The following is a 57,671-nucleotide window of genomic DNA, read 5'->3' as shown; positions in this document are numbered from 1 at the left end:
TGATAAAAGCTCAGATTATTGGAGTAATATTTGCACATGGCATATTAGTGGAGAAAAAATGAGTCATGTATTTACAAGACAAGCAATACCTATGGCTTAGGATTTTGCAGAAGCTAATCCATTAAGTGATTCTAGTGGCAATTTTATTGGGGCGATTAATTGGATTTGGAAAGTCGTAGAAAACCTTCCAAGTAAAGCCAGTGGAAACGCAAGACAACATGATGCAACCGCAACCCACAAAAATGACTCAACCGCAAAGATATTCTCTACAGATCCCCCTTATTATGACGCAGTACCCTATGCAGATTTGGCGGATTTCTTCTATGTATGGCTACGCCAATCGATTGGCTCGATTTATCCGGAAATATTTAGCACTGTGTTAGTCCCGAAATCTCAAGAAATGGTTGCCGATATGTTCCGACATGGTAGCTAATGCAAGAGAATTTTAGTATCGGTGGTACTTGGCCTCTGCGAACTGAACTCAGCAACCGAATGCGGGGACAAGGTTCCAACGCCCTCGCCTCCTCCATCGTCCTCGTTTGTCGCCCCCGCCCCACCGACGCACCCAAAACCACCCGTCGCCAATTCCTCACCGAACTCAAACGCCAACTCCCCAAAGCCCTGAAAACCCTGCAACAAGGCAACATCGCCCCCGTAGACCTCGCCCAAGCCAGCATCGGACCCGGTATGGCAGTCTTCTCTCAATACGCCGCCGTTCTCGAAAACGACGGTTCCCCCATGCGGGTTCGCACCGCCCTACAACTGATCAACCAAATCCTCGACGAATATCTCACCGAACAAGAAGGCGCATTTGACAGCGATACCCGTTGGGCGCTCACCTGGTTCGAGCAGTATCAATTTAACCCAGGACAGTATGGTGATGCTGAAACCCTTTCCAAAGCCAAAAATACCAGTGTTAGTGGCATGGTTGATGCGGGAATCCTAGAAGCAAAGGGCGGCAAAGTTCGCCTACTCAAACGGGAGGAACTCAAGTCAGACTGGAATCCCAATAGCGATAGCCGGATGCCCGATTGGGAAGTCACCCAATACCTCATCCACGAACTCGACCAAAAAGGCGAGATGGGGGCGGCTGAAATGTTGGCGAAATTAGGCGACAGAGGCGAAATCGCACGGGATTTAGCCTATCGACTCTATAACCTGTGCGATAGAAAAGGTTGGGCAGCCGAGGGCATTGCCTACAACAGCCTGGTCATCTCTTGGCCCGAAATTACCCGCTTGGCAAGTGAGTTTCAATCTCAGCCCATCCAAGGCGATTTAGGATTTAAACTTTGAATCATGGTTACCCTGCAACTCCGACAACTCGACGTACCCCCCGGTCAACGGTTACTCATTCGTCACCTCGATTGGCAACAATTCGAGCACATCTTAGCCGAACTCGGTGAAACCCGTTCCTCCCGGATTGCCTATAGCCACGGCATCTTAGAAATCAGAATGCCTACCCCAGAACACGAAGTTGATAAAGAACTCATCGGTGACCTGGTTAAAATTCTTTTAGATGAACTCGAAATAGACTGTGAGTGCTTCGGATCAACCACATTCAAACAAGAAAATATGAACAGTGGTATTGAACCGGATCAGTGCTTTTACATCCAGAACCAGGCGCAAATGCGAGGGAAACGGCGCATTGACCTAACCATTGACCCACCCCCCGATTTGGCGATTGAAGTCGATGTCACCTCAAAAACCCAAATCGATGCCTATGCCGCCCTTGGTGTTCCTGAACTTTGGCGCTACGAAAAGAATCAACTCACCCTTTATACACTGCAAGCGGGTCAGTATCAGCGCGTCGATATCAGTCCCACATTTCCCACATTGCCAATCCTCAATTTAGTCGCCGAGGTACTTGAACAAAGTATCGCCGTTGGCAGAAGTCCCGCCTTACGAGCCTTTCGTCAGACCATTCAAACCCAAAAATCCCAACTCTAGCTGAAACCCCAGAACATAGTAACATGGCAATTAGTAACCACGAACGAGTCGGTAGAGCCTTAAACTTACTCCGAGATGGACTCTATCCCTTCATTGAGCGAGAGATGAAAGCCAACTTTGGCGAGCGGTGGTTGAGTGCTGCCTCTGCTTGTCTTCCCGACCATTACGTGGCGCGTCGTGAGGTGAAAGATGTCCTCAAGGAAGATGTTTCTGCCTTACTGATGGTGATGTGGGAACAGTGGAATAACGTCTTCCGCAATACCCTGGGACGCTCCGAACGCAGCATCGTCAGCGAACTGCGGGATACCCGTAACGACTGGGCGCATACCAGCACCTTCTCCACCGATGACGCTTACCGCGCCCTCGACAGCATGGCTCGCCTCCTCTGTGCCATCTCAGCCACTGAAGCCGATCAAGTCGAAAAGCAGAAACAAGAACTCTTGCGGGTTCGCTTTGAAGGTCAAGCCCGTCGGGAAACTCGCCGTGCGGCTGTGGCTCCCACCGTCGGACAGCCGATGTCGGGATTAAAACCCTGGCGCGAAATTACCACCCCTCACCCCGATGTCGCCTCAGGGCGCTACCAACAAGCTGAATTTGCCGCTGACCTGTGGCAAGTTTACCTGGATGAAGGCTCCGATGAATACCGTGACCCCACAGAATTCTTCCGGCGTACCTACCTCACCGAGGGACTCAAGCAACTCCTGAGCGGGGCATTACTGCGCCTGAGTGGAAAAGGCGGCGATCCGGTGATTGAACTGCAAACCAACTTTGGTGGCGGTAAAACCCACGCCATGCTAGCACTGTATCATTTGTGCAATGCCTTAGCGATCGCGGATCTTCCTGGCATGGAACCCATCTTCCAAGAGACTAGCTTGACCAAACCCCCCCAAAACGTCAACGTCGCCGTCCTTGTGGGGAATAAACTCCAGCCCAGCGGTATCGCCCCCTACAAACCCGAACACAAGAGCCAAAACCGTCCTTTGATCAAAACCCTCTGGGGTGAATTGGCGTGGCAACTTGGCGGGTTAGAGGGCTATGAAATCGTTCGCAATGCCGATGAAACCTCAACCAATCCGGGCGATGCCCTCAAGGTACTCTTCAACCGCTTTTCCCCCTGTTTGATTCTGATCGATGAATGGGTCGCCTATGCTCGACAATTACACGACCGCAGCGATATTGCTGGTGGCAGTTTCGACACCCAGTTCACCTTTGCTCAAACCCTGAGCGAATCAGCTAAAAACGCCAAGCAGACTTTACTCGTTGTCAGTATTCCATCCTCTGATATTGAAATCGGAGGAGAGAGAGGCAAAGAAGCCCTCGATCGCCTCAAGAATGCGATCGGTCGCGTCGAGTCCCCCTGGCGACCCGCCAGCGCTGAAGAAAGCTTTGAGATCGTGCGACGGCGGCTGTTTCAGATCGCGGCTGACCCCAACCTCTTTGTCCAACGGGATGCTGTGATCCGGGCTTTCTCAGAAATGTACCGCACTCAGAGACAGGAGTTTCCCGCTGAATGCAAAGAAGGCGACTATGAGCGACGGATGCGAGACGCCTATCCGATTCATCCCGAACTCTTCGATCGCCTCTACTCCGACTGGTCGAGTCTGGATAAATTCCAGCGTACCCGTGGCGTGTTGCGCCTGATGGCAAAAGTGATTCACTCCCTCTGGGAACGCAACGACCAAAGCCTGCTAATTATGCCAGCCCACGTCCCCATGGACGACTCCCAGGTGCAGTCCGAACTAACCCGCTACCTGGACGATAACTGGATTCCCGTTATTGATAAAGACGTAGACGGCCCGAACTCCCTACCCCTGGCGCTAGACCGACAGAACCCCAATCTAGGGCGTTACTCTGCCTGTCGCCGAGTGACTCGCTCGATTTACATGGGTTCTGCCCCCACTTTACGAGCAGCCAATCGCGGACTGGAAGACCGCAGAATCAAACTCGCTTGCGTCCAGCCTGGAGAAACCGCCGCCACCTTTGGCGATGCCCTGCGCCGTCTCACCGACCAAGCCACCTACCTCTACATCGACGGTAACCGCTACTGGGTTTCAACCCAACCCAACGTCAACCGCACCGCCCAAGAACGAGCTAATCAATACCAGAGCGATCGTTACAAGGTTTGGGAAGAAATCATTAAACGACTAAAAAATGATAAGTCGCGCAATGAGTTCAGTGCCGTCCATATTGCCCCGGAATCAACCGCAGATATTCCCGATGACCCCAGTTTAGGAGTGCGTCTCGTCGTGCTTGCTCCCCAGCATCCCTACAGCCGTCTCAGCGACGATACCTCCGCTCGCCAATGGATTGAAGATGCCCTAAACCACAAAGGAAGCAGTCCTCGCTACTACAAAAATACCCTGCTTTTCCTAGCTCCAGACAAAGCCAAAATTGAGAACCTAGAGCGGAATGTCGCTCAATACCTCGCCTGGGAGTCGATTCTCGCTGACGACAAGAAGAAAACCCTGAATCTCGATAACTTTCAGCGGAGTCAGGCAGAAACGAAAAGGGATGGAACGAACAAAGATGTTGATAATATTCTCAACGATACCTATCAATGGCTCTTAGTGCCGATGCAACCGGATGCCCAAGGCGGTATCGAATGGAAGGAAACGCGGCTGCAAGGTCAAGACTCACCGATCGCGCGAGCAAGGAAAAAAGCTGTCCATGAAGGCGATCTCCTTGACAATTACGCCGCGACAAACCTACGCCTAGAAGCCCTAGATAAGTTCCTCTGGCGAGAAACCAACCATATCGACTTGAAGCGCCTCTGGGAGTACCTCACCCAATACCTTTACCTGCCACGATTGAAAGACCAAAATGTCCTCCTCGAAGCCATCCGCAATGGCGTTGCATCAACCATTTGGGCGGATAACTTCGCCTATGCTGAGGGATTTGACGAAGAAACGGGAAAATATCTCGGTTTGCTAGCGGGAACGGGAATAACGCCTAGAATTAGTCCGCAAAGCTTGCTCGTCAAACCAGACATTGCCCAACGACAGTTCGACGCCGAACAAGCTCCGACACCTACAACCCCTAGTGGAAAAGGAGTGACAACAACGGGGACAGAATCGGGTGATAGCTCGCCCTCTGGTGATGAAGGAACGATTGGTAGCTCCGGCGATGGATCGGGAGGGAGCCAAACTCCTGTACTCCGGCGGTTCTATGGTAACGTTGAAATTGACGCCATGCGGGTGAATCGAGATACTCCCGCGATCGCGAACGAAGTAATCCAGCACCTAACCGCTTTGCACGGTGCAAAAGTCAAACTCACCCTCGAAATTGAAGCAGAAATTCCTGAAGGGGTGCCTGATGACGTCGCCCGTACCGTCATGGAGAACTGTCGGACACTTAAGTTCAACAGCCAATCTTTTGAGCAAGAGTAACGGATGACCACTCATGACAAATCCTGATCAAACGATTGGTTATATACCCCCTGATTATCTAGAGTTCTACCCCAAAACGTTAGCACGAGAGGAAATTTTATCGCTACGTCAAGAGCGACAATCCAAATTATTCGCCCCTCAAGTGAGTCAATATCGGGAAGCGGTGCAGGCGGTTCAGGACATCCACAGTGATTGGTATGACTTCTCTGATGCTGTGGTTAAAGTGGGTCATGCTGAGGAACTCACAACCGAACAAAAACAGCGATTTTATCACTCGTTGCAAGCCTTTTGCCCTTGGAAAAAAGGACCCTTTGAACTATTTGATATTTCCATTGATGCAGAGTGGCGTTCTGACTGGAAATGGGCGCGAATTTTGCCCCATATCCATTCCCTGAAAAATCGTCGGGTGGCGGATATTGGCTGTCACAATGGCTATTTTATGTTTTGCATGGCTGATCAAGAGCCGGAGTGTGTGATTGGGTTTGAGCCAGTTTCTAAGCACTTTTGGAACTTTCAGCTTATCCAAAATATTGTTCAGCAACCAATGCTGACATTTGAGTTATTGGGGGTTGAGCATATTGATTTGTATCCTAATTTCTTTGATACGATTTTTTGTCTAGGAATTCTTTACCATCATCGAGATCCGATTAATTTATTGGGCAAACTGCGACAAGCCCTAGCACCTAAGGGAGAAATTGTGATTGATTGTCAGGGAATTCCAGGGGAACTTCCTGTTGCGTTGACTCCTCGCAAGCGCTATGCTAAAGCACGCGGAATTTGGTTTTTGCCGACTCAATCTTGTTTGGAGAATTGGCTAGTACGGGCTGGCTTTAGTCAGATTCACTGTTTTTTTGCTCAACCCTTGTCTGTGGAGGAACAGCGCCGCACCCCTTGGGCAAATATCGATAGTTTACGAGAGTTCCTGAATCCTGATGATTTATCTGTAACGATAGAAGGCTATCCCGCACCGTGGCGCTATTATGTAATTGCTCGTAAAAATTAAACGTGATTTTATTGGTTTTACGGAACAAAAGCAGGCGATTATTGATGAGTTATAGGAGTGCGATCGCGGTTTTGAACTCCTATACCTGAGATTAATGACAAGGGAAAGAACTAAGCTTCAACAGCCTTGATTTAAAATACTACAAAAACGCTACAGGTCTCTCAGGTTTTGCACCCGACTCAGTAGAATAGAAAGGGTTTAGATTACCATCTCAGCCATAGATGAGAGGAGGTTGCGATCGCGAAGTCTGGTTGTAGTACAACTCAAGACGCGCCAAACTCTTCCTGTAATGCTTCATCATTATCATCCGCGATCGTGGCAACGATAGTAATCGCCCGAGAAATTTCTCCTGGCGATAATTCAGCCACCGTGCGCGACGATAACACCACTACTTGATCATCCACAATGCCAAAACGGGCTTCAAAGGTATCTGACCAGTTCATTTCCAGAAGTCTACGCATCAATTCGGCTTCTTTTTCAGCCGGGAGATGCAGCACCGAAGACCAAACGGTAAACGTATCCTCATCTGTAGAACCCGTCAATTGGACAAAGACTTCAACGCTACCATACTTAAACTTCCAGAGATAACCTTCATCGTTATGGCTTACCATCGCACTGTCATCTTGCTCCAGGCTGGAGATGACTGTTTCGATAGTTTCTACATAGTTGACGGTAACCTGATCTTGGATAAACTCAGTCGAGATGATCTCTTCCGTTGACAAGCTTTCTGTAGACACCGTTTCTGGATTCGATTTTTTAGTGGTCATAGACGTTTCTCTATAGCAGTTGACAATTGTATATAACACAAGGCGTGGTATTTACCTAATCTGGCAATTCATCTCACGCCATAATCTTGATTTGGCGTCTTGATAGGTGGGAGTAGCCCCAAGCTTATTTTATCGGTTAATCCCGATGACTTACCCCCAAAGACCCAGATCCCCGACGTCTTGAAGAAGTCGGGGATCTTAATTGCCGAGAACGATTCTACACCGTAGCGTCTTCAGGCTTATAAGCAATCCAGTACTTGCTCATAAAGTGGTTTTGAGTTGTAATTGCCTCAAAACCCGCCTGAGTCAGGCGTCCGACTAAATCATCGGTAATGTAGTGTCTGTAGTAGGGTTCGTGGAACATAGCAGGGAAGTTTTCCATCATTGGCATGAATTGGGGAAAATCAATCGCCTGAATAGAGTCACAGATAACAAACACTCCTCCCGGTTGAATGACGCGGAAGCATTGCTCAATGATGCGCTGACGTATAGAAGGTGGTAGTTCGTGGAAGAGAAACACGCAAGTGATACCGTGGAAATAATTATCCCGATACGGCAACTCCTCCGCCTTAGCCTGCATCAGTTGCGGTAATTCCCCCGGAATCTCCGATAAGAGTTGATTGGCTTTACGCAAATAAGCTGGGGATAAATCTGTGCCAAATAGAGACGCTTTTGGCAGCATTGCCCGAATCATCCTTAAAGTCCGACCCGTTCCACAGGCTACATCAAGAACCTTAATTTGTTGAGCAGGAACGGTATCAAACGCCTTGAGTCCTTCCTTTAACGGTGCAAGTACACGCCGCCGCATCGGATCAGCCCCACCATTAAACAGAAGTTCTACCTGCAAATCATACAGGTTGGCTGAGGTATCACTCAAGTAGCCATCGGTTTGGTAATGGAAGTTGCGCCGATAGTAGTTTGGATAATTTTCGATATCAATCTCTGGCGAGAACTCCTGATATTTATTCTGATTGACCCTCTCCCAGATGTTCAGTAAATCCAGGCACATCTCTGGATAGTAGCGCAAGAAGTCTTCCCAAGGGTTATCAAACAGCAGGCTTTTAGGATACACGCCCCGCTCCGCATCCTGCCAATCGGTCTCCAGAATCTGCTCGAACTTTTGCCAAAGTAGTTGCAGGATTTCTGGAGAGAGGGATTTGGCTCTAAGCTGATTGATTGGAGGATTAATCAGATTCCGTAGTTGTGATCCTGTGTTTTTGTGTGCGAGTGCAAACGCCGCTTTTCCTTGCTGGAATGTTTGATATGCCAGTTTTGTCAAAGTATCAGACATGAGTCGTGAAGCTGGTTGTTACCTGATTGTCATTTGTTAAGTATTGTAACTAAAAAATTAGAAAAGTTCACAGAGTCAACCCTAGAGTTGAGGGGAGATGTAGGCAAAAAAAAGCCACCCCTAGGGATGGCTTTTTTCTCATTTTGTGCTAGTTTCTGAGGCTAGACATCGTAGTAGAGGGAAAACTCATAGGGATGAGGACGCAACCGCATCGGGTTGATCTCATTGTCGAGTTTGTAGGCAATCCAGTTGTCGATAAAGTCTTCGGTGAATACACCTGTACTGGTCAAGAAGCTATGATCCTTCTCTAAATGCTCTAAAGCGGCTTCCAGAGAACCAGGAGTTGATGGGATTTTGCTCAATTCCTCTGGTGAGAGGTCGTAGATATCCACATCTAAGGGTTCGCCTGGATCAATTTCGTTCTTAATCCCATCCAAGCCTGCACACAACATCGCCGCAAAGGCAATATAGGGATTACAAGTCGCATCAGGACAACGGAATTCCATCCGCTTCGCCTTGGGATTGTCACCAGAGAGGGGAATCCGGATGGAAGCTGAACGGTTTCCTTGAGAGTAAGCTAAGTTCACAGGCGCTTCAAAGCCTGGCACCAAGCGCTTATAGGAGTTAGTCGTTGGGTTGGTCAAAGCTAGCAGCGCTGGCGCATGTCTGAGCAAACCGCCGATATAATGCAGCGCCATCTTGCTCATTTGAGCGTAGCCATCGCCGAAGAACAGGGGTTTCCCATCTTTCCAAATCGACTGGTGGGTGTGCATCCCAGAACCGTTGTCATTAAACAGGGGTTTGGGCATAAATGTGGCAGTTTTGCCATACTTTTTGGCAACATTTTTAACCACATATTTGTAAACCATCAAGAAGTCACCGGCTTCGACGATTGGTGCAAAACGGACACCGAGTTCGTTCTGTCCCCCTGTAGCAACTTCGTGGTGATGCTTTTCAATAGGCACACCACATTGAGCCATGGTTAGCAGCATTTCGGTACGCATGTCTTGCATCGTATCCGTAGGCGAAACGGGGAAGTATCCTTCTTTGTAGCGAGGTTTATATCCCAAGTTCCCGCCGGCTTCTTCCCGTCCTGAATTCCAACGCCCTTCAACGCTGTCTACATAGTAGAACCCTTTGTTCTCAGTTTGATCAAAGCGAACATCGTCGAAGATAAAGAACTCGGCTTCTGGACCAAAGAAAGCAATATCCCCAAGTCCAGTAGATTTCAAAAAGTCCAATGCTTTCTGGGCGATGGTGCGGGGGTCACGGCTGTACCATTCACCAGTACGAGGCTCTTTAATCGAGCAAATCATGCTCAGGGTTTTTTCTTGCATGAATGGGTCAATCCAAGCCGTTTTCGGATCGGGAACCATTGACATGTCTGATTCGTTAATGGCTTTCCAACCGCGAATACTTGACCCGTCGAACGCTACCCCATCTTCAAAAGCACTTTCGTCAATTTGATCGTAGTAAAACGAGCAGTGCTGCCAGACCCCTGGCATGTCAATGAATTTGAGGTCAATAATTTGAATGTTTTCGTCTTGAATCATTTTCAAGACCTCTTGGGGCGTTTCTGGCATGAATGACTCCTTTTGTCAATTGGACTATTGTTTAGAAAAGTTCAAATAGTTGAACGATGCAGGAAGACTTGTTCAGGTTCTCACCGGCTTAGACAGACGGTCATGCCTGTTCTCAACCTGACGCTTAGGACTACGGGGGAGATTAGGAATCAAGTGTCGCACAAACATACTAGACATGTGATTAACCAGGAAACGATACGGTTATCAGTGGCAGGAGCTGCAAACATGGGTAGACCCGTCAGTTTGTCCCCTGAGTGTGAGAAACGAGACAAGATACATTGGTGCGAGCTTTCTCCCTAAGCCGGGGAGCCGTTGTCGTACCATCTCAGGTTTACCTCAACAACCTGATTGGGCTTGAAACCTGTCTCCTTTGTATCTGACTCATCCTAGGGAGAGGCAGAGGGAGCTTTTGTATCCAAAGTTACAGAATCTAGTTTCCTGATTCTGGGTATCCTCAGAAAACGATTAAATTGTCTCAAATATTACAAAATAATAAGGATTACCCATCTCCTATTTGTCAATCCGCTCAACCATGACGTATTCTAGTGCAGATAAGCCAAGTTGCCTTGGGAGCAATACTTGGGTGAGTCCAGCTTATGTGATCAAAGAACACGGTTCAGCAGGCGGGTCGCATGTGGATGGGGATGGAAGGTCAACGGTATAAACATACACGGCCGTTATGTCCATTTTGTTTGTGAGAATTTTTTGTAGCCGTGCGGCAATAACTGGCAAGATAAATAGATAAAGATATACAGATTTGGAGAGCCGACTCATGCGGGATGCGATTACAAGCCTGATTAGAAATTACGACATCACTGGTCGTTACCTCGATCGCGATGCGATCGATTCACTCAAATCTTACTTTGACAGTGGTACAGCCCGAATCATGGCAGCCGCCGTGATTAATGGTAATTCAGCCTCAATTGTCAAGCAGGCAGGATCGCAACTTTTTGAAGATGTCCCGGAACTGATTCGTCCGGGTGGCAATGCTTACACGACTCGTCGCTATGCCGCTTGTTTGCGGGATATGGACTATTATCTGCGCTATGCCAGTTATGCACTGGTTGCTGGGAGTATGGATGTGCTTGACGAACGAGTACTGCAAGGTTTACGGGAAACCTACAATTCCTTGGGGGTTCCCATTGGTCCGACTGTTCGCGGTATCCAAATTATGAAAGATATCGTGAAAGAGCAAGTCGCCGCCGGGGGAGTTGCTAATACGGCATTTGTGGATCAGCCATTCGATTACATGACCCGTGAATTAAGCGAACGCAATATTTAACCTAACTCGCGGAATTCCCCACCCGCCTGTACGGTGGGGATCTATTCAATGTTCCTTCTGGATAGTCGCGAGTACTAAAACTGATGCAAAAACTCTGAAAATACTTAATGTGACCCTCTTTGGGTGCGTATTTTAATCGTTGTCCCAGATAAAGGATTCACTTCTGGGATAATATGTATATTCCCAGACCAATTAGTCCCAAGGCGATAACCTGTCTAATGCCAAAAGGTTCTCCCCAAATTAAGTGAGCCAAAAAAGCGACCGCTACATAGCTAATCGAAACGCTGGGAAAAGCTACAGAAACAGGAATTTCCCTAAGGGCAAAGATGTAAAAAAGGGAAGCACAGAAATAAGACGACAATCCCACAATAATGTAGGGCTCAAGAAAGAAAAGCTTATTGCCAATACCCTGAATAGCACCAGCTTTAAGGCTTAGCTGCCCACCGATACCGATCATAATCGAAATAACTAAAGCAAAATAAGCGTTCATGAAAAATTCTCCACTCCAGTAGAACTATCTTAATCTGAATGTCACAGAAATAAGCCTTTGTTGCTCAACAGATTTAGGATTAAGCCGCGTGACATCTATCTGAATTAACTTGAGCCATCTTGAGTGAGATCCTGACTTATTCCGAGTTAATCCGTGCTTTATTCCTGACTTTTTCCCATTGAATCTGCCAAAATTTAGAGAGAAACTTGCAGGTACCCACTAAAAATGAGAGCGTGAGTGAGAGTAGACCTACGGCATCTGGGTTGATTCATGGATGCGGTGACATCTGTAAAAACCATAACTTTACAGAAACCCGCGCAAAAATGTTACATAAAGTACAACAAATCAGCCGCTAGCGTAGTGAAATGGAATAGGTCGATTATAGGTTATGAGTAAACGCGATAATCCGCTAGTATTGATTTTAGCTTTAGCCGCTACCTTGGGTCTGATTGGAGGTGGTCTGTGGGTGTTGAATAAGGCGGCACCTGATCTAGTTCCTAATCTGTCAAGTCAGACTCAAACCAAAGCCGCCAAAGGTGAACTGAGGATTCTGGGAGATACATTCAGCGGCTATAGCACGTTTCGCAGTCAGCCGTTTCAAAAGGCATTAGAAGAGGTTGGGCTCAAACTGCGCTATCAAGATGAGTTTGATCAAGCCAAACGGGCTGAATTATTGAATCAGGGAAAAGCAGATTTATTAGTCACGACATTAGATCAGTTCCTGCAACAACAACCCGAAGGACAAATTATTGGCTTGATTGACCGCACGGTAGGCGCTGATGCCGTTGTGCTGAATACGAAGAAATATCCAAATCTTAAGTCACTCTTAGATCTTAAGCGATTAGTTGAGCAGGAGCGATCGCAAGGACGACAGTTAACCCTCACCTTTGCGGGGGATACCCCCAGTGAGTACCTGGCGCTGGTGTTGAGTACCAAGTTTGAGGCGTTTAAGCTGGCTGATTTTCAAGTCAAAAAAGTCGCTGATGCGTCTGAGGCGTGGCAACTTTTACAAGATCCCAATCAGAATGTGGCGGTGGCGGTGATTTGGGAACCCTATGTCACCCAAGCCAAAAAACAAGGGCATACTGTCGTTTTATCCAGTCAGGATGCACCCCAAGCCATTGTGGATGTGATTGTGGCATCCAATCGCTTGATTGAGTCTCAACCTGAGAAAATTTCAGAATTACTGGAAGCCTACTATCGCCGGATTGACGCTAATGTTCGCGAACCCTCCCAATTAAAAATGCAAATCGCAGAAGATGGGGAATTATCTTCTAGTGAAGCTAGTGCCGTTTTACAGGTAACCAATGAAATTCAAGAGTTTAATCCCCAAACTGTAGCCGTGCGAGTGATTGGTCATACCTCGAAAACAGGGGCAGCAACCCTGAACCAAACCTTAAGTCAACAACGCGCCCAAGTTGTTGTGAACTACCTACAAAATCGTGGTCTTAAGCATAACTTTGTCGCAGAAGGCAAAGGCTTTAATCAACCCCTGTCTGGAATTCCGCCGACAGATCCCCGTCAACAGCGTACAGAAATCCGCTTAGTTCGAGTTAACTAAGAAAGTTTTGAGTGTGTAGAAGCGGGTACAGTTGATCATTTTCTTTTACTCTTAGGATTAGAAAAAGCTGGATTATCTCCAGATGAGGTGGAAATCAAACCCTTAGAAACGGGGGCAGCCTCTGCCGCATTTGTCGCCGGACAGGTTGATGCTGTGGGTGTATTTGCACCGTTTACGACGAAGGCACTTGAACGTCCTGGAAGTAAAGAGTTGTTTAGTTCTAAGGACTTTCCCGGTGCGATTCCTGATCATCTAGTTGTGAGTCGGCAAATGCTTGAGGAACGCCCGGAAGCGGTGCAAGCTTTGGTAAATACTTGGTTTGATACGCTGGATTTCATGAATGAAAATTCGGACAAGTCTTTGCAAATTTTAGCCAAACGAGCAGGAGTTACGGTTGATGAATATAAGGAATATGATGCTGGAACGACTATTTTTAGTATCGAGGATAATTTAGCCGCGTTTGAACCGGGAGATGACATGACATCGCTGCCTTATGCGGCTCAAGAAATTAGTACATTTTTAGTAGAGAATGGTTTGATTGAACAAGCCCCTGATTTGGATAAACTCTTAGATGATCGCTTTGTAAAAGCCTATGCGGAAAAGCAGAAAACCTAAATCTATTCAGGGCTGATTCGCTCGCGTACACAATAGGGTTTGTCGTTATTCATTGTGAATGTTTATCCACAAGAACCAGTTGTGTATCGACCTAAGAAGATGATGTAGATAATCACAGCCAATAGTTTCTGGTAAACCCTAATGACTCGGACTCCTGAAAATTTGTGTACAAGAGAGGTAAAATCTTCTCCTCAAACACTGAAACCTACCCTATTTTGGCGCATTGCCGAAGATATTCCCAAATCCTTGACCTGGCCATTGATGGTGTTGTCTATCGGTATTCCGTTTGGGTTATGGTGGCTAATTTCTCATTCGGGGTGGGTTGAGCCTCTGTTTTTACCGACACCAGAGAATGTTTGGCAAGCGATTGTGTCACTTTGGATAAGTGGCGATTTGCCCCAGGATATTTTAGCAAGTGTATTTCGGGTTCTCTGTGGTTTTATTCTCGCCGCGTTGATTTCTATTCCCTTGGGAACTTTCATGGGAACCTTTGCCAGTATTCGGGCACTAATGGAACCGATTATTGGAATTGTGCGGTATATGCCTGCGCCAGCATTTATTCCTTTACTCATCTTATACTTTGGCCTCGGAGAAACCCCGAAGATTTTGCTTATTTTTATCGGAACGTTATTTTTCAATACACTGATGATCATGGATGCGGTTAAGTTTGTCCCCAAGGAGTTAATTGAAACATCTTATACGTTAGGGGGGAAACGCCTTCAAGTTTTACTGTATGTTATTTTTCCGTTTATTATGCCCAGTATTATCGATGCTTGTCGGGTCAATATTGCCGCCTCTTGGAATTTAGTGATTGTGGCAGAATTAGTGGCAGCAACTGAAGGCTTGGGACGCAGGATTAGTGTGGCGCAGCGGTTTCTGAGAACTGATCAAATTTTTGCTGGACTCATTGTTATTGGATTAATCGGTCTAAGCTTCGATTTACTATTTAGATTGTTGCTGCGAGTATCCTGTAAATGGACTATAGATTAAGGATTAAAATAACTAATAATCAACAACAAATGAAAAAGACAAAATTAACTGTTTCTCAACTTTATAAACAATTCTCAAGTCGTAAGGGCGTCACGGTTGCCCTTAAAGATATCAACATGCACATTGAATCGGGAGAATTTGTTAGTGTAGTTGGTGCATCGGGTTCTGGTAAATCGACGTTATTACGTCTAATTGCTGGGCTGGAACAAGCAACGGCTGGTGAAATCCGCGTGGATGGTGTGCGAGTGACTGGACCCGGTTCGGATCGAGGGATGGTGTTTCAAAGTTATACTCTCTACCCCTGGATGACGGTAGCTAATAATGTGGGATTTGGTTTAAGGTTACAGGGACTATCCGCAGCACAACGACGGCAGCACGTATCGTATTATTTAGAGGTTGTGGGATTATCAGAGTTTGCTAAAGCGTTGCCCAAAGAACTATCCGGCGGAATGAAACAACGAGTCGCGATCGCGCGGGCGTTAGCATGTCAACCGAAAGTCTTACTCCTGGATGAACCCTTTGGCGCGTTAGATGTGCAAACCCGCGAAGCCATGCAGCAATTCCTGCTGCAATTATGGCAACGAACGGGTACAACGATTTTGATGATTACTCATGATGTAGGGGAAGCGGTGTTTCTCTCCCAACGCATCTATGTGCTGACGACGCAACCGGGTACAATTCAAGGGGAACTGACGATTGATTTACCTCGCGATCGCGTAACTGATAATTCTGATGGATGTAGGCTGAAAATTAAGAGTTTGTCGGCGTTTCAAAACTACACCGATCAGATTATTGACTTACTCACAGATCAACCAGAAACTGCGCTTTTGCGGAGCTGATTGATCATTAATAGTTAGCTAAAAGACTTTCCACGTTTCCTAATTTTAATCTAACCAATCATCGATGGGATTGGTTTTAAAACAAATCGATGGTCTCCTTGTATTAACAGTTCGCGGATCATTTTTTTGTGGCTTCCGTTGGGTTGGTGATTTGGATAAACCCGGAGATGGTGAACGACGAGGTGGCGGTGGTGATGCTGAGTATTTTGGCTTACGACCCATTTTTCTACCATTAGCCGCCGATTGAGAACGCAAGCATTCATGGGCTTCATTCAGTTCTTGCAACTTGTACTGGGCTTTCTGTTGTAGGCGGGGATGACCCACAAAACGGTCAGGATGCCATACCCACGTCATATCTAGATACCCTTGGTGGACTTCCTCGGGTGAGGCATTGGGTTCTAAGTCCAGAACTCTGTAGTATCGTTCTACGTCTAACATATACACCATCCTCACGACTGACAGCACTATATTGATAAAAATAGTAATTCAAGTTCTCCAAGGTTGTGGCTGAAACCATGCAAAACAATACATCAGTTTAGGAAAGATATCGTTTGTCAGTTTTCGTTAACGTAAGTTTACAATTTTAAATCCTAGGGTTGACTAAATTGTTGAGAGTTGGAGCGTTTTTATAGCGATATATGTCATATCATATCAAGTTACCCGTTCTTAAGTTGAACGAACATCCCTAATCTAGAGACGTTTGAAAAATAGGTAATTAGACGGAGATAAAGTAGTATATTTCCAAGAGAGCGTGTTGAAAAAGGTGTCTGCACAGAGGAGGGGCAGGTTGAGATATCGCTATAATGCCTTGAACCTTTCGCCTAAAATCAAAACCTGCCCTTACCCTAGCTTCTCAGGTGCTTTTCAAACACCGTCTAGTTGTTCAAGTTGAGTAAAAATGCAGTTAGCAGCACGAGTTGGTCAAGTCTCTCCCTCTCTCACCCTCGCTATTTCCGCCAAAGCCAAAGCGATGAAAGTCGATGGCTTGGATGTGTGCAGTTTCAGCGCCGGGGAACCCGATTTTGATACCCCGGCTCATATTAAGGCGGCGGCGAAACAAGCTTTGGATGACGGGAAAACCAAATATGGACCCGCCGCTGGGGAACCGAAGTTACGCCAAGCAATAGCGAATAAACTGCGCCAAGATAATGGGTTAGAGTACCAGCCGGACAATATCATTGTCACCAATGGCGGTAAACATTCCCTATTTGGTTTAATGCAAGCGCTGGTTGAACCTGGGGATGAAGTGATTATTCCCGCCCCCTATTGGCTTTCCTATCCGGAAATGGTCAAATTGGCAGGGGGTACGCCGATTATTGTGCAAACGGATGCGTCAAGGGGTTATAAAATCACCACAGAGCAACTCCAGGCGACGATTACCCCGCAAACCAAGCTGTTTGTGCTTAATTCTCCCTCTAACCCCACCGGGATGGTGTATACCCCAGAAGAACTCAAAGCCCTCGCCCAAGTGATTGTAGAACGGGATATTTTAGTCGTCTCGGATGAAATTTATGAAAAGATTCTTTACGATGGCGCTCAACATTTGAGTATTGGTGCTATTGGATCAGATATCTTTGATCGCACAATTACCAGTAATGGGTTTGCCAAAGCCTACTCAATGACAGGTTGGCGTGTGGGGTATTTAGCGGGTGCTGTGGATTTAATTAAGGCAGTTACCACGATTCAAAGCCACAGTACCTCTAATGTTTGTACCTTTTCCCAGTATGGCGCGATCGCAGCCCTGGAAAATTCCCAAGATTGTGTAGAACAAATGCGCCTTGCTTTTGCTAAACGCCGACAAGTCATTTACGAACGCCTGAATAGCATTCCAGGAATTAGTTGCCCTAAACCCAATGGGGCGTTCTATGTATTTGCCGATATCAGCAAAACTGGACTTAAATCCCTGGAGTTTTGTAACACCCTTTTAGAAGCTGAGAAAGTGGCGACAGTTCCTGGTATTGCCTTTGGTGTCGATAACTGTATCCGTCTGTCCTATGCTACTGATATGCCAACTATTGAAAAGGGTATGGATCGATTGGAGAAATTTGTTCGCCGGTTGAGTTAATCGTCGGGGAAGAGGGGGAGATGAGAGAGGTAGGGAAGATGAGGGAGATGGGGTGTTCCACAGGTAACATGCTACGTCTGGAACACTCAGGGCGGGTTTAATATCCTTAAGGTGACAAAAAAAGATAATCTTCAACCCGCCTCTACACCCATTAAAACTCAAAACTCAAAACTCTTTCCCTGTTCCCTGTTCTCTGAAAAATTAGGAAGTAAAACTGATGACCTATAAAAGAATATTAGTAGCGCTTGACCATTCCTCTCAAACGGAGGGTGTCTTTAGCCAATCCTTAGATATAGCTAAACAGGACAATGCAGCGTTGATGATCTTTCATTGCTTACCTATAGAAAACCAAGGCGTGGGTTTTTATGGAGATATGTTTGGCAGAGAATTGATTGACTTCTCACGTCGTATGCAAGACAAATTGAAAAAGGAAAGTGATGAAACTCAGAAATGGCTAGCTGACTATTGTAAAAAGGCAACAGACCAAGGAGTGGCAACAGAATGGACGTGCAAAATGGGAGATGCAGGGAGTGCGATTCGAGACCTTGTAAACAGTTGGGACGCTGACTTAGTTGTCATTGGTCGTCGAGGTCGTCGGGGTTTAACTGAAGTGCTTTTAGGCAGTGTCAGCAATCATGTTCTCCATCATGTTTCCTGCTCAGTTTTAGTGGTGCAAGGTGTGGCAACTGGAGCGTCAGAGAAATAGTTTATCATTGGTCATTAGTCACTTGTAAGAGCTTGAGGAATATTGACAAAACCTAATTATAGTTGGGTTTATTTTCACTAACTTACTTAGGTATTCAATTAAACTTGATATCCTAGAGTTCGGACAAAACTTTAAAGTTAATCAGCATCTATGAACAATAAATTTAGACTGAGAAATTGGGTTAATTTCAAAAAACAGATTCTCAGTTTAACCCAGGGGGTAAAATTAGCTGGAGATCACGGTTATCAAACAAAGACGTTGATACCTTGGAGAACATTGAGGTGGCAAAATTTAGTCGGTTTTCTCAGTGGTTTGTTCATCGTCGTGGTATTGGGATTGCACAATGCGCCAGCATCCGCACAAAGAGTTAGTCAAGCCAAAATTGTAGAAATTTTAGGGGGAAATGAAGCTTATATCCAAAACCGACCCGTTAAAGTTAATGCGGTTGCAACTCTGGGACAAACGGTTAGTACGAAACAAACACGGGCGAATTTGCTCTTTAATAACAATGCGGGTGTAAGATTAGGAGAAAATTCGGCACTCACCGTGGGGAGTCGCTGTGTGCGGCTGCGAAGTGGTAGAAGTGTCGTGTCAGGAACGCAAGGATGTGTGGGTTCGATTACCGCCGTGACACGCGGAACTGTTTATTTGATGGAGTTAGATGAAAATGAACAAGCGCAAGTGAAGGTTTTACAGGGCGAAGTCGAATTGAGCGAACGGTATAATCTGTGGAACCCTAAGCCCGTTTTGTTGCGTCAAGGTCAAGGGATTAATATTAGTCCAGAGGGGGTGTTAGGGACGGTAATAGAATTGTCAAAAGCTGAAATTGAAGACATTGTTACCGGGGCTTTGTTTAAAGGGTTTGATATTGAAATTCCGGGGATTGATAAACTCGAAGAAGTTTTGAATGAGCAGTTTCCGCAGATTGAAATTCCGGATGTATTAAGAGACAATTTGCCTTCAATTCCTAATCCCTTTTAAACTTGGAGTCAGGGCGATGAATCACTGGTGGCAATGGCTGGACAAACAACGACGAAAACGCATCCGACGGCGGCGCCGGAATCAATCCCAACCGTTTTGGCGTCCAGAAGGAATTGGCTTGATGCTAATGGGATTTTGGACGGTTTTGGGTGCTTTTGTAACGGTTTGGCAGGGGACGCCTGTACAGCTAGCTGAACGGCAAAGCCAAAAGTGGTTCATTGAATTACGTGGACCTATTACACCTCCGGATGATATTGTAATCTTGGCGGTCGATGATCAATCGTTGACCGCATCGGGGCGCTACAGCAATCCGGTTGATCCGAATAAAGCTTTGGTTGTCGATTTGCTAGCGCCACCGTTTCCTTGGAAGCGAACGGCTTATGCTGAAGTGATTGAGCGTTTAATGGCGGCGGGTGCTAAGTCAGTGTCGTTAGATTTACTGTTTGATCTTCCCAGTGGGTATGGTACTGAGGATGATCAACAGTTTAAACAAGCATTAACCAAATATAGCGATCGCATCGTGCTAGCGGCTCTCTACGAAGATACCATCGATGCCCAAGGTTTTATTACTCATGAGTTGTATAAACCGTTACCCGAACTTTATCCGGATTCGGTGTCACTGGGTTTAGTCAACTTTTTACCCCCAGAGGTGGATGGGAATGTGTATCGGCTAGGGAGTGAATACAGCAAGCAAATTCTTCAGCCGTTGGGATTAGAACGGATTCCTTCATTTGCCCAAACTACGTTAAACGTGGCAAATGTCAGCTATCCACCCCCAAAAGGGAGCCAGGTTTTCTTTTACGGAACACCGACTCAAAATCGAGATATTTTTACCACAATTCCATTTTGGCAGGTGCTGGCATCTGATATATGGGACGTGCATTTACGAGAGGAAACCTTTAAAGACAAAATTGTCTTGATTGGCACAACAGCCGATGAGCAAAATATCGGTGATTTTGTTCCCACACCTATCCAGTTAAACATGCCAGGGGTTGAGCTTCATGCTAACGCGATCGCAACCTTAATGCAAGGACGCTCAATTGCTGTCGCCATCCCCAATCCGAGGCTAGAGGGATTGTTTGTTTTTGTCCTGGCTGGGGGAACCGCTCTACTATTGTATAAACTACCCCTGCGTACTGCGGCAAGCTTGTTTTGGGGATTGGGGATGGCAGGGGTTTGGCTAGGATTAGCATTTTTTGGCTATAGCAGCGCCAGATTGATTTTCCCTGTTGCTGTGCCTGCGATCGCGATTACTCTAAATAGTTTCTCGTACTTTACCACACTCTTTATTAGTGACCAAATTCAAAAACGCCGCTTCCGCAGTACATTAGAGCGTTATGTCGCCGCACCCGTTGTGCAGGAAATTCTCAAGCAGCACGATGATTATCAGGAATTGCTCAAAGGACGCAAATTAAAAGCCGCTATTTTATTCTCCGATATTCGCGGTTTTACCACCCTCTCCTCCCAAATCTCACCGGTACGATTAGTGCGACAACTTAATCGGTATCTCAATGACATGGTTGAGGTCATTTTAGATGCTGGGGGTACGGTGGATAAGTTTATTGGAGATGCGGTAATGGCAGAATTTGGTTGTCCGGTATCGGAGGGGGAAAAAACCGATGCGATGAATGCGATTCGTGCAGCATTAGGAATGCGAAAAGCCTTGCATCAGTTGCGTGAGGAATGGCGTCAGGAAGAACGAATCCCGTTATTTAATGGGATTGGGATTAATTATGGGGAATTGATTGCCGGGGATATTGGTTCTCAGCGTCGTCGAGAATATGCGGTGATTGGTGATGCGGTGAATGTGGCGAGTCGGGTGGAGGGTTTGACGAAAAAATTTGGCACAGATATTTTAATTACCGATTCTCTTTATCAGGTTGTTAAAGATGAGGTTGAGGTGATCCCAGTGGGGGAAGAAGAGGTGCGAGGGCGGGCGGGGACAGTGAAATTATATAGTTTAATTGGGTGGAAGGGAGAGTCGCCGCAATTGTATCAGCAGGTGCAGAGGGATTTACAGGAGTTTTTGCAGGAAAAAGAGTGAATGAGGAAGCACCACAGAGGCACAGAGGATACGGCGGATTTGGTGGTTGTGTTAGTTATTAAGGAAGCGTCTGATACCGTTTTTGAGGATGGGGACATTGCCTAGGGGCGGGTTTTATGACGATCGTTTCTAACCTAACCCAGATACCACTAAACCCGCCCCGGTCAAATTGTGAAATTGAACCAGAGAACTCCTCTATCTGGCTGACGAATGACGAATGACGAATGACGAATTATTGACAACGATCACAAACCCCATACACCGTCACCTCATAGCTTTCACCTTGCATACTAGAAGGTAGGCGATTCAAGTCAAGGGGCTCAAATGTATCCCAAGGAATATCCTGAATCGTACCGCAACAGCGACAACGAAAATGATGGTGCCGAGCGACATTTGCATCGTAACGACAGATGCCCTCTTCTAATAAAACTTCCCGCACCAGTCCCACTTCCCGGAGTGCTTGTAGTGCACTATATACAGTGGCTTGGGAGGACGTCGGTCCATGGCGATTGAGATCACTGAGGATTTGATCTGCCGTCGGGTGATCATAACGAGTCAGCAGATTGGCATAGACAGAAAATCGCTGGGGGGTAACCCGCAACCCCTTAGATTTCAATAGTTTAACGAGGTCTTCTGCTTGCTTCTGCATGGCATTAACCGTTTTCATAAGCAGTTCCTTAATTATAACACTCTTTTGTAGGAGTTATACTTGTCTGGCAGTTAAGCCAACAAGTAAGTATTTATAACTATTGACGTATTCTTAAATAAGAATTATTCTGATTTACAGTTAGATATAGCTAAAGCAAACAAAAATCTAGTCGTCTGTAAAACGAGGTAAATATGGGAGTTATCGAGCGTGTACCCGACGTTGTTTTCAAGACTCGCGTGCGTGATGAGTCTGTAGGTGGTCCGAATCCCTATCGTTGGCAAGATCGGACAACGCAGGAAATCTTTGGTGGCAAAAAAGTTGTTGTGTTTTCGTTACCGGGTGCATTTACACCCACCTGTTCGTCCAACCACCTACCCCGCTATGAGGAACTCTATGACGAGTTCAAAGCACAGGGTATTGATAAAATCATTTGCCTGTCGGTGAATGATGCCTTTGCCATGTTCCAGTGGGGTAAACAGCAAGGCGCTAAGAATGTGTTATTGCTACCGGATGGCAATGGTGACTTTACCCGCAAGATGGGAATGCTAGTCGATAAGTCGAATCTCGGTTTCGGGATGCGTTCTTGGCGCTATTCGATGCTGGTGAACGACGGCAAGATTGAAAAATTCTTTGCAGAACCTGGTATCGTTGACAACTGCCCAGATGATCCCTTTGAAGTCTCCGATGCCGATACGATGCTCGCATACCTGAAGGGAAATGAATCCGCAGGTGTATCTGAGCCGCGTATGGCATTTGTTGGCTAATTTGAACCACCATGGGGGCACGAGATGTCGTGCCCCTACGGTTTGTGTCCGATGGTGTTGGGTTTCCAGCCGTTTTTCCACCTGACACCCGATTTGATTAGTTGAATAACTCAAAGACTTGTCGGCAGAAGAGTTTAAGCTTGTCATTCACCTCTGGCGCGGGCTGATAATTACCGACACATTGCCAATTTTCAACTGTCGAAAGTCGCCAAGCTTCTCCTTGATGATTAAATCCTGCGGCATCTAAACCGATCAATCGATGAGACTTGTCTAAGGGATCTTGATAAAACCGAATTTGTAGTAAAATACTGCGGCTTTGTAATTTTCTACTCCATCCAGGAAAGTGAAAACCGATATCTATTGAGTCGGGATCAACCAGATTGCGAGTATCTGGGTCATTTTGCCAAGGGTTCAAGTCCGCCTTGGCATCAGGGAACTGTGACTTAAATAAGTTGACAATCGCGGCAATTTTGGTCGTTACCTCTAAACCAGTGGCTTGTTCAGCGGCATTCATTACTAAACCTCCTAGGGTTAACGTTTATTTACCAGGTTGCTTAATTATTTATTACAATTAGCGAGTCAAGTTGGCTATCTGTTTAGCAGACCGGGGATATGTTGTGATTCGTTGACAATTTCCGGAGATGGGAAATTAGGGGTAAAACTTGCTCAAAGGTCTACAGGGCGGTAAGCTCAAAGCACGGTCAAGGTGTAGGAAAAAAAGCGTGTCCATTCAGGAAAATTCAATTCAGGTCGGGTCGCTACAGTGGTTTTATCGGGAAGCAACCCCGGTTAATCCCAGTACAAAACCCCCTCTACTGCTGCTTCATGGTTTGCCATCCCAGAGTTACTCATGGTCAGCGCTGATGCCCGATTTAGCCGAAAAAGGATTCCGTGCGATCGCGCCAGACTGGATTGGTGCTGGTTTATCAGCTAAACCCGATCGTCGAGAGTTTGCCTATACGCCAGATGCTTTTATTAAAGCCCTAGCCGAATTTATCCAACATCTGCAAATCGAGCGATTTTACCTGGTTGTCCAAGGGTTTCTCGGTTCAGTGGGACTGCAATACGCCTTACGTTACCCCGATCAGGTTGAACGCTTAGCCATTCTCAACACCCCTGTCTCATCGGCGACTCAATTACCTTGGAAGATCAAGCAATTGGGGTTACCCTTTATTGGTGATATGTTGACCCAAGACCCCTTGTTGGTCGATCGCACCTTAGAAGGGGGTAGCCGCTATCGAGTGTCAGATAAAGATTTAGATGTATATCGCCGTCCCTTTCTCACCAGTTCTGACGCAGGGCGTAGTCTGCTGATGACGGTTAAGAACCTGCAACTTAAACCGTCCATGGCAGAAATTGAAGCTGGGTTTCGCAACTGGAATCAACCCACCTTAATTTTATGGGGAATCCAAGATCCCTGGCTTCCCTTTGTCCAAGTCCAAGAATTTGCCAAAATGCTCAAGAATGTGGAACTGGTACAGCTAGAAGAAGCGGGACATTATCCCCAAGACCATTGGTCTGAGAAAATTAGTAACAACCTGCTGCTATTTCTGCGCCGCCAACCTGTTTGAATACACTTTTTGTGCGATCGCGTCTCCAGAGAATGGCTGATCTACAGTCGCGATGGCGGCGCTACAATGAGAATGGCTTCACCCCCGGAAAAACAATGGCTTTAGAACCTTGTCAGGTTTGTGGTTCCCTAACCAGCACCAATGATGAAATCTGCATGATTTGCGGGTATCCGGCGAAAGGACGTCCTCAGACAATTTGGTTCAAGTGGATTGCGCTGATTCTATCACTGGCTATTGGTTTACCTTTGATTATCGCTACATTTCAAAATATAGTCAGTTCAGAGACGCCGATTCAATCGTTACCCTCTCAAAGTGAGTAGATACGCGCCACGAACCCAGAACCCCTATTTCTTGAAGAAGTCGGGGTTCTAAACATCTACTACGGGAGCATCCCGTTTTTGCATAAAGAGCAAACCCCACCCTAACCCTCCCCTTATTAAGGGGAGGGAATAAGAACGATTTCCCCCCTTAACAAGGGGGGACTAAGGGGGGTGAAACGTGTAAATTGACAAATTTGGAATGCTTCCTCTACTACTCCATGAGAAGCCGATGAGTTCTCAAAGTTTTCAGTCATAAACTCCGATAACTACCCCTTTGAATGAGGATGTTGAGTCAAATCAGTCATCCTCTAGGTACTAATGCACATCTGTGAATATCTCTACACAAAAGCACTACTCTCTCTATTCTCCCATTACAACAAAAATATAGACAGGATGTATTTGGCTGTTGATTCGCCTAACGCGATCGCCAAATAGTCCATCACAGAGCAGGAGAATAGGATGCATTATCCCAACTGTACTACTAAATCCCCAGGGGTTGATACCCAGGATGTCAACAGATAAATGACATTATTCCTTGCTTACACAGATGAACCAGACGGTAGTCTGGATGAAGGACAATGAATGAACCTCATTATTATATTGGTTTACTACTGATTTTGCTGGTATTCGGTTTTGAATTCCTGGTTCAGCCAACAGATATGAACACCGGACAACGAGTGCGATCGCGTGCGTCGCGTCAGGAAGATAGTTTGTTAGTTAGTCGTTGATATAGAATCGGATGAATAAGCGTTACTACCAGAGTTTAGGATTAAGTAGTATGTGTGGGACTTCTGCTATGGACGGGTTTGAACCTAACTTTCGGTATTGAATACCAATCCGTCGCGATTCCGATCAACTCCCAACAGAATCTAAGGCTAAAGCCTTTACTACAAACTCCCCAAAAATGAAGTCGAGGAGAAGTCGATAAGTTCTAAAACTTCTCCGTCAATATCTCAAAGCGTTACCTGATTTAATCAAGATGTAGAGTTCAAGAATAATCTCATGGCTAGGAAAACCGCAACAGACGCAACTGGCTTAGGATGCTTTCTAGTATTGATGTTGCTTATAGGAGGGTTTATTTACATACTTGTACCTTTGTTCTTCAATCAAGTTAATTACACTAAAAAAGTAGAAGGTAAAACTTATGTGGGTGCTATGAACCGCGCCCAGCAAGCTTACCATTTAACTGAACAAAGGTTTAGCGATAACATTCCTGATCTAGGTTTAGGTATTCAGACTGAGACAGAAAGCTACACCTACTCAAATCAGGTAACTGGTAAGGCTGTATTTAACTATGGAATATCTCGTCATGACCAAGTTCCGAGTTATGTCGGTGGTGTTTTTGTCGTTCCCGCAACTAACGTTAATTCTGATGCAGCATCAGATGACATGACTACAGTTGCTATTCTCTGTGAAGCTGATACACCAGGTTCAATCAAACCCACAGCACCCACCTATCAAAATGGTGAACTGGCTTGCGGTGAGGGGACAACCGATTTATCCAGATAGGAATAGATTTAACAATCCTCAACCTTGTCAGTTATGGTTATTTTAGAAAAAACACCAACTCAACTGAAACTCCAACACCGCCCCTATTTGATTTGGCAACTATCAGGCTGCTTGGTGTTTGGTATTCCTTTGCTGTTCATCCTCCTCAGTTTAGTATCTACCTGGATCATTTATCTATGGTGGTTACCTTTATTCTTAGTTTTGAATACAGTCTTTGGTCTTGTTTTGCTAGTTTTTGCAGGCAGGGTTTTCACTTATCACTTTGATAAAGATACAAACAGTCTATTCATCAAACGGCGGGGATTATTTAAAACGCAAGTTACCTTGTATCCCCTTAGCGATATTTTCCAGATACAGGTGAAATCCACAAGCTGGAATCAGGATAAGATGGCGCACTATAAAATCGCGCTCATTTTGAAATCGGGGAAGCACTTGTCTATCCCATCGGGAGAAACATCACTACAGCAAAAGCTGGAGACAGTCAACCTCATTCGCCAATTCCTCGGTATACCACCGCAAAAATTAGCAGATTGATCTCTGTTGTGCTTTCTGCCTTCTTAAAACCTTCGTGTATGCTAGCAATAGCACAATCATCGAGGAAAGGATCATGAGTGCAGTAACCTCAAGCCCGAATCAACCCGCTTTAGCAGAATTACAATCAGGATTACCCACTATTTGTGGGTGGGAAGAAAACATTCGGGCAGTGGTGCAACAAGACGAACCTGTATTTTTGCCCACAACTAATCTGCGCCTCGAGGATATCACTTCAGGATTCGCTTGCGCCTTACACATGCACCAACCCACGATTCCGGCGGGTGCGAATGGTGAATTGATTAGCAATCTCCAATACATGTTTGAACATCCCCAGGAAGGGGATAACCATAATGCCGAACCCTTCGCTGGGTGCTACCGTCGTATGGGTGATTTTATTCCTCAACTGGTTGCTGAGGGGTGCAATCCTCGGATTATGCTGGACTATTCGGGTAATTTGTTGTGGGGATTCCAGCAAATGGGGCGGGAGGATATCCTGAATAATCTTAAGCGGATTACCTGCGATCGCGACTATCAGCCTTATGTGGAATGGCTAGGAACTATGTGGAGTCATGCCGTTGTTCCTTCTACCCCGATTCCAGATATTAAACTGCATATTCAGGCATGGCAACATTATTTTGCGGCTATTTTTGGCTACGATGCACTAAAGCGGGTGAAAGGCTTCTCTCCACCAGAGATGCATTTACCCAATCACCCCGATAGTTTGTATGAATACATCAAAGCCCTGAAAGACTGTGGCTATCGCTGGTTGATGGTGCAGGAACATTCTCTGGAAAATTTGGATGGTTCGGGATTGTCACAGGATCAGAAATATGTCCCCAATCGTTTAGTCGCTCGCAATTCCCAGGGAGAAACAATTTGGATCACAATTTTGGTTAAAACGCAAGGCTCAGATACCAAATTAGTGGCACAAATGCAGCCCTATTTTGAGGCAAAGGGGCGGGGTAAGCAGTCAATTGGCAGTCATTCTATTCCCTCCTTAGTCACGCAAATTGCCGATGGGGAAAATGGGGGAGTGATGATGAACGAATATCCCCGTGATTTGTTTCGCATTTACCATGAAATACGTGACCAAGGGGGCGGAAAAACCGGTGTAGTGCCGATGAATGGGACGGAGTATTTAGAGTTACTTGAAGCAGGGGGTGTTAATCCAGAGGACTATCCTCCTTGTCAAGCCGTTGGTCAGCACAAAATTTGGCAACGAGTCGATTTGGATAACATTACACCTGACGCGGTAGCAAATGCGATTGAAGAATTGACAGCCACGGATCATCAATTCCATGTCGATGGGGCATCATGGACAAATGATTTAAGTTGGGTTAAAGGCTATGAAAATGTATTAGAACCCATGAATAAACTTAGTGCGGCGTTTCATCTGAAGTATGACCCCTTAGTGCAGCAAGATCCCTCAGTGACTAAGCGGAGTGATTATCAGCAAGCGTTATTGTACACGTTGTTACTAGAGACCAGTTGTTTTCGCTATTGGGGACAAGGAATGTGGACGGATTATGCCCGTGAACTCTACCAACGTGGTGAAGCGGTTATTCGGGATTAGTCATTTCCCTCGGCTCCCTCGTTCCCTCGTTCCCAGGCTCTGCCTGGGAATGCTCATCTTGAAGCGCCAGGGACGGCTAATTTTAAGCATACAACTGTGCCACATATTCCCCATACCCGTTATAGGGAAGCGTTTCCCGTCTTTCCCAGGAAAAATTAGGTCCTGCACCAACAAACTTTTCCGTCGCTTGGGACCAGCGAGGGTGTGGCACATCCGGCTCTACATTTGCCTCAAACTCGTACTCGTAGGGAATTAACGTATTCCAAAATGTCGCCGGTTGAGTCTCAACAAATTCAATCTTGACAATAGACTTAGCCCCCTTAAACCCATACTTCCACGGCACAACCTCTCGAATCGGCGCCCCATGCTGTTTCGGCAGAAAATGACCATAAATCCCCACGGCAAAAAATGCCAAATCATTCGCCATTTCCTCTACCGTTAATCCTTCCGTGTAGGGCCATGGTAGTTTACCACTAAATGACCACGCCGGACTGATTCTAATTTGAGGATTGTCGTAGGAGGTAAATCTGACAAATTTCGCTTTAGACGTGGGTTCAACCTCTGCCATTAATAATCGCATCGGAAATCCCAGCCATGGCAATGCCATTGACCAAGCTTCTACACAACGGAAGCGATAGATGCGTTCTTCTAAGGGGAATTTTTTACGTAAATCGTCTAAATCGTAGGTGCGGGGGTTTTTCACCAATCCTGTGACTTCAACCGTCCACTCATCTGTGGGTAAAGCTTGCGCCGCTTGCCATATCGATTTGCCACTGCCAAATTCATAGAAGTTATTATATTGTCCCGCCAGTAACTCATTGGTGATGGGACGCTCAACCCTGGCAAATGCAGGATTGGTGTTAAGAGGTTTTACCGTCGGTTGATTTAGGGTAGCGGCTAGGGCTTGATTGGTTTCTGAATCGGCGGCGGCTTGACATCCCAGGATGGGGAGAATACTCGCACCGACTAGGGTTTTAAGAAAGCGACGCCGATTGAAGTAAACGGCTTCGGGGGTGATTTGGTTTTCGGGAATTTCCCAGGATTGGGGAACGCGGATAAGGGTCATTGGGAAACAATGTTGACGGCGCTGCGGCGTGATTTAAATAACGCCTGTATGAAAATATTAACCTGTTTATCATCCAATCTTATTATCCAATCTTATTATGGTGGTAAAGAAAAGACAATGGCGGCAATTGAGCGTTATAAAACTTCACAGTGATGCGTCATCATGAATATTATAGACGAATTTTGCCGATTCGGATAGTTCACCTGATTGAGCCGTGATAACAACAGAGGTGATAATCAGTTACGAGAGATAATCTACAGAGCCATAGGATTGTTAGCCAGGGATGTGACGGATAAATCAGGAAGGAGTCAATTATGTTAAGTGCAGGACAAGTTTTACGCGATCGCTATCAGCTACAACAAAAATTGGGACAGAATGCGGGGCGACAAACTTGGTTGGCTACGGATACGCAAGCCTCACCACCAACAGATGTTGTGGTTAAATTGCTGGCGTTTAATCCTCAGATGCAGTGGGAGTCAGTTTGCTGAGGATTTGCTCAAGATTTTAATCAATCTACACGAATTGAGTCCACCTGTTCTCCACCGCGATATTAAGCCAAGTAATCTGATTTTAGGCAAAAATAACCAAATCTATCTAGTAGACTTTGGTGCTGTGCAAGACAAAGCCAAAGCTGAAGGGGCTACGTTTACAGTGGTAGGAACCAGTGGTTATGCACCACCAGAACAATTATGGGGAAAGGCTGTACCTGCATCGGATTTATATGCCTTGGGTGCAACGCTGATTCATTTATTAACAGGGATTCCGCCGGCGGAATTGCCCCAGCAGCGAATGCGGATTAAGTTTCAAGATAAAGTTCAGATTAATCCGAATTTTGCCCACTGGATTAACCAGTTAATTCAACCCGCACCGGAAAAACGGTTGAGTACGGCACGTCAAGCGTTGTCTTCGTTGCAATCCGGTTTTATTGATCACCCAAGTAAATTCTCTGTTCAAGAATCAATTAGCCGTTTATCTGACACCGATAGTGGGTATGGTTGTGGTTGTTTAGCCTTGCTCGGACTAATTGGCTTGGGGGGACTAATTTCTCTATTCCTTTCAAATGCGGCTCATCAAGCTAAGCAGTCAGAAACTAAACAATATGTTGGTGCAATGAATCGCGCCCAGCAAGCCTACGTTCTCGAAAAAAATGCCTTTATCGAAAATGCATTTATCGAAAGGACACAAGCGATCGCACTCAACTTAACGGATGCTGGTGAGTATACCCAAGCCCTGACAGTGACTCGTAGTATCCCCCATGACTCGATTCGCAGTAATACCATCCAAGCGATCGCACCTTATTTAACCACGGTGACTGAGTATGAGCAAGGGATTCAGGTGGCTAAAACGATCACCGACTACGAACAAAAAGCTAAAGCCTTGGATGCGATGGTGCGTCGGTTAGTGGCTAGAGGTGAGCATAAACGAGCGGTTCAGATTACTGAAACTATTCAATTATACTATGGCGGTAAAGACAAAGCAATGGCGGCAATTGAGCGTTATAAACCTTCACCGTGATGCGTCAAAAATCATGAATCTGATTCATCTTCTATGGAGTAGTTTTGCCGATTCGGATATTTCACCTTATTGAGCCGTTATAGCAACAGAGAGTTATGAGAGATAATCATTTATTTAATCCCAATCAATCGTTAAAAGAACGTTACCAACTGCAACGTCAGTTAGGGAATAATGCAGGGCGTCAAACCTGGTTAGCTCACGATTTACAGTCTGGCGAACAGGTGACGGTTAAATTACTAGCGTTTAATCCCCAGATGGAGTGGGATGAATTTAAGTTATTTGAACGGGAAGCAGCGGTGCTGAAGCAACTGAATCATCCCCGGATTCCTAAATACCGTGATTACTTTTCGTTGGATCAACAAATAGGCGCGGGGTTGTGTTGGTTTGGCTTGGTACAGGATTATATTCCCGGAAAATCCTTACAGCAGTTACTGAATGAAGGAAAGCGGTTTACGGAGTCACAAGTCCGTTCGTTTGCTAAACAAGTGCTGGAGATTCTTGCCTATTTACATGGGTTAAATTCCCCTGTATTGCATCGGGATATTAAGCCGAGTAATCTGATTTTAGGAGACGATAAGCAGGTTTATTTAGTGGATTTTGGTGCAGTGCAGAATAGTGCGGCGGTAGAAGGAGTGACGTTTACTGTGGTGGGAACGAGCGGATATGCACCCTTAGAACAGTTTTGGGGACAAGCGGTTCCTGCGTCTGATCTCTATGCTTTAGGCGCGACGTTAATTCATTTGTTAACGGGTATTCCTCCGGCGGATTTACCCCAACGGAATTTACGGATACAGTTTCGGAATCAGGTGAGTATTAATTCTCAGTTGATAAGCTGGATTGAAGCCTTAACGGAACCTGACTTAGGGTTACGCTTGAGTTGTGCAAATCAGGCACTTGATGCACTAGAAACGGGGCGATCGATTCCTTATCCATTGGAAACTATTCAGCCTCTGTTTTTGACTCGGATTCAGATTCATAAATCGCCTAAAGAAATTATTGTAAAAATTCCTCAAAATAGACTATTATTTGGGTTAATTTTGATGGAAACTGGATTGAAGTACGCTTTATTTGTTAGCTTATTTTTTGTTTGGGTATTGCTGATATTACTTTTAGTATCTGCTGCCGGTGGAGTTGTGATTGCTACAATTGCTGTGATCATGGTTATGATATTAGAACAAATACCTTTAATTACCGTTAGAGTGTTTTTGGGGCTTGCATTTATTAGCGGAATAATCTTTTTTGTTTCATCTTATTTAGTCTCACTAGCTCACCAAAAAATAGGCAAATATTTGCAAGATATAAAAAAAATAAGTATTACCAACCTTTTGGGGTACTCCTTAAAAATAAATCCCCATAATTTTGTCATTGGTTATTTATATTTTCGGGGAAATACTTCAGACATTAAAGACGTATTTATAGGAAATAAGGGGTGTGCTATCTATCTCGAAACTAGAATCAACAACTCTTATAGTAGCAAACGTTTAGGTCAATCAGTTTATTGGCAGGCTGGAGTTAAAACCTATTGCTTGGCAAACTACTTAACTCAATCTGAAGCGAACTGGCTGCGTCAAGAAATTCAAGATTGGCTAGCGGACTATGCGTAACGGATGTAACCTATAAATAAGCGGTTAAAGAGATCAAACTTAATCGGCAATGTACAAAACCCTCTACAACCTGAAATGAAAAGGAGGTAACGCACCAGACTCTTTCGCTGTACCCAGGAAGATAGGAACGTTATTATCGAGAAAAACGAGGTAATCTTGTGTTCAATCCTGATCAATGCTTAAAAGAACGTTACCAAGTGAATCGGGGGTCGATTTATAAAGTCAGAATTCCATCAACCCAGGGGACTTATAAACTGGGTGGCGCTTTGGGTGAACATGAAAGTACCTGGTTAATCCAAGAACTATTAGACTGGCTGAATTTTAAATAAGCTTAGTGTTGTTATCTTATAGGGAAATATTATGTTCAACCCAGAGCAACAGTTAAAGGAACGTTACCAACTGAAACAACGATTAGGACGCACAGCCGCAGGGCGACAAACTTGGTTGGCAATGGATGTACAGTTCAATGAACAAGTAACTGTTAAGCTATTAGCTTTTAGTCCGGAAATGCAGTGGGACGAGCTTAAACTCTTTGAACGTGAGGCACAAGTTTTGCAATCACTGGAGCATCCTCGGATTCCGCGCTATCGGGATTATTTTTCGTTAGATCGGGAAATGGGTTCGGGAATTCCGTGGTTTGGGCTAGTGCAAGACTATATTCCGGGTGCTTCCCTTCAGGAATTATTAGATAACGGCAAACGTTTTAGTGAGAAACAGGTTCGTAGTATTGCTAATCAAATTATCGACATTCTAATTTATTTACATGAACTAAGTCCACCAGTATTACATCGAGATATTAAACCCAGTAATCTCATTTTAGGTAAAAATAAACAAGTTTATCTGATTGATTTTGGCGCGGTTCAAGCTCAAGCAGCCGTTACGGGAGTCACGTTTACTGTGGTTGGGACAAGTGGTTATGCGCCTTTAGAACAGTTTTGGGGACGTGCGGTTGCAGCTTCTGATTTATATGCTTTGGGCGCTACTTTAATTCACCTGCTAACGGGTATAGCCCCGGCTGATTTACCCCAGAAAGAAGGGCGGATTTATTTTCGCGATCGCCTCAGTCTCAAATCCAATTTTATCCCTTGGATTGAGCAGATGACTGAAATCCTGTTAGAAAAGCGTTTTAGTACGGCAAAACAAGCGATGGAATCACTCCGATATGGGCTGATTCAACAGTCTACCTCTACCTCACTTCCTGTTCGTGGCAGACTATCTAAACCTTCAGGTAGCTTAATTCAGCTTAAAGCAAATAAGGACAAATTAGGAATTACTATCCCGTCTCCTGGCTTAAGAAAACTCACACAATATAACTGGCCTCTCGCTTTGATCGTTGTCTGTTTTTATCTGGGCTTGGCTTGGACGCTAATCGATTTATTATTTATTTCTAAAGAACTACTAATAAATGTACTGCCCATATTACTGCCTTTAATAGGTATAGCTAGCTTGTGGATACATCACCTAGGCACAAAAACTCATGTTTTTTTTGATCGCAACCGTAACAGTTTAGAAATAGAACGCCAAGTGTTGTTTTTTAAATATGGTTATCAGCGGCTAGATATTACAGATATTGGTAATGCTTTTTTAATGGGTCGAGGTTCAACTTACGAAATTAGAATTCCATCTGCTAATTATATTTATAAACTGGGTGGGGCTTTGGGCGAAAAAGAAAGTACATGGTTATTGCAAGAAATATTGACTTGGCTATATTTTAAATAATTTTTTAACTCAAGTTTAACGAATACTAGCAGTAATCATGTCTAATTTTACTTACCAAATTGGTAGTCAATTCCTGGAGCAATGGTATGGTGGTGTAACCTATCAGTTATTGAATAGCTTTATGTTTGGAAATAAAGTTCTTTCAACTCGTCCAAAGATACATCATTTTCAGGTCGCGGATCAAGGAAATAGGGATGAATCGGCAACAATTCATCAGCACGACGAGCATTAGGTGAGGCGACAATCTCCTCAATTAACTTCAGATAATCTATCACTGCCCTCTCCCAAGTATAATACTTTAGTACATGTTGGCGACAGTCTTGGTGCAACCTCTCCCACTGTTGAGAATCACTGAGAACGTCTTCTAAACCTTTAGCAATCGCTCCTGGATTCTCTGGATCAATGAGAATACCATACACCTGATCTCCCTCTTGTAAACTCTCCATTAAACCACTGTTTTGGGTAACCACTAAGGGTAACCCAGCTAAGGCGGCTTCTATCGGACCTAATCCAAAAGGTTCGTGGTGAGAAGTGAGGGCAAATACAGAATGACGTTGGGCAAAAAATCGATAAGCGGCGGCGAGGGCGGGTTGATCGGGGACGCCGAAAGCGCTAATCTTACCCCATAAGTTATTTGTTTTGACAACATCGCGTAGGGGAATAAGTACCTCCTGTTCGGCTGTCTCATCGCTAACAGGTTCCCGCAGTGGGTTGTCTTCCCCCTGAGTAAAAATAACTAGGTTGGCTTGTTCTTGCAATGTTTTACTCTCAGCAAAAGCTTGGACTAAACCCAGATGATTCTTTTTCGGCGCTAATCGACTCGCCGCAATAATTGCAGGCAAATTTTGCCGCCTTTCATCAATGTCTCGCCCTAATCGTTCTTGAATCAATTGATAGGTTTCCTCTTCATTTGGCGAACGGGTTTCAATATCGAACAATGAAGGGTCAACTCCCGGTGGAATTTCGGCAAAACGAGCATCATTGTTAACATCAACTGCCCCGTTATAGGCTGGATGAGCGTACTGTTTAAACCGTTCCTGAGCCGTTGTACTGGTAATATTGACAGCCGAGCGATTCATACTCAAGCGTTCAGCCATAAGGCGGCGTCCGAAGTGATAATACTCATCCATTTCTGAGAGATTTTCGGGCGTGATTTCGAGTTTATCCATCTTCAACGCCCCCAGAGAATGAGCGGTAAATGTGAAAGGAACACCCACTTTAGCTTCAATTAAAACCCCAGATATGCCACCATCAGCATAATGACCTGTCATCACATCCGGGAAATTACCTTCTTCTTGATAAAATTCCAGGATATTGGGTATCCAGTCTCTGACTAAATGCGACCAGAGTAATTCTTTGCGGAGAAATTCTTTAGGTCCAGCAGGTAGGCGGATAATGCGAACATTAGGCGCATCGGGATATCCATCAAATTTCTCGGAAAATTCAGACCATTCTGGGTCAATAATCTGGCGAGTGATAATGTCTACTTTGTGACCGTGCTTTGCCATCTCCACCGCCACATTTTTCACATAGATTAAAACTCCTCAGCGAGGATATTCGTCACTCCTAAGATAGATAAAATATTCGTGGTCACTGTTCCCTATTGCCTCTCCCCACCACAAGACTTATTCAGCAGCCCCTATTTATGAGGTTTTAGTTGCCATATTCATTTTTTTCTCTCGCCATTTTACTACACTTTGTTTAACCGCTTCTATTTCTGCAAAATCTACATGCATCACAGCCGTCTCAAATTCCACACCTAACGCTGTGCTAACTTCTAGGATTTCTACAAAACTGGCGCATTGATAATCGGTGTCTTCATACTGCTGAACTCGTTGCTGATCAATTCCCAGCAAATCTGCCAGTTCTTCTTGGCTCATTTTGGCAGCTATCCTGGCTTTAATCAAAGCATCGGGCAGCTTATTCAAACTCTCAACTTTAATTTTTATCGGCTGGCTATTGTCACAATTAATCAGTCTTTCATATTCAGCAATTTCAGCTTGTAAAGCCCTGAGATGCGATTGTTTTACATCACGAGAAAGCTGCCAACCATCCGGATCTTTATTCTTGAGTGCTTCATCTTGATCTAACATCTTGATGGAATATTCAAATTTTCTGGCACATTCTTGGCTGTATTCATACTGCTTTTCATTTTTAATCATGATTCCCACTTAAATAAATCTATAGCAATAATACCTTTAGGATTGAACTGTCTATCTCGCTGAAAAAATTCTAGAGAAGCTAAACCATAATCTCCTACGGGTTGATCTGAACGAAAAAGTTCACCTTTATACGTTGATTTCTGGGAGCTACGATCTAAATGATTTAGTAATCTAGGGGCATTTTTGCGGAGATAATCGTAATCCATATCTTCCGGCTCCCAACAGGCATCAAAATCACCCGGATTGGGTTTACTGGTGACAAAACTACCATCAATATAAATAGTTCGACAACCTGCGGCTTTTAATTGGGTCATTGCCAGTTCCAAACCATCTATCATGTTCTGTCTCTTCAAGGTTGTACCAAATCTTTCCTGAAACTCCTCCCACTCGCAAAAATGAACTCCTGGTGGTAGATTGCCGTTCTCATCGAATTCTGGAATCACTTCCTCACATCCACGCCACAAATTGATTGTCTGGCTTTTAAGCGTACCACAATAGTAAAGAAAAATATGTCCAGACGTAGTAGGCTAAGTCTGGAACATTAATCCTATGAGGTTATAACTTGCTGAATCGGAATCTCGATCCAAAATTCAGTCCCTTTGCCCGGTGTCGAGGTACAATGAAGAACGCCATGATGATGTTCGACCACAATTTGATAACAAATTGTCAATCCTAAACCAACCCCTTGTCCAACCGCTTTGGTGGAAAAGAACGGATCAAATAACCGCGCTTTTACCTCATCCGTCATTCCCGGTCCATTATCGGCAATTTGAATCACGATCCTGGGACAGTTCGGTAATGACTGTTTCCCGTCTTCTGTCTGAGTATCCGGCTGAGATGCTGGCTGGTGAGAGGAATCCGTGGAGCGTTCCAATAACCTTGTGCGAATGGCAATAATCGGTGCCGGATTATCGGGATTATCTTTAAAAGACTGCTCTAAAACATCGATCGCGTTGTTGAGAATGTTCAGAAACACCTGGTTTAGCTGCCCAGGATAACATTCCACTTGAGGTAACTCACCATACTCGGTGAGTACTTTAATCTCCGGTTGGTTCCCTTTGGGTTTGAGGCGATGTTGCAAAATCAGTAAGGTACTCTCAATTCCCTGATTTAAGTCAGCCTGTTTCATTTCGGCTTCATCTAGGCGGGAGAAGTTGCGTAAGCTGAGGACAATCGAACTAATCCGATCCGTTCCCCGTTGCATGGAGCGCAGCAGTTTGGGTAAATCCTCGGCGATAAAATCAACATCAATAAGTTCCGCTTGCTCTGCAATCAGAGCCGCCGGATTGGGATAATTATCTTGATAAAGACGTACCAGACTCAAGAGGTCATAAAAATAGGCACTGGCGTAGGTCAGGTTATTATGAATAAAATTAACTGGATTATTTAGTTCATGTGCCACACCTGCCACTAATTGTCCCAAACTGGACATTTTTTCACTTTGTACGAGTTTGGCTTGGGTGGCTTGAAGCTGGTTTAGGGTTTGTTCAAGTTCTTGGGTTTGGGCTTGGGCAATCTCAGCGCTTTCACGGGCTTGGGTGTAGAGGGAGGCTTGATCGAGTGCGATTGTTAGTTGAGCGACAACAGCTTGCAACAGTTCCACCTCACTATTATCCCAGGGACGTTGTTCTGTTCCATGAATACAGCTAATCGCGCCAATGTCTCCCGCCCGGGTTTTAATCGGTAGGGACAAGATTGAGGTATACCCCTGTTGGGTTAAAAACTGTTTTAAGATCGGGTCATCACAGGTTTCCACATTATCAACCTGAACCACCTCGCGCTTAATAATCCGCTGGGCGAGGGGGGCGATTTGCTCAGTTGAATGTTGACCGATAGAGCTGGGTAAATGAGGCGTTCTGGCTTCTTTGACGACATCCCAATGGGGGGTTTGGGCTTTGAGTCGATACCAGAGAAATTGACAGCGATCGATTTTGAGCAGCGTGCGAATCGATTCTACTGCCGTTTCCAGGATAGTATGGAGTTCTAGGGAGTTGCGAATTTGATTGGCAAGCCCAAAGAGCAAGGATTCGCGGCGGCTGAGTAGTTCCGATCGCGCCCAATATTGGTCAATAGCAACGGCAATGGCATTGGCAACCCAGCTAAAGGTGCGGCGAGATTCTGAGTTGAGGGATTGATTCCCTAATAACATCATGCCACTCATCAGGCGATCTTCTACCACCGCCGCCAGTGCGGAAATCCGACTGTGGCTGGGTGGGGCGGGGGTTGTGGGCATCGCCGGGGTAGGGGTAAATCGGGAAAGGCGAGATCTCAAGCCCAAGGGTTTAAATGGGTTTGCCTGTTTTGCCACGGCTAAGGGGTTCATCTTCAAGGTGTCAGGTGTGGCTTTGGGGCGTGATTCGGCGGCTCTCTTGGGTTGGCTCATCTCCCGCGAGACAACGACAAGTTCGGTTACTTGATTGGTTTGAGGATGGCGTATCGGGTTGATCGTGCTTTCTAGCCACCGATAGTCGCCGCTTTGATGACGGATGCGGTAGCGAATCGGTTGTTGTTGGCAATCAACCGGGTTTGAGAAGATCGGTTTAATCGTGGTTATATCTTGAGGATGCACAAACTCATAAATGACATGTCCCACCAACTCATCGGGTTCATATCCTAAGAGAGTGCGACTAGCAGGAGAAGCATATAAATAGACTCCATCTGTTCGATGTTGAGAAATTAGATCCGCCGACGTCTCAACCAGTATCCGGTAACGGCTTTCTCCTGAGTTCAACTCCTGCATTGCCTGTTGATGATGCCATTGATCCAGTCGCAGGGCGATTAAATTCGCGATCGCGCTGGCAAAGGTTTTATCTTGGGGTGTCCACTCCCTCAGACTGGATACCCTTTGTTCGTAGCTGAGAATACCGATAATCTGTTCGTTCTGCCAGATCGGCACATCCAATCGCCCCAGGGATAGGGGACTGGTGAGACAACAACACTTGTCTGGTAATACAGGTGGACTGATGTCCTCTCCCTGGCTTTGCCCTGTGGTTTTGTCCCAGCCATGATAGTGTTTTCCCTCATAGTACCGTTCCACACAATTAAGCTGGGAACCTGCATCATTGTACAACCATACGCTGACTCGCTCAACGTCTAATGCATCGGCGGCGGCTTTTGTCAAGTCGCGGATTACGGTGGTCAAATCTCCTGCGTTGAGTCTCTGAGATTGAGTCAACTCGAACAACGCCATCGTTTGGTTTTGCCAACGTTTGATGCTGTTAATTTGAGCATCGTTTGCCAATTCTTTTGAACCCCTACTCTGCTTTCTAGTTGCGATCACTTCACCTATCTTGTACTAGCAGTAGCGTGCGTTATGAGTAATCCTTTTGCTGATCTGGGAGTTGATTTCAGTGAGATAGCCACGTTCCCTCAAAAAATTGGCTAGCTCCGAACCTACTCTTTGTCGGATTTTCAGCCGCCGTTTTTTGGTATTCACGCATAGATATTCTCTCTCCCATGTTGGGCGGGAGCTGCGTGTTTTACTCATTAGAACTCCTCCGTTGTGGGAAACCCCGTGTCCCTTCGCTTCGCTTATCGGGCAAGCTTCAGACCGGGGAGGAACGCGCGGTAGCGGTTTAAGAAGCATACCCCTTTCGGGGTGGAGGGGTATGGTTGCCCCTCCTGTGAGGTATGGTTGCCTCAATCTCCTTTCGGGTAAAGTTAGCTTCGCCAATGTTATCGGTCGGTAACTATCCAAAAAGCACTGTTTCAGTGACCTTAAAACTGTTTAACTTTTCGGTTCTAGAGCAGTAGACTAGCGGGAGCATCTACTGGTAGGTCTTGAACACTTGCCGATAACGTAGTCAATTAAGACTTAAGCTGGTCAGAATGGCTTGTTAGATTTCTCTTTCAAGCCTCATGCCTTTAGGCTGAGGTTCCTGACTAGGACTCAACTGCTATTGCCTACACCCTGGCTGTGGTTTTTTCCCATACTCTATTAATATTACAGCAGTTGGCGACTCTCTTAATACACAACCCTAACTCAAACTGCCAAGAATGTCAGCTTTTGTGTGAGTGATTTTTTTTTATGCCTATCATATTAAATAATTAAATCTCCCAGAATCGTGAGTGATGTACTCAGACTTTGCCTCTGGGAGATTGCCCTTACTCTAGCTAATGTCTTACCAAAAATTTATTTTGTCTTACAAAACTTTGACATAAAATATCTAAAAGGGAACCACCAGAGCCTGAGTATGAATAGTAGATGCACCCTTTTTACCCAACCTCTGTTAACCATCTCTCAACCAGGATCGGAACCTGTAGCTAACAGAGGCTTTCTGTAACAACGGCGATTTGAGAAAATCTTTTGATTTTGATGCCGCTGTAATACAGTTGGGTCATACAAACTATCATACACAGTTGGAAACGTAAATATGGGTATAAGTTTACGTTTGTTCATATTACGTTGTATTACGCAAACTTTCTCAGTTTGGCACAACTAAAGATTACAAGTATTTCTGTAAAAAGAGGCTTAACTTCTGCTTCGTCGCCTCTGGCACTTTATCGAGGGGGGTCAAAATCGCGTACTTTAACGCCGAGTGTGCCTCGGATGGGGGCGGATTTTGGGCGATACGCCGCACGGTTTCTTGAATCACCTGTTGAGCATTGGTCGCATTGCGCTGTAAATTGCCAATTACCATTTCTACGGTTACGCTGTCATGATCGGGATGCCAGCAATCATAATCGGTGACGAGGGCTAATGTGGCGTAGGCGATTTCCGCTTCTCGTGCCAGTTTTGCCTCAGGTAAATTGGTCATCCCAATCACCGTTGCGCCCCAACTGCGGTAGAGATGGGATTCCGCTTGGGTAGAAAAGGCGGGTCCTTCCATACAGACGTATGTGCCACCGCGATGGAGGGTGACATCGGTTAACTGCAAGCTAGCCACCGCATCGGCTAAAACCCCGGCTAGTTTATTACAAACGGGTTCAGCAAAGCCAATATGCACCACAATTCCATCACCGAAAAAGGTAGACACGCGATTTTTGGTGCGGTCAATAAATTGATCGGGTATCACCATATCTAAGGGTTTTGCCGCTTCCTGGAGGGAACCCACGGCGGAGGCGGAAATCAGATATTTAACGCCCAACTGCTTCATTGCGTGGATATTGGCGCGGAAGGGTAATTCCGTGGGCATGAGATGATGGTTACGACCATGACGGGCGAGAAAGGCGACAGGGGTTCCTTCGAGAGTCCCGACAATTAAGGCATCAGACGGTTTACCAAAGGGGGTATCGAGTTGCACCTCTTGCACATCTTTGAGGGCATCCATTTTGTAAAGTCCGCTACCGCCAATAATGCCAATTGTTGCTTGTGCCATGATGCCTACCTTTTGCTGCTACAATGCCCAGATATTGTATCGGGAAATGGGTCGCGATCGCTCAATTTGATTGGTATTGGCGTGCTGCATTTTCTGATATCAGATTGTATTGCGATCGCGTCTGGGCAAGATGGTCTAAATTAATCCCGATCAGGGATTGAAATCTCCTACCGTTCATTTCCCCAACTTCTGACGCAAACGACTCACTAAAATATCCACTTCCGGTAACTTCAACCGAGTCACCAAAACCGCAAAAATCCCCAACGCCACCGACATCGCCAAACTAAGCTGTAAAACTTGCAGTAGTAAATTCCCACTCCCAAAAACCTCTTGCCAACCCCAGTTAACCGCCCAACTGCCCAATCCAGCCACAAAACTACTCCCCGCCAACGCCACCAGCGCCATTCCCCATTCCCCTAAGGGTAAGCCATGCAGCCGACGATTCAGCACCCACAACAGCCAGCCCATAGAAATAATATTGACGCCAATCGTGGCAAAAATTAAACCCGGTGTCGCAAAAGCATTCACCAACAAATAATCCAGCACAGCATTAATAAAGATATTGGCAATACTGATCCGAAACGGCGTCTCCCCATCCCCCAAGGCATAAAATACCCGCACCAAAACATCCCGTGCTAAATAAAAGAACATGCCGAATCCATAAGCCATCAGTACCGGGGCGACAATCTGGGAAGCCTCCGCACTAAAGGCATAGCGTTCATAAATCACTCGGACAATTGGCACGGATAGGGAGATAAAAATAGCCGTCAAGGGTAACATCGTCAAAGCCGTAAGCAGTAATCCCTGACGAATCCGCACTTTCAACTCCGCCCAATTCTCCGGCGCCGCTAACCGGGAAAATACAGGCAGCATCGGCACCAATATCATATTAGAAATAATCCCCAGAGGCGTCAGTACAATAAAGTTGGAATAGCGCATCGCCGCCGCCGCATTGGGGATAAATGAGGCGAAAAATAGATCCGTATACACATTGATATGTAGCATCCCAGAGGATAGCGTCGCCGGTGCCATAACGCGCATCACCTCCTTTACCCCTGGAAGCTGCCAATTAAACCGTAACCGTAACCGCCCCATTCCCGATCGCGACTGGGCAATGAGTTGCATCACCCACTGCCAAATTGCCCCCGCCAGAGTGCCAACGGCTAAAACAATACTACCCAAGCGGATATACTCAGGCTGATTAACTTGTCCTCCAGAATACAGTGCCAATATCCCTAAGCCACCAATCACCGCCACACTGGAAAATAAAGGGCTAACACTGGGTAACCAATATTGATCTGAAGCATTCAGCGTCCCGAAACCAATACCAATCAACCCCGCCAGAACCGCCAACGGTGCCATAATTTGCAACTGTTGAACCGCCAGCGATCGCGCGGGTTCCTCTAATCCAGGGGCGAGGATATCGATAAAGGTGGGCGCAAATAGAATTAAGATAACCGTAACCAGCAATAATATCCCACTTACCAAGGTGGTAACCGTTTCCACCAGGGGGGCGGCTTCCGACTTATCCCGTTTTGCCAACACACTCACCAAGGCGCTATGAAAGGGTCCATTAATCCCACCGAGTAAGATCAGCAGAAAGCCTGGAATCACGTAGGCGTAGGCATAAGCATTCACCACCGGACCCACACCAAACGCCGCCGCGATCGCTTGTTCACGGACTAAGCCAAAAATTTTACTAATCAGGGTGGCAATTGCCACAATCGAGGCAATTCCGGCAAGGGAACGAGACGGTTTAGACTTGTCAGACACGAAAGGTTACTATTTTTGGTGACTTATCCTATTTAATCCTGAATCGGGTCACACGCTTCAGGTAAATCTCACTAATTATCCACCAACACTTGCACCTCTAAAGTTACAGTAATCTAATCTGCCCGCACAGACGCTTCCCCGCCTTAACTCAAATCTTTCACCAATCAAGGGTCAGCCAATTGTATGTAAGGTGTTACATAAGGTAATCGTTTTCTTGAATAACACTGACAGCAGCAATGACACAAGTTATCCCCGCCCATGAACTAACACTGGCGCAGGTTGAAAACCAATTCAATCTTCGGCAAGTTCTAGACAATTCCACCTTCTTCCCTGAAGCGCAGGACAATTTATCAGAACTCAACGATTTAGAAAAGCAAACCTTAGATCGGGTCAAAACAGAGTTTCTCTATCTCAACAAATATCCGATGTTAGAAGATTTGGTAAAAATGGTGGTACTTTCGCCCCTACTATCACTCGCCGGATTTTACCGTCCTCCGCTACATCCAGTCTTGGAAAAACGGGTAGATGTAGCGATAGAGACTAGAGAAAGAACGGTTTGGGGGCGAATTGATATCCTGCTGTTACAGCAACAACTATGGGTTGCAGTTGTTGAGTCAAAACAAGCCGGATTTGCTCTAAAAGACGCAACAGCACAAACCCTATTTTACATGATGGCAAATCCAAATACTGAGCAACCCACTTTTGGATTAGTCACGAATGGTAGTCATTTTATGTTCATTAAAGTATTGTTCGGTGAGATACCCCAATATACCTTTTCCACAGAGTTCTCTCTATATCGACCAGAGAATGAGTTATATCCTGTCCTTCAGATTTTACAGAGGTTAGCGGCGTTGGCGACAAGGTAGCGATCGCGGATTTTTGTATTTGTTATGACTAACATTTTGCACCTGTCGCTGTCTTACCGCCTTGGGTTCAAACCAAGGCTCAAATCTTAAGTTGTCTAAAGACGACTAAATTCAGTGGTGGTGACAATAGGCAATAGAGAATCGTTGTAGTGTGAGCCTCTCGCTCGCTATTTTGTTGAGTTTTGAACCGATAAATGCTTAGGCTAAAGCCCTGACTACAAACCCTAGAAAAAACACCTGTATCAACCATGTAGGGGCGACCCGCTTGCACTAATGAACAACTGTAGTCCACTCAATTGACTTGGGTCGCCCTTTCCCATCATTTGATGTCGCGACTTCGTGTTACTATTCTGATATTCCATCAGTTGATTGACGTTCTAGAATCAAATCTATTGCCATTTCAATAATTTCTTCCCGGTTAACCATAACACCGATTTCTTCAGTTTCATAGATTCCCTTGAACGCTTCTAGGGCTGCATTTCTCAGCGCTGATTCATAAGCATCCTGTAATGTTTCCCGTAATTCGTCTTCCGTTAAATAAGTTCCTTTTGCCTTATGGCGTCGATTCGTGCGTTGAATTTGCTTAACCGAATTTAATATAGAAACCTGCCAGGATTTCGTGGTGCGGTTTTCAGCAGCTTTTTTAATTAGATGCAATAATAAAATGATGCCATAGCTAAATATTTTATTGAGTTTATCGGATTTGCTCATCTCCTCTAATTCTTCAACAAGTTCCAAGGCTTCCGTAATTTTGCCTTGCTGGATAAATTCCTTTAAGGTTATGAGTTCTTCCATTCGCCTTTATTCCTCCGCTTCTCGATTTAGTTAATAGGTAATAATGTCGTACCATGACACAGCATCCAAGCCTGGTACTGGTGGCTGATGGACATCCTTATATTAATCCTCGAAGCCTTTTTAGTTTGGCTTGTGGAAAAGTCGGCTGATGGAATTCTAACTTGGGTGATGAAGCGGTTAAATGGTCAAAAAAAGGGCGATCGCGAAATCCATCCCCCCAGCTTCCCCAGCTCCCTACCCCCACCACAAGACTTATTCAGCAGACCCTTACTTACCCTGCGGTTGGCGAAACTTATAGATATCCTGGATTACCCGTACCCAACCGGATACCAAAGACTCTAAGATGCGATCGCCTTTTTCCTTCGTTGCGGGTGTGGGATCACCCAAAGTCCCACTCTGACTCAATTCTCGCGTCAACCAAGCAAAAGGTAACTTCCCCTCCATACTCAATAAACTATCTTCCGGTAACCCTTGAGGATATTCAGCAACCGCCCGTTCCATTTTCACCTGTTCCGGTAACAGGGATAACATCAGACTTGTTTCCGCATCCCCCGCATGAATTCCCAATTCCAACTCCTTGGCTGAAATTAAATCCTTTGCCACATTTGGCACCCGCCATGTAAACAGCGGAAACACTAGAAAATCTCCATACTTTTGATGAATATCTCGCGCCGCAATTTCCATCACCTGGGGTTGTCCCCCGTGGGAATTCATCAGCACTAATTTACGAAATCCCGCCCGATAAATACTATCCGCCATCTCCATTAACACCGCCAGCAACGTTTGGGCGCTGAGAGTAATCGTTCCGGGAAAATGCCAATGTTCATTCGATTTCCCGTAAAATAAATTAGGCAACGCATAAGCGGGGATATCTGGTTCGAGTTGGGCTAGGGCTTTCCCTAGAACCCCGACACCAATCGCCGAATCCACAATTAAGGGCAAATGATGACCATGTTGTTCAATCGCGCCAACAGGTTGAATAATCACCACATTTGCCTTATCCGGCATAGTTTGGATATCTGCCCAGGTGAGATAAGGAAAGAATCGATCGGGGGGAATAAAACTGTGCATTTTGGTGTTTGAGTTCTAAACTTAATCTAATTAAACTATAATTACACTCTATCGATAACAAAAACGTTTTAACATGACCCAGCCATTGCTTACCGTCGAATTAGTGCCATCCACCTGCTGGTATACCAATGTCCGATCCCATGTCTCCAAAAGCGATTGGGATAAACTCAGACGCCTCACCTATCAACAAGCCAATTATCACTGTGAAGTTTGCCAAGGGCGCGGAACACGTCATCCCGTTGAATGTCATGAGATTTGGGATTACAATGACCAAGATAATATCCAAACACTGGTGCGTTTAATCGCCTTATGTCCGGCTTGCCATGAAGTTAAACATATTGGTTTTGCCAATACCAGAGGACGGGGAGAAATCGCCCTGCAACACCTCGCTAAGGTGAATAGGTGGTCACTTGACCAAGCCCAAGACTATGTTGACCAATGTTTTCAAATCTGGCGAGAACGGAGTCAATATGAATGGACACTGGATATCTCTTACCTAAAAGAGTTGGGCATCAACGTGTAATAGCATATCTAGTTTAATTGTGATAGTTGGGTACAGCAGAACGCATAGGGCAGAATAAAAAAGGTTGCCATAAAATCAATTTATGTAGGGGCGGGTTTGGGAACTACTCTAAAATATCTCACCGATAACGTCTCAACAAAACCCGCCCTTATATAGCTAGAAATAGCCAATGTTAAAATTGGCAAAATTGTCGTCAATGCTTCGATTATTGAACTAGCTTTTTTAGGGTTTGCTTTTGCACTCAGATTGAAACGAATGACGAATGACGAATGACAAATGACAAATGACAAATTAAGAACTCTCTTATCGCTCCTCCCACCCGCGCATCTTACCCGGATTCATCAACCCATAGGGATCAACCTGTTCCTTAAACTTTAGCTGTTCCACATCAATCATCTTACGTCCCCCATCTTCCAGAATATAAGTATGGGGATTGGCAATAAACGCCCCCTCTTCTTCGTGATAGCGAATAATCTCATTTAACCGTTCCTCCGTGGTATAGCGAACTAGCTGCAATCCGGCTGGAATCGCTTGACCATTCACCCGCATAAATTCTAAATGCATCATCACTTCATCACCGAAATGATCATACAGTTGCTCCACCCGTTCTAAGGTAAAAAAGAAGGTTTGCAAATACGTCAGCGTCGAGTCAATACTCCGGGCATGTAATGTGGTATGATTCCAGGTAAACTCAGCTAAACTTGTGCCTTTACTCCCATCTTGGGCAGATTTTTGATAGGTAATTTCTCCCCCATACTCCCGCACTAATTCCTGAAAGGATTCTAAACAAGACTCCGCTATCATTAATAAAGCACAATGTTTTCCATCGGGCAGATATTCCTTCAACCCACTAAAAAATGTCGGGATGGGATGAGCATGAATACTAATCAACTTTTTCACTAACCCATCTGCATTCCCCAAAGCCTGACCAAAATGGGCAGCCGTGATAAAGTTATCGAAAATAACAATTATCTCTATCCAAGCATAAGCTGGGGCGAGAGGAACCTCTAACTCAGTAATAATCCCATTCGTGCCATAAGCATGATTCACCTTCTGCACATCATCTCCCCGTAACTCAATCACACGGGGTTCATCCTCCAGTGTAACCACACGCACCGCCAAAAGATTGCCGCGATCGCGCAATTGCCCATAATTAATTGAACCAATTCCCCCACTTCCACCACCAATAAAGCCACCAATCGTGGCACTACGATACGTTGAAGGCACCATCCGCCATTCCCAGCCGATTTCCCGCGCCTGTTTATCAAACGCCGCCAACTTCACCCCTGGTTCCATACAAGCTAAACCGGGCTTAATCCAACGAATCCCATTCATCCGGGTGGTATCCAAAATCACCCCACCGTGCAACGGAATACATTGCCCATAATTCCCGGTTCCCGCACCTCGGATAGTCAGGGGAACTTTATGCTTGACACATATTTGTGCCACCTGTATCACCTGTGCTTCAGTCTGAGGGCGTACCACCAGATTCCCTCGCTTATCCCTTAAAAGGGGTTGCAGAACCGGACTGAAATGGTAGTAGTCTAGGGATAATTTAGCCACTTGAGTGGGCTCAGTAATCGTTTCTATCCCGGCGAATTCCGAGGCTAAAGCATCCCAGTCAAAGGATTGGGTAAGAGTTGAGTTCATTGCTGGTTAAGAATGGGAACAATAACAACTATTGATGAACTGCTGATTTTGACTTCACGTTAACCTTCTATCTTACCGTCCTCGTTCCCAGGCTTTGCCTGGGAATGCTCATCTTGAGGCGGAGCCTCCCCTACTCCTTTCGAGCTCTAATACCTAAACTTTTGAAGCCGGGGGAGCTGGGGGAGCTGGGGAAGCTGGGGGAGCTGGGGAAGCCGGGGGAGCTGGGGGAGCTGGGGGAGCTGGGGGAGCTGGGGAAGCTGGGGGAGCTGGGGGAGCTGGGGGAGATAAAAATAGGTAATCTTCTACCGGAAAGGGAGTAATAAGACACTCTAGGACTTCTGATAAGCGCGAATCATTGCCTGAGTGCCCTGTTCCCCTCCCGTACCGCCATCAAGCTGTTGAACCATCTTAAACAAACGCTCAGCAATATCCACTCCTGGCAATTCCTGACCCGATGAATTTAACGTCTCGGCTACCAACCTTAAATCCTTAAGGATATGCTTAATCATAAAACCCGGTTGGAAATCCGACGCCGCAATTTTCGGTCCCAAATTCGACAGCGCCCAAGAACCAGCCGCCCCCGTACTGCAAACCTCTACAATTAAGTTCGGGTCAATATCCTGGTGCTGTGCCAACTGCATCGCTTCACACAACGCCACCCCATGAACCGCCGCCAAAACCTGGTTACAAAGTTTGACCGCTTGACCACTCCCCATCGGTCCACACAGGCGAATGGTTTTACCCAAAACCTCCAACAACGGTTTACTTTCCTGAAAATCCTCAGCCTCTCCGCCAACCATAATCGTCAGTGTGCCATTTTTTGCACCAATATCACCCCCAGAAATTGGCGCATCCAAAAAGCGCAAGTTATGCTGTTGCAGTTGAGTCCCTATCTGACGCGCCGCCTCTGGACCGATAGTGCTGGTATCAATCACCAGCGTACCTGGACGCGCTGATTCGGCAACGCCTCCCGTTCCCAAAAGGACTTCTTTGACATCAGGAACGTCACTCACACAAGAAAAGACAATATCTGCTGATGCGACAGCCTCACGAATAGAAGACACCACTGATACCCCAGCCTGAGCCGCCATCTCGACACCAGGACGGTTAGGCGTTCGATTCCACGCCTTAACCGAGTAACCCGATGGCGCCAAATTTGCCGCCATAGGTCCCCCCATGACGCCGAGTCCGATAAAGGCAACCTGTTGATTCATATCTATTGACTCCATTGTCTGTACTTCTGATAAGTTGCTCTTGGTGTCATGCCTTTGTCATACTAGAATCTCTTGAGAGAAAATCGGCGAGTCTCAGTTTCACGCCAATCATCGAGTTGGTTTGCCAGAAAAGCTACAGGAAATAAGCAGTACTGGGTAAGCCGACGTAATCGAAAATAATCTATAAAAATAACCAGAATACTTTAGAAATACTATGGTAAATCCCAGCGAGATTCAAGATTCCACCCTTCAAGAGCGACAACTCGCTCATCAGCAGGTTGGGAAAATGGCGTTCGCCCTATCCATTGGCATCACGCTAATTTATCTGGCATTTCTCAAACCAGGGATTTGGGGCTTTGATGGCAATGACATGCTGGATGTTTCCAAGTCATTAGTTACCGAATTTGATTTTAGCGTGCCGCCCGGTTCCGGAGCATTAGGTCGCGATGGGCAATATTACTCAATTCGATATCCATTATTACCGATTATTGCCACACCCTTTGTTGCCGTGGGACTGGTGTTAGGTCACTGGTTCAATATACCGACGAACTATTCATCGGCAGTTTGTGCCTTAGTTGTATCTGTCTTATTAACAGCTTTAACCACATCACTTGTGGCTTTGTTGGCATTGCGCTTGGGAAGCAGTCGCACGGGTGCGTACTTAGCCGCCTTATGTTTTGCCTTGGGTACGACAGCGTTAGTCTATTCCAGAGAGTTCTTTGCCGAACCCCTACTCTCATTCATCACCGCCTCCAGCCTCTATCTCGCCCTAGGAAAAACCAGTCGTGAACATGCGGGTGCGAGTATTCTTTCCGGCTTAGCCTTGACCGCTAAACCTGCGGGTATTGTCATTGGACCGGTGTTGTCCGCCTATCTCCTGCTCAAGCGGTATCCCCTGCGGAATGCACTAGGTCCCCTACTCGGTACAATTATGGGGTTCATGCTGTTCATGGCTTACAATTACCTGCGGTTTGGTAGTTTACTATCCAGTGGACAAAATGCCTCGAAATTTACCCTGGATGGAATGCTAGCACGATTCATCGGTTTGATCTTGAGTCCCGGCGCCGGGGGGGGGTTAATCTGGTACTGTCCGCCGACAATTCTGGCAATTATTGGATTCCGTAAAGCCCTCAAAACTAAACCTCTAGAAGCCTTAGCCATTGTGGGTATATTTGGTGGGTATTGGCTGCTCCATTCTTTTTGGGAATTTGGCGGCTGGAGTTGGGGACCTCGATTTTTAGTTCCCGCACTCCCAGGATTGATGGCGCTAGTCGCACTGATTGGGAAAAAGTGGTGGAAGTGGTTAATTGGTTTGACGGTACTCGGGTTCCTCGCCAACGCCCCTACTTTGGTATCGTATTTCCAACGCTACTATGCCGAAGCCTTAGATGGAGGATATATCAACCGTGCTAGAGCCTTGTGGGATTCGCCCAGCTATGCCCCCTTATTCAATGCTTGGGGCGCCGCCTATCGCCAGGTTAGCAGTGCTTTAAGTACAAATATTCGAGATGTCCTAGGGCAAGTTGGAGAACCACCGCCCGGTGACCAAATGACCAGCGCTCAATTGTTACATATTGTGGCGGTGTGGTGGTGGGTATTGCCTGCTGTGGGTATCCCGATTTGGGTGGGTGGACTTTTAGCCGCCCTGTTGATTGGAGCAGGGGTTTGGGTATTGCGTTGGGGCTGGCTGCAAGCTAGTGCCACAGAGCAAACAAATTTGACCAGACTTAGGTAGAAATACCTCCGTTTAGGGAGAGCCGAAAGATGAAATTAATTATCCAAATTCCTTGTTATAACGAAGAAGCAACTCTAGGACTAACACTGTCCGAACTCCCCCGTAAAGTACCTGGAGTCGATACAGTCGAGTGGCTAATTATCAATGATGGTAGTCTTGACCGGACGGTTGAAGTTGCTAAAGCCTGTGGCGTGGATCACATTGTTAACTTTGATCACAATCAGGGTTTAGCTAAGGGGTTTATGGCGGGGATAGAAGCCTGTTTAAAGGCGGGAGCTGATATTATCGTGAATACAGATGCCGATAATCAGTACTGTGCGGCAGATATCCCTAAGCTAATTGAACCTATCTTACAAGGTCAGGCAGAAATTGTCGTCGGTGCCAGACCCATCCAGCAAATTAAGCATTTTTCCCCCGCCAAAAAGTTTTTGCAAAAATTAGGAAGCTGGGTAGTACGAATCGCGAGTAAAACGAATATCCCGGATGCTCCGAGTGGCTTCCGCGCCATCAGTCGGAATGCGGCGCTGCAACTGAATGTCTTTAGCCAATATACTTATACTCTAGAAATGATTATTCAGGCGGGACAGAAAAACATAGCCATTGCTTCGGTGCCAATCCGAACCAACGATTACCTGCGCCCTTCCCGTTTAGTCAAGAGCATTCCGGCTTATATTCAGCGCTCTATTCTCACTATTATTCGCATCTTCATGACCTATCAACCGCTCCAGTTTTTCACAGTCCTGGGGACAGTGCCTTTAGGCTTGGGGTTGATTCTATGCGTGCGCTGGTTGTGGGTATTCGATCCCGATAGAAGTCGTGCACCCAGCTTAATTGTGGCAGCCATTTTCATTCTGATTGGCTTTCAACTATTGATGTTTGGATTAATTGCTGACTTGATGGCGGTAAATCGCAAGCTTTTAGAAGATATCCAACTGCGGCGGCGACGCGCCGATATTGAAGAGTACATTAAACAGAAATTATAAATCATCAATAAAGGCATAGTAAAAGGCTTTTATGAAACGAAAAAATGAAAGACGTAGCTTGCTTCTGCAAAAGCGAGTATAACAAATGACGAATGACAAATGACATCCCTGTTCCCTTATTTACAATGAATAGAGACCTGTTTGCCCGCGAAGCCCTTGCCCAAATTCCCAAACTTCTCACCCTGCTAGACCGCAACCCACACAGTCCCACTTATGGCTGTTTTGACCGCAACTTCTGGCAGTATAAAATTATTGACTTTCCTAGCGGAATGGCTCAAGAGTTTGTTCTGCCCCTGGCATTGGCATATAATACCCGATTATCCGATAACCCTTTCTACCAACAACGAGCGATTCAAGATTGGGTGGAAGCTGGAATTCTTTATGGGGCTAAAAGCGCCCATCCTGATGGGTCTTGTGATGACTATTTCCCTTATGAACGAGCCGGAGGCGCAGCGGCATTTTCATTGCTTGCCTGTATTGACAGTTATCAAGAATTAGGGTTAAATAACCCAGTCGCGCTGAAGTTTTTTGAACAACGAGCCGATTGGCTAGCCCATCATCAGGAAAGTGGACGCCTGACCAATCACCAAGCGTTAATTGTTCTTTGCTTAGACTTACTGTCTACCCTATTACAAACAACAAAGTGGGATAGAGCCAGAGTACAACGTTTAGAACAAGTATTATCTTGGCAAAATCCCGAAGGTTGGTTTATTGAGTACGAAGGCTGTGACCCCGGTTACCATACGTTAACGATTTCTTGTTTAGCGCGGATTTATCAACTCAGACCTGATCCCCGTCTAAAAGAAGCATTAGTCAAAGCGGTTGATTTGGCGGCAGAATTTGTGCATCCTGATGGCTCTTATGGAGGAGAATATACCAGTCGCAATACTTACAATTTCTTTCCCCATGGCTTTGAACTGGTGGGACAGTGGTATCCCCAAGCCCTAGAAATTAATGATCGCGTTCTGGTGGGACTGGCGAAGGGACTAGCTCCCTGCTATGCTGACGATCACATTATCGGTCACCATACCTGGAACTATCTCCTCGCATGGCGAGATTTTGTGCAAACTCGACCTGATCCCACCCCCCGTTCTCCCGGTCGAGTTTGGTTTAGGGAGGCGCAAGTTTTAATTGACCGCCGCCAAAACACGGAACTGTATTTAGCGTTAAACAAAGGGGGAGTATTTAAACTGTTTCAAGATAACCGTTTAGTCGCCTCTGATACCCAATTTTCCTTGCAAGTGTCAACGGGGAAAAAGGTGAAAAATGCTGTGGGTCATTTGGTCGATACCTATCAGGTTAAGGTTGAGGAAAATGAAATTACGATTGAAGGAGAATTGGGATGGGCAAAACAGAAACAAATGACACCCATAAATTTACTAATTTTGCGAGTCGTCATGCTGACAGTGGGTCGCTTCTTCCCCAACTTAATCCGCAAACTCTTACAAAAAATGCTAATTACAGGCAAGCAAAAAGCGCCGTTCCATTTCCGGCGTTCTTTCGAGTGGAAAAATGGACAATGGCATGTCAGCGATGAGTTGCAAGGCAAGTCCTGGAAAGATGTGATCGCAGCGGGAATTGGGGGCGACCAAACGTCGATTTATGTGGTCATGAGTCGCACGTTTCAACGGGGGCAATTACAGCCCTGGCTAGATTTAACGAATGAAATTAAGAAACTAGATGCTTATGAATGGCTGCGATTAGATCGGAAATTTTAGAATTATGAATGTTAATTCACTGTTCTGTGACCAATGACCAATGACCAATGACTAATTCATGAAACGACTAATTTCAATCGCTGTCAGCCTAATTATCCTGGCGGTAATTTACTCAAAAATTGATTTTCCCGAACTCGTTGCCGTTTTTCAAAATAGCGATCGCGTCTGGATGCCCGTGAGTCTGGGAATGGTTGTTCCCCTGACGTTATTCACGTCTTGGCGGTTGCAACAATTGATGCCCAGTGGCTCTCGCTTGGGCTTTTTTGAGGCAAATCGTTTAATCTTAGCGGCAAGTGTTTTAAATATGGTATTGCCGTCCAAGATGGGAGATATTGCCAAAGCCTATTTCATGAAACAGCGCGGTCATTTAAGTGGGACTCTTTCGTTATCACTGGTGATTTTTGAGAAAGCTTGTGATCTTTTATCCCTGCTGTTATGGTGTGTCTTTGGTTTATTGCTCTATGACCCGAAAGATTTGCTATTTTGGAGCATGACACTGGCGGTGAGCATTGGTTTAGTTCTGGGAATTTTTCTGTTGTCGTCTCGGAAATTTGCTTATTTTTTCTTTATCGTGGCTCGCAAGATTGCCCCAAAAAAAATGCGTTCCAAATTAGAAACGATGCAAGGGTCTTGGGGCGATATGCATGACTATTTCTGGCGCGATAAACGTCAACTCTTAAAAGTTGCCGGAACGTCAATTTTTATTTGGTTTTTACACTTATTACAAATTTGGTTCTTTATCCTAGCGCTTCAGGCGACGACTCCGTTTCTGGTGAATCTAGCCTTGTCTCCCCTCGCCATTTTAGCCGGATTATTGCCCCTCACCTTTGCCGGAGTTGGCACACGCGATGCAGCATTAGTGTTGTTTTATCAAGACTATTTAGACACCCCAACCGCCGTCGCGTTGGGATTGCTGTGTACCTCGCGTTACTTTTTACCGGCTATTGGCGGGTTACCGTTCCTGAGTCAATTTTTAGCAACAGTACGTACAATCAAGGGCAATCAAAACGATTAGGGCTGATTGTAACTCATATCACTCCATTTAGTGATTTAAATCACAAGTCTTCCGGACTACATATCACTGAAGGAGTGATCCAAATCCTAGAAGCTAGTAGTAATGCCCATATATGCTTAGCAACGCCCCCATGTTACTTCCCAGCAGCGACCGTTTACTGAACAGTCCATCTGATTGGTCGGAGTCGGACAAGCCATTGTCCCCTAATTTTGTTGTTAAGCGAACTCGGCAGTTACAAGCGTTGAATGAGGAATTAGCTGATCAAATTCCAGAATGTCAAGATATGGAGTTAGCCCTCAAGAAGTATCGTAGTATGTTTGAGGGTGCCGTCGAGGGTATCTTTCAAACGACTCCAGACGGGCACTTTATCGACTGCAATCCAGCGTTGGCAAAGATTTATGGTTATGCATCGCCAGGGGAACTGTTGGAGGAGCTAACCGACATTGGACAACAACTTTACGTTAGTCCGAATCGGCGTCGGGACTTCATTGAGAAACTGCGATCGCACGATGCAGTCACGGAATTTGAATCCCAGGTGTATCGCAAAGATGGGCAGATCATCTGGATTTGTGAGAATGCTAGGGCGGTGCGCGATCGCGAAGGGACATTACTCTACTATGAAGGATTCGTCACAGATATCACCCAGCGCAAACTCGCCGAAGAATCCTTGCAGCGATCGCAAGTAAAATATAAAGCCCAAGCCGAACAACTTGAGGAGACATTAAATCAACTGCAACGCACGCAACAACAGCTAATCGAAAAAGAAAATCTTTCCACCTTAGGCAAATTGCTAGCTGGAGTTGCCCACGAAATTAATAATCCTGTTAATTTCTTATGTAACAATTTTCCCCATGCTCAACAATATACCAACGACTTATTAAAGTTACTCCAACTCTACAGCAAATATAACCCCCAACCTGCACCAGAAATTCAACAAGAAGCCGAACAAATTGATCTAGAGTTTCTGATCAAAGACTTTCCCAAAACCCTGTCATCAATGCAAATGGGGGCTGAACGTTTGCGCCAACTTGTTTATTCCCTCAAAACCTTATCTGGAGCAGACGAAGAGCAATCGATAGATATCCACCAAGGGCTAGATAGCACCCTAGTCATGCTCTACTATCGTTTGAAATCCAAAGGAAACAAACAAGAGATTCAAGTATTCAAGGATTATAGTAAACTGCCTTTAGTCACTTGTTATCCTGGTGGGTTAAATCAAGTCTTTATGAATGTGCTGTGCAATGCCATTGATGCCCTAAGAGACATGCGTTCTCAACCCGCTAATGAGGATAGTGAGCAAACGATAACGCCATCCATCTGGATTCGCACAGAATTAATTAATAATCAGCAATCGGGGGCGAATGCCGTTATTCGTATTATTGATAACGGACCGGGAATGGATGCAGAACTCCAACAGCGAATCTTTGAACCTTTTTTTACCACAAAACCACCCGGAAAAGGCACGGGTTTAGGATTATCAATTAGCCATCAAATTATTGTTGAAAAACATAGAGGAAAATTCACCTGTAATTCGTCACTGGGTCAAGGAACAGAGTTTGTGATCGAAATTCCGATTTAATTACTTGAAAAGTGCTGTATTACTAGATTGACACTCTAGCGGATGGGCAACTTGTTTCAGTTTCAGATAAAAGTCCGAATCATCCGGCAATGGTGTAAATTGATCAATGGGGTGTTGCTTAGCTTCGCGACGTGACCCATCCACTGGCTCAGGAAGAGTGGTATAATCACGAGACTGTACGTCTGCTGGTGTGCGATCGCACTCCTCCGTCAGTTCCGTTTCTGTTTCAGTCTGGGCGGGCGTTTGCGGCAGGGCTTCAACGGATTCCGTTGCTGATTGAGTCACAACAAACTCCTCTGACTGTGCCACTTCAACCGTAGAACTTGACTCAAACCTATCCAGGAAACTCCCCATCAAGGACATCGATTCAGACGTCCTATCAACGGGGGCGTTCAAATCTTGCGGCAGTTTGCGACAAATCAACCGTTCAAACTCATGATTAAATCGATAGATAGGCTGTTCTCGTCGCCCCCAGACGGCTAAAATTTGCTCAACGGAAATCGCCTTATACCGTCCCTGATACAAAGCTTCAATGACCGCTAAACGAATCCATTGGGCGGGATACTCCTCCAACCAAAACTCAACTAATTCTGTCGCAGAATATCCCCTCAGTTCAAATCCATAGTGACTGAGTAACTCCACGGCATAAAAAATAGCTGAATCTATCTCATTGGTCATTCTTCATTTGTGATTAGGCAGGGAACAGGGAACAGAGAACAGGGAACAGGGAACAGAGAACAGACAAAGAGTAATGGGCTATAGAAATTTTCTCCCCCATCTCCCCCATCTCCCTCATCTCCCCCATCTCCCTCATCTGCTCCTGATAACTGATAACTGATAACTGATAACTGATAACTGATAACTGATAACTGATAACTGATAACTGATAACTGAT

The 57,671-nt window shown here is 45.6% G+C and carries 50 protein-coding genes and 3 pseudogenes (1 of these 53 running past the window's edge); 33 read left to right on the top strand and 20 right to left on the bottom strand.

Annotated features, from left to right (window positions below):
- The 4 genes and pseudogenes from ACLGGO_RS17395 to cmoB form a co-directional block, all read left to right on the top strand.
- Positions 1-1,293: pseudogene (locus ACLGGO_RS17395) on the top strand (DUF1156 domain-containing protein); it begins 1,424 nt to the left of the window's first position.
- A 3-nt stretch (positions 1,294-1,296) separates the two neighbouring features.
- Positions 1,297-1,947, top strand: coding sequence for a Uma2 family endonuclease (locus ACLGGO_RS17390; protein ID WP_446420249.1), 651 nt, complete (start codon positions 1,297-1,299; stop codon positions 1,945-1,947).
- Between the two features lie 23 nt (positions 1,948-1,970).
- A complete protein-coding gene (locus tag ACLGGO_RS17385; protein ID WP_446420248.1) occupies positions 1,971-5,333 on the top strand; it encodes a Swt1 family HEPN domain-containing protein in 3,363 nt (1,120 codons plus the stop codon).
- 13 nt (positions 5,334-5,346) lie between these two features.
- Positions 5,347-6,336, top strand: coding sequence for a tRNA 5-methoxyuridine(34)/uridine 5-oxyacetic acid(34) synthase CmoB (gene cmoB, locus ACLGGO_RS17380; protein ID WP_446420247.1), 990 nt, complete (start codon positions 5,347-5,349; stop codon positions 6,334-6,336).
- 263 nt (positions 6,337-6,599) lie between these two features.
- Here cmoB and ACLGGO_RS17375 read toward each other — a convergent pair whose 3' ends face one another.
- The 3 genes from ACLGGO_RS17375 to glnA all read right to left on the bottom strand — a co-directional run bounded on the left by ACLGGO_RS17375 (position 6,600) and on the right by glnA (position 9,977).
- Positions 6,600-7,103: a YbjN domain-containing protein gene (locus tag ACLGGO_RS17375; protein WP_446338872.1), complete on the bottom strand. Its 504-nt coding sequence runs from the start codon at positions 7,101-7,103 to the stop codon at positions 6,600-6,602.
- 217 nt (positions 7,104-7,320) lie between these two features.
- Entirely contained in the window at positions 7,321-8,394 is a 1,074-nt protein-coding gene (locus ACLGGO_RS17370; protein ID WP_446420246.1) for a class I SAM-dependent methyltransferase, read from the bottom strand.
- Positions 8,395-8,555: 161 nt separating this feature from the next.
- Positions 8,556-9,977 carry a type I glutamate--ammonia ligase gene (glnA, locus tag ACLGGO_RS17365; RefSeq protein WP_446420245.1) on the bottom strand — a complete coding sequence of 474 codons (1,422 nt, stop codon included), beginning with the start codon at positions 9,975-9,977 and terminating at the stop codon, positions 8,556-8,558.
- Positions 9,978-10,749: 772 nt separating this feature from the next.
- Here glnA and apcB point away from each other — a divergent pair.
- Positions 10,750-11,259 carry an allophycocyanin subunit beta gene (apcB, locus tag ACLGGO_RS17360; RefSeq protein WP_446420244.1) on the top strand — a complete coding sequence of 170 codons (510 nt, stop codon included), beginning with the start codon at positions 10,750-10,752 and terminating at the stop codon, positions 11,257-11,259.
- A gap of 157 nt (positions 11,260-11,416) precedes the next feature.
- On the opposite strand, the gene ACLGGO_RS17355 is transcribed toward apcB, so the two are convergent.
- Positions 11,417-11,749, bottom strand: coding sequence for an EamA family transporter (locus ACLGGO_RS17355; protein WP_446338867.1), 333 nt, complete (start codon positions 11,747-11,749; stop codon positions 11,417-11,419).
- A gap of 388 nt (positions 11,750-12,137) precedes the next feature.
- Between ACLGGO_RS17355 and ACLGGO_RS17350 the strand changes: the two genes are divergently transcribed.
- The 4 genes and pseudogenes from ACLGGO_RS17350 (at position 12,138) to ACLGGO_RS17335 (ending at position 15,754) form a co-directional block, all read left to right on the top strand.
- Complete coding sequence (locus tag ACLGGO_RS17350; RefSeq protein ID WP_446420243.1) at positions 12,138-13,310, top strand: OmpA family protein; 1,173 nt, start codon at positions 12,138-12,140, stop codon at positions 13,308-13,310.
- Positions 13,311-13,328: 18 nt separating this feature from the next.
- Positions 13,329-13,925 (top strand): annotated as a pseudogene (locus ACLGGO_RS17345) (ABC transporter substrate-binding protein); the annotation flags it as partial.
- Between the two features lie 141 nt (positions 13,926-14,066).
- Entirely contained in the window at positions 14,067-14,915 is an 849-nt protein-coding gene (locus ACLGGO_RS17340; RefSeq protein ID WP_446420242.1) for an ABC transporter permease, read from the top strand.
- A 29-nt stretch (positions 14,916-14,944) separates the two neighbouring features.
- Positions 14,945-15,754 carry an ABC transporter ATP-binding protein gene (locus tag ACLGGO_RS17335; RefSeq protein WP_446338863.1) on the top strand — a complete coding sequence of 270 codons (810 nt, stop codon included), beginning with the start codon at positions 14,945-14,947 and terminating at the stop codon, positions 15,752-15,754.
- A 45-nt stretch (positions 15,755-15,799) separates the two neighbouring features.
- On the opposite strand, the gene ACLGGO_RS17330 is transcribed toward ACLGGO_RS17335, so the two are convergent.
- On the bottom strand, positions 15,800-16,192 hold the full coding sequence (locus ACLGGO_RS17330) for a J domain-containing protein (protein ID WP_446338862.1): 393 nt from the start codon (positions 16,190-16,192) through the stop codon (positions 15,800-15,802).
- Between the two features lie 460 nt (positions 16,193-16,652).
- On the opposite strand from ACLGGO_RS17330, the gene ACLGGO_RS17325 reads away from it, so the two are divergent.
- The 4 genes from ACLGGO_RS17325 to ACLGGO_RS17310 all read left to right on the top strand — a co-directional run bounded on the left by ACLGGO_RS17325 (position 16,653) and on the right by ACLGGO_RS17310 (position 21,550).
- Entirely contained in the window at positions 16,653-17,819 is a 1,167-nt protein-coding gene (locus ACLGGO_RS17325) for a pyridoxal phosphate-dependent aminotransferase (RefSeq protein WP_446420241.1), read from the top strand.
- Between the two features lie 217 nt (positions 17,820-18,036).
- On the top strand, positions 18,037-18,525 hold the full coding sequence (locus ACLGGO_RS17320; protein WP_446420240.1) for a universal stress protein: 489 nt from the start codon (positions 18,037-18,039) through the stop codon (positions 18,523-18,525).
- A 150-nt stretch (positions 18,526-18,675) separates the two neighbouring features.
- Positions 18,676-19,506, top strand: coding sequence for a hypothetical protein (locus ACLGGO_RS17315; protein WP_446420239.1), 831 nt, complete (start codon positions 18,676-18,678; stop codon positions 19,504-19,506).
- A 16-nt stretch (positions 19,507-19,522) separates the two neighbouring features.
- Positions 19,523-21,550 carry a CHASE2 domain-containing protein gene (locus tag ACLGGO_RS17310; RefSeq protein WP_446420238.1) on the top strand — a complete coding sequence of 676 codons (2,028 nt, stop codon included), beginning with the start codon at positions 19,523-19,525 and terminating at the stop codon, positions 21,548-21,550.
- A 232-nt stretch (positions 21,551-21,782) separates the two neighbouring features.
- On the opposite strand, the gene ACLGGO_RS17305 is transcribed toward ACLGGO_RS17310, so the two are convergent.
- The gene (locus tag ACLGGO_RS17305) at positions 21,783-22,199 is read right to left on the bottom strand and encodes a Fur family transcriptional regulator (protein ID WP_446420253.1); all 417 of its coding nucleotides are present in this window, start codon (positions 22,197-22,199) and stop codon (positions 21,783-21,785) included.
- 191 nt (positions 22,200-22,390) lie between these two features.
- Here ACLGGO_RS17305 and ACLGGO_RS17300 point away from each other — a divergent pair, with 191 nt between their 5' ends.
- On the top strand, positions 22,391-22,963 hold the full coding sequence (locus tag ACLGGO_RS17300; protein WP_446420237.1) for a redoxin family protein: 573 nt from the start codon (positions 22,391-22,393) through the stop codon (positions 22,961-22,963).
- A 97-nt stretch (positions 22,964-23,060) separates the two neighbouring features.
- On the opposite strand, the gene ACLGGO_RS17295 is transcribed toward ACLGGO_RS17300, so the two are convergent.
- Positions 23,061-23,477, bottom strand: a complete 417-nt coding sequence (locus ACLGGO_RS17295; RefSeq protein ID WP_446360186.1) for a hypothetical protein — start codon at positions 23,475-23,477, stop codon at positions 23,061-23,063.
- 208 nt (positions 23,478-23,685) lie between these two features.
- Here ACLGGO_RS17295 and ACLGGO_RS17290 point away from each other — a divergent pair, with 208 nt between their 5' ends.
- The 6 genes from ACLGGO_RS17290 to ACLGGO_RS17265 all read left to right on the top strand — a co-directional run bounded on the left by ACLGGO_RS17290 (position 23,686) and on the right by ACLGGO_RS17265 (position 28,470).
- Positions 23,686-24,534: an alpha/beta fold hydrolase gene (locus ACLGGO_RS17290; RefSeq protein WP_446338855.1), complete on the top strand. Its 849-nt coding sequence runs from the start codon at positions 23,686-23,688 to the stop codon at positions 24,532-24,534.
- On the top strand, positions 24,531-24,854 hold the full coding sequence (locus ACLGGO_RS17285; RefSeq protein ID WP_446420236.1) for a hypothetical protein: 324 nt from the start codon (positions 24,531-24,533) through the stop codon (positions 24,852-24,854). The genes ACLGGO_RS17290 and ACLGGO_RS17285 overlap by 4 nt, the downstream gene beginning before the upstream one ends.
- Before the next feature lie 578 nt (positions 24,855-25,432).
- Entirely contained in the window at positions 25,433-25,582 is a 150-nt protein-coding gene (locus ACLGGO_RS17280) for a hypothetical protein (protein ID WP_446420235.1), read from the top strand.
- 274 nt (positions 25,583-25,856) lie between these two features.
- Positions 25,857-26,363 carry a type IV pilin-like G/H family protein gene (locus tag ACLGGO_RS17275; RefSeq protein ID WP_446420234.1) on the top strand — a complete coding sequence of 169 codons (507 nt, stop codon included), beginning with the start codon at positions 25,857-25,859 and terminating at the stop codon, positions 26,361-26,363.
- 33 nt (positions 26,364-26,396) lie between these two features.
- Entirely contained in the window at positions 26,397-26,897 is a 501-nt protein-coding gene (locus ACLGGO_RS17270; protein WP_446420233.1) for a hypothetical protein, read from the top strand.
- A 73-nt stretch (positions 26,898-26,970) separates the two neighbouring features.
- Positions 26,971-28,470 carry a glycosyl hydrolase family 57 gene (locus ACLGGO_RS17265; RefSeq protein ID WP_446420232.1) on the top strand — a complete coding sequence of 500 codons (1,500 nt, stop codon included), beginning with the start codon at positions 26,971-26,973 and terminating at the stop codon, positions 28,468-28,470.
- Between the two features lie 82 nt (positions 28,471-28,552).
- On the opposite strand, the gene msrP is transcribed toward ACLGGO_RS17265, so the two are convergent.
- Positions 28,553-29,536 (bottom strand): protein-methionine-sulfoxide reductase catalytic subunit MsrP, encoded by a 984-nt coding sequence (gene msrP / locus ACLGGO_RS17260; protein ID WP_446420231.1) that lies wholly within the window; start codon positions 29,534-29,536, stop codon positions 28,553-28,555.
- 314 nt (positions 29,537-29,850) lie between these two features.
- On the opposite strand from msrP, the pseudogene ACLGGO_RS17255 reads away from it, so the two are divergent.
- The 4 genes and pseudogenes from ACLGGO_RS17255 to ACLGGO_RS17240 all read left to right on the top strand — a co-directional run bounded on the left by ACLGGO_RS17255 (position 29,851) and on the right by ACLGGO_RS17240 (position 34,374).
- Positions 29,851-31,051 (top strand): annotated as a pseudogene (locus tag ACLGGO_RS17255) (protein kinase domain-containing protein).
- 95 nt (positions 31,052-31,146) lie between these two features.
- The gene (locus ACLGGO_RS17250; protein WP_446420230.1) at positions 31,147-32,655 is read left to right on the top strand and encodes a serine/threonine protein kinase; all 1,509 of its coding nucleotides are present in this window, start codon (positions 31,147-31,149) and stop codon (positions 32,653-32,655) included.
- 158 nt (positions 32,656-32,813) lie between these two features.
- Positions 32,814-32,984, top strand: coding sequence for a hypothetical protein (locus tag ACLGGO_RS17245; protein ID WP_446420229.1), 171 nt, complete (start codon positions 32,814-32,816; stop codon positions 32,982-32,984).
- 31 nt (positions 32,985-33,015) lie between these two features.
- On the top strand, positions 33,016-34,374 hold the full coding sequence (locus ACLGGO_RS17240; protein ID WP_446420228.1) for a serine/threonine protein kinase: 1,359 nt from the start codon (positions 33,016-33,018) through the stop codon (positions 34,372-34,374).
- Positions 34,375-34,493: 119 nt separating this feature from the next.
- Here ACLGGO_RS17240 and ACLGGO_RS17235 read toward each other — a convergent pair whose 3' ends face one another.
- The 5 genes from ACLGGO_RS17235 to ACLGGO_RS17215 form a co-directional block, all read right to left on the bottom strand.
- A complete protein-coding gene (locus tag ACLGGO_RS17235) occupies positions 34,494-35,909 on the bottom strand; it encodes a glycosyltransferase (protein ID WP_446420252.1) in 1,416 nt (471 codons plus the stop codon).
- A gap of 108 nt (positions 35,910-36,017) precedes the next feature.
- The gene (locus ACLGGO_RS17230; RefSeq protein WP_446420227.1) at positions 36,018-36,536 is read right to left on the bottom strand and encodes a helix-turn-helix transcriptional regulator; all 519 of its coding nucleotides are present in this window, start codon (positions 36,534-36,536) and stop codon (positions 36,018-36,020) included.
- On the bottom strand, positions 36,533-36,979 hold the full coding sequence (locus ACLGGO_RS17225) for a DUF6932 family protein (RefSeq protein ID WP_446420226.1): 447 nt from the start codon (positions 36,977-36,979) through the stop codon (positions 36,533-36,535). Before ACLGGO_RS17225 ends, ACLGGO_RS17230 begins: the two co-directional genes overlap by 4 nt.
- 104 nt (positions 36,980-37,083) lie before the next feature.
- Positions 37,084-39,816: a GAF domain-containing protein gene (locus ACLGGO_RS17220; RefSeq protein WP_446420225.1), complete on the bottom strand. Its 2,733-nt coding sequence runs from the start codon at positions 39,814-39,816 to the stop codon at positions 37,084-37,086.
- Between the two features lie 1,165 nt (positions 39,817-40,981).
- The gene (locus ACLGGO_RS17215; RefSeq protein ID WP_446420224.1) at positions 40,982-41,854 is read right to left on the bottom strand and encodes an S-methyl-5'-thioadenosine phosphorylase; all 873 of its coding nucleotides are present in this window, start codon (positions 41,852-41,854) and stop codon (positions 40,982-40,984) included.
- 12 nt (positions 41,855-41,866) lie between these two features.
- On the opposite strand from ACLGGO_RS17215, the gene ACLGGO_RS17210 reads away from it, so the two are divergent.
- Positions 41,867-41,998, top strand: coding sequence for a hypothetical protein (locus ACLGGO_RS17210; RefSeq protein WP_446420223.1), 132 nt, complete (start codon positions 41,867-41,869; stop codon positions 41,996-41,998).
- A 30-nt stretch (positions 41,999-42,028) separates the two neighbouring features.
- Here the strand turns inward: ACLGGO_RS17210 and murJ are convergent, their stop codons facing one another.
- The gene (murJ, locus tag ACLGGO_RS17205) at positions 42,029-43,627 is read right to left on the bottom strand and encodes a murein biosynthesis integral membrane protein MurJ (protein WP_446420222.1); all 1,599 of its coding nucleotides are present in this window, start codon (positions 43,625-43,627) and stop codon (positions 42,029-42,031) included.
- A 236-nt stretch (positions 43,628-43,863) separates the two neighbouring features.
- Here murJ and ACLGGO_RS17200 point away from each other — a divergent pair, with 236 nt between their 5' ends.
- Positions 43,864-44,493, top strand: a complete 630-nt coding sequence (locus ACLGGO_RS17200; RefSeq protein ID WP_446420221.1) for a restriction endonuclease subunit R — start codon at positions 43,864-43,866, stop codon at positions 44,491-44,493.
- Between the two features lie 345 nt (positions 44,494-44,838).
- Here the strand turns inward: ACLGGO_RS17200 and ACLGGO_RS17195 are convergent, their stop codons facing one another.
- Both ACLGGO_RS17195 and ACLGGO_RS17190 read right to left on the bottom strand, forming a co-directional pair.
- Positions 44,839-45,288, bottom strand: a complete 450-nt coding sequence (locus tag ACLGGO_RS17195; RefSeq protein ID WP_446420220.1) for a DUF29 family protein — start codon at positions 45,286-45,288, stop codon at positions 44,839-44,841.
- Between the two features lie 267 nt (positions 45,289-45,555).
- Positions 45,556-46,359 carry a creatininase family protein gene (locus ACLGGO_RS17190; protein ID WP_446420219.1) on the bottom strand — a complete coding sequence of 268 codons (804 nt, stop codon included), beginning with the start codon at positions 46,357-46,359 and terminating at the stop codon, positions 45,556-45,558.
- Between the two features lie 73 nt (positions 46,360-46,432).
- Between ACLGGO_RS17190 and ACLGGO_RS17185 the strand changes: the two genes are divergently transcribed.
- Positions 46,433-46,882 carry an HNH endonuclease gene (locus ACLGGO_RS17185; protein ID WP_446420218.1) on the top strand — a complete coding sequence of 150 codons (450 nt, stop codon included), beginning with the start codon at positions 46,433-46,435 and terminating at the stop codon, positions 46,880-46,882.
- Positions 46,883-47,185: 303 nt separating this feature from the next.
- On the opposite strand, the gene ACLGGO_RS17180 is transcribed toward ACLGGO_RS17185, so the two are convergent.
- Entirely contained in the window at positions 47,186-48,532 is a 1,347-nt protein-coding gene (locus tag ACLGGO_RS17180; protein ID WP_446420217.1) for an FAD-binding oxidoreductase, read from the bottom strand.
- A 104-nt stretch (positions 48,533-48,636) separates the two neighbouring features.
- Here ACLGGO_RS17180 and ACLGGO_RS17175 point away from each other — a divergent pair, with 104 nt between their 5' ends.
- Complete coding sequence (locus ACLGGO_RS17175) at positions 48,637-48,852, top strand: hypothetical protein (RefSeq protein WP_446420216.1); 216 nt, start codon at positions 48,637-48,639, stop codon at positions 48,850-48,852.
- A gap of 9 nt (positions 48,853-48,861) precedes the next feature.
- Here ACLGGO_RS17175 and ACLGGO_RS17170 read toward each other — a convergent pair whose 3' ends face one another.
- Positions 48,862-49,746: an NAD(P)-dependent oxidoreductase gene (locus ACLGGO_RS17170; RefSeq protein ID WP_446420215.1), complete on the bottom strand. Its 885-nt coding sequence runs from the start codon at positions 49,744-49,746 to the stop codon at positions 48,862-48,864.
- A 214-nt stretch (positions 49,747-49,960) separates the two neighbouring features.
- Between ACLGGO_RS17170 and ACLGGO_RS17165 the strand changes: the two genes are divergently transcribed.
- From ACLGGO_RS17165 to ACLGGO_RS17145, 5 genes are all read left to right on the top strand, one after another.
- Positions 49,961-51,481, top strand: a complete 1,521-nt coding sequence (locus ACLGGO_RS17165) for a hypothetical protein (protein WP_446420214.1) — start codon at positions 49,961-49,963, stop codon at positions 51,479-51,481.
- A gap of 29 nt (positions 51,482-51,510) precedes the next feature.
- Entirely contained in the window at positions 51,511-52,464 is a 954-nt protein-coding gene (locus ACLGGO_RS17160) for a glycosyltransferase family 2 protein (protein WP_446420213.1), read from the top strand.
- A gap of 125 nt (positions 52,465-52,589) precedes the next feature.
- Positions 52,590-54,182 (top strand): hypothetical protein, encoded by a 1,593-nt coding sequence (locus ACLGGO_RS17155; protein WP_446420251.1) that lies wholly within the window; start codon positions 52,590-52,592, stop codon positions 54,180-54,182.
- 58 nt (positions 54,183-54,240) lie between these two features.
- A complete protein-coding gene (locus ACLGGO_RS17150; RefSeq protein ID WP_446420212.1) occupies positions 54,241-55,197 on the top strand; it encodes a lysylphosphatidylglycerol synthase transmembrane domain-containing protein in 957 nt (318 codons plus the stop codon).
- A 196-nt stretch (positions 55,198-55,393) separates the two neighbouring features.
- Entirely contained in the window at positions 55,394-56,776 is a 1,383-nt protein-coding gene (locus tag ACLGGO_RS17145; RefSeq protein WP_446420211.1) for a sensor histidine kinase, read from the top strand.
- On the opposite strand, the gene ACLGGO_RS17140 is transcribed toward ACLGGO_RS17145, so the two are convergent.
- Positions 56,777-57,454 carry a hypothetical protein gene (locus ACLGGO_RS17140; RefSeq protein ID WP_446420210.1) on the bottom strand — a complete coding sequence of 226 codons (678 nt, stop codon included), beginning with the start codon at positions 57,452-57,454 and terminating at the stop codon, positions 56,777-56,779. It abuts the gene before it with no gap.
- Positions 57,455-57,467: 13 nt separating this feature from the next.
- A partial coding sequence (locus tag ACLGGO_RS17135; protein WP_446420209.1) for a hypothetical protein occupies positions 57,468-57,671 on the bottom strand: 204 nt, incomplete at its 5' end.

The organism is Coleofasciculus sp. (assembly GCF_046565525.1).
GTDB lineage: Bacteria > Cyanobacteriota > Cyanobacteriia > Cyanobacteriales > Coleofasciculaceae > Coleofasciculus.
This window is presented reverse-complemented; position numbering and strand designations above follow the sequence as displayed.

What these genes read in the sequence shown, in the direction of transcription:
- ACLGGO_RS17275 (WP_446420234.1), top strand. Translation starts at nt 25,857, where the DNA reads ATGGCTAGGAAAACCGCAACAGACGCAACTGGCTTAGGATGCTTTCTA.
- ACLGGO_RS17160 (WP_446420213.1), top strand. Translation starts at nt 51,511, where the DNA reads ATGAAATTAATTATCCAAATTCCTTGTTATAACGAAGAAGCAACTCTA.
- apcB (WP_446420244.1), top strand. Translation starts at nt 10,750, where the DNA reads ATGCGGGATGCGATTACAAGCCTGATTAGAAATTACGACATCACTGGT.
- ACLGGO_RS17215 (WP_446420224.1), bottom strand. Translation starts at nt 41,854, where the DNA reads ATGGCACAAGCAACAATTGGCATTATTGGCGGTAGCGGACTTTACAAA.
- cmoB (WP_446420247.1), top strand. Translation starts at nt 5,347, where the DNA reads ATGACAAATCCTGATCAAACGATTGGTTATATACCCCCTGATTATCTA.
- ACLGGO_RS17190 (WP_446420219.1), bottom strand. Translation starts at nt 46,359, where the DNA reads ATGCACAGTTTTATTCCCCCCGATCGATTCTTTCCTTATCTCACCTGG.
- ACLGGO_RS17270 (WP_446420233.1), top strand. Translation starts at nt 26,397, where the DNA reads ATGGTTATTTTAGAAAAAACACCAACTCAACTGAAACTCCAACACCGC.
- glnA (WP_446420245.1), bottom strand. Translation starts at nt 9,977, where the DNA reads ATGCCAGAAACGCCCCAAGAGGTCTTGAAAATGATTCAAGACGAAAAC.
- ACLGGO_RS17385 (WP_446420248.1), top strand. Translation starts at nt 1,971, where the DNA reads ATGGCAATTAGTAACCACGAACGAGTCGGTAGAGCCTTAAACTTACTC.
- ACLGGO_RS17370 (WP_446420246.1), bottom strand. Translation starts at nt 8,394, where the DNA reads ATGTCTGATACTTTGACAAAACTGGCATATCAAACATTCCAGCAAGGA.
- ACLGGO_RS17165 (WP_446420214.1), top strand. Translation starts at nt 49,961, where the DNA reads ATGGTAAATCCCAGCGAGATTCAAGATTCCACCCTTCAAGAGCGACAA.
- ACLGGO_RS17155 (WP_446420251.1), top strand. Translation starts at nt 52,590, where the DNA reads ATGAATAGAGACCTGTTTGCCCGCGAAGCCCTTGCCCAAATTCCCAAA.
- ACLGGO_RS17350 (WP_446420243.1), top strand. Translation starts at nt 12,138, where the DNA reads ATGAGTAAACGCGATAATCCGCTAGTATTGATTTTAGCTTTAGCCGCT.
- ACLGGO_RS17355 (WP_446338867.1), bottom strand. Translation starts at nt 11,749, where the DNA reads ATGAACGCTTATTTTGCTTTAGTTATTTCGATTATGATCGGTATCGGT.
- ACLGGO_RS17340 (WP_446420242.1), top strand. Translation starts at nt 14,067, where the DNA reads ATGACTCGGACTCCTGAAAATTTGTGTACAAGAGAGGTAAAATCTTCT.
- ACLGGO_RS17325 (WP_446420241.1), top strand. Translation starts at nt 16,653, where the DNA reads ATGCAGTTAGCAGCACGAGTTGGTCAAGTCTCTCCCTCTCTCACCCTC.
- ACLGGO_RS17240 (WP_446420228.1), top strand. Translation starts at nt 33,016, where the DNA reads ATGTTCAACCCAGAGCAACAGTTAAAGGAACGTTACCAACTGAAACAA.
- ACLGGO_RS17200 (WP_446420221.1), top strand. Translation starts at nt 43,864, where the DNA reads ATGACACAAGTTATCCCCGCCCATGAACTAACACTGGCGCAGGTTGAA.
- ACLGGO_RS17230 (WP_446420227.1), bottom strand. Translation starts at nt 36,536, where the DNA reads ATGATTAAAAATGAAAAGCAGTATGAATACAGCCAAGAATGTGCCAGA.
- ACLGGO_RS17330 (WP_446338862.1), bottom strand. Translation starts at nt 16,192, where the DNA reads ATGTTAGACGTAGAACGATACTACAGAGTTCTGGACTTAGAACCCAAT.
- ACLGGO_RS17250 (WP_446420230.1), top strand. Translation starts at nt 31,147, where the DNA reads ATGAGAGATAATCATTTATTTAATCCCAATCAATCGTTAAAAGAACGT.
- ACLGGO_RS17295 (WP_446360186.1), bottom strand. Translation starts at nt 23,477, where the DNA reads ATGAATGCCGCTGAACAAGCCACTGGTTTAGAGGTAACGACCAAAATT.
- ACLGGO_RS17185 (WP_446420218.1), top strand. Translation starts at nt 46,433, where the DNA reads ATGACCCAGCCATTGCTTACCGTCGAATTAGTGCCATCCACCTGCTGG.
- ACLGGO_RS17315 (WP_446420239.1), top strand. Translation starts at nt 18,676, where the DNA reads ATGAACAATAAATTTAGACTGAGAAATTGGGTTAATTTCAAAAAACAG.
- ACLGGO_RS17180 (WP_446420217.1), bottom strand. Translation starts at nt 48,532, where the DNA reads ATGAACTCAACTCTTACCCAATCCTTTGACTGGGATGCTTTAGCCTCG.
- ACLGGO_RS17195 (WP_446420220.1), bottom strand. Translation starts at nt 45,288, where the DNA reads ATGGAAGAACTCATAACCTTAAAGGAATTTATCCAGCAAGGCAAAATT.
- ACLGGO_RS17140 (WP_446420210.1), bottom strand. Translation starts at nt 57,454, where the DNA reads ATGACCAATGAGATAGATTCAGCTATTTTTTATGCCGTGGAGTTACTC.
- ACLGGO_RS17280 (WP_446420235.1), top strand. Translation starts at nt 25,433, where the DNA reads ATGAATGAACCTCATTATTATATTGGTTTACTACTGATTTTGCTGGTA.
- ACLGGO_RS17265 (WP_446420232.1), top strand. Translation starts at nt 26,971, where the DNA reads ATGAGTGCAGTAACCTCAAGCCCGAATCAACCCGCTTTAGCAGAATTA.
- ACLGGO_RS17150 (WP_446420212.1), top strand. Translation starts at nt 54,241, where the DNA reads ATGAAACGACTAATTTCAATCGCTGTCAGCCTAATTATCCTGGCGGTA.
- ACLGGO_RS17305 (WP_446420253.1), bottom strand. Translation starts at nt 22,199, where the DNA reads ATGCAGAAGCAAGCAGAAGACCTCGTTAAACTATTGAAATCTAAGGGG.
- ACLGGO_RS17320 (WP_446420240.1), top strand. Translation starts at nt 18,037, where the DNA reads ATGACCTATAAAAGAATATTAGTAGCGCTTGACCATTCCTCTCAAACG.
- ACLGGO_RS17375 (WP_446338872.1), bottom strand. Translation starts at nt 7,103, where the DNA reads ATGACCACTAAAAAATCGAATCCAGAAACGGTGTCTACAGAAAGCTTG.
- ACLGGO_RS17175 (WP_446420216.1), top strand. Translation starts at nt 48,637, where the DNA reads ATGCTCATCTTGAGGCGGAGCCTCCCCTACTCCTTTCGAGCTCTAATA.
- ACLGGO_RS17390 (WP_446420249.1), top strand. Translation starts at nt 1,297, where the DNA reads ATGGTTACCCTGCAACTCCGACAACTCGACGTACCCCCCGGTCAACGG.
- ACLGGO_RS17310 (WP_446420238.1), top strand. Translation starts at nt 19,523, where the DNA reads ATGAATCACTGGTGGCAATGGCTGGACAAACAACGACGAAAACGCATC.
- msrP (WP_446420231.1), bottom strand. Translation starts at nt 29,536, where the DNA reads ATGACCCTTATCCGCGTTCCCCAATCCTGGGAAATTCCCGAAAACCAA.
- ACLGGO_RS17300 (WP_446420237.1), top strand. Translation starts at nt 22,391, where the DNA reads ATGGGAGTTATCGAGCGTGTACCCGACGTTGTTTTCAAGACTCGCGTG.
- ACLGGO_RS17170 (WP_446420215.1), bottom strand. Translation starts at nt 49,746, where the DNA reads ATGAATCAACAGGTTGCCTTTATCGGACTCGGCGTCATGGGGGGACCT.
- ACLGGO_RS17335 (WP_446338863.1), top strand. Translation starts at nt 14,945, where the DNA reads ATGAAAAAGACAAAATTAACTGTTTCTCAACTTTATAAACAATTCTCA.